Origin of the sequence: Pseudothauera rhizosphaerae, assembly GCF_004801305.1 — a bacterium.
Classification (GTDB): domain Bacteria; phylum Pseudomonadota; class Gammaproteobacteria; order Burkholderiales; family Rhodocyclaceae; genus Pseudothauera; species Pseudothauera rhizosphaerae.
Map to the genome: position 1 here is coordinate 112,458 of NZ_SSOD01000009.1, position 49,491 is coordinate 161,948.

The 49,491-nt window shown below is 68.5% G+C and carries 52 protein-coding genes (1 of these 52 cut by a window edge); 22 read left to right on the top strand and 30 right to left on the bottom strand.

Features of this window, described 5'->3' with window-relative positions:
* The 3 genes from ccsB to E6O51_RS12975 all read right to left on the bottom strand — a co-directional run.
* Positions 1–544, bottom strand: partial view of a c-type cytochrome biogenesis protein CcsB gene (ccsB, locus tag E6O51_RS12965; protein ID WP_136385412.1) — the 5' portion only. 602 nt of this gene lie to the left of the window's left edge; 544 of the gene's 1,146 nt are visible here — the first part of the coding sequence; it begins with the start codon at positions 542–544; the stop codon falls past the left edge of the window.
* The gene (locus E6O51_RS12970) at positions 544–2,607 is read right to left on the bottom strand and encodes a cytochrome c biogenesis protein ResB (protein WP_136385413.1); all 2,064 of its coding nucleotides are present in this window, start codon (positions 2,605–2,607) and stop codon (positions 544–546) included. Before E6O51_RS12970 ends, ccsB begins: the two co-directional genes overlap by 1 nt.
* Positions 2,608–2,700: 93 nt before the next feature.
* Complete coding sequence (locus E6O51_RS12975) at positions 2,701–3,312, bottom strand: c-type cytochrome (protein WP_136385414.1); 612 nt, start codon at positions 3,310–3,312, stop codon at positions 2,701–2,703.
* Positions 3,313–3,442: 130 nt separating this feature from the next.
* Between E6O51_RS12975 and yihA the strand changes: the two genes are divergently transcribed.
* The 3 genes from yihA (at position 3,443) to E6O51_RS12990 (ending at position 5,796) form a co-directional block, all read left to right on the top strand.
* Complete coding sequence (yihA, locus tag E6O51_RS12980) at positions 3,443–4,060, top strand: ribosome biogenesis GTP-binding protein YihA/YsxC (protein WP_136385415.1); 618 nt, start codon at positions 3,443–3,445, stop codon at positions 4,058–4,060.
* Positions 4,061–4,258: 198 nt separating this feature from the next.
* Positions 4,259–5,263 carry a porphobilinogen synthase gene (hemB, locus tag E6O51_RS12985; protein ID WP_136385416.1) on the top strand — a complete coding sequence of 335 codons (1,005 nt, stop codon included), beginning with the start codon at positions 4,259–4,261 and terminating at the stop codon, positions 5,261–5,263.
* The gene (locus E6O51_RS12990; protein WP_136385417.1) at positions 5,260–5,796 is read left to right on the top strand and encodes a GNAT family N-acetyltransferase; all 537 of its coding nucleotides are present in this window, start codon (positions 5,260–5,262) and stop codon (positions 5,794–5,796) included. The genes hemB and E6O51_RS12990 overlap by 4 nt, the downstream gene beginning before the upstream one ends.
* A 12-nt stretch (positions 5,797–5,808) precedes the next feature.
* On the opposite strand, the gene E6O51_RS12995 is transcribed toward E6O51_RS12990, so the two are convergent.
* A complete protein-coding gene (locus E6O51_RS12995) occupies positions 5,809–6,546 on the bottom strand; it encodes an SDR family oxidoreductase (RefSeq protein WP_136385418.1) in 738 nt (245 codons plus the stop codon).
* 128 nt (positions 6,547–6,674) lie between these two features.
* Here E6O51_RS12995 and E6O51_RS13000 point away from each other — a divergent pair, with 128 nt between their 5' ends.
* Positions 6,675–7,586: a LysR family transcriptional regulator gene (locus tag E6O51_RS13000; protein WP_136385419.1), complete on the top strand. Its 912-nt coding sequence runs from the start codon at positions 6,675–6,677 to the stop codon at positions 7,584–7,586.
* A gap of 4 nt (positions 7,587–7,590) precedes the next feature.
* Here E6O51_RS13000 and E6O51_RS13005 read toward each other — a convergent pair whose 3' ends face one another.
* Genes E6O51_RS13005 through bioB form a run of 3 tightly spaced genes read right to left on the bottom strand, consistent with a single transcriptional unit; the run spans position 7,591 to position 10,166 of the window.
* A complete protein-coding gene (locus E6O51_RS13005) occupies positions 7,591–8,241 on the bottom strand; it encodes a pyrimidine 5'-nucleotidase (RefSeq protein ID WP_136385420.1) in 651 nt (216 codons plus the stop codon).
* 3 nt (positions 8,242–8,244) lie between these two features.
* Entirely contained in the window at positions 8,245–9,147 is a 903-nt protein-coding gene (locus E6O51_RS13010) for a methyltransferase domain-containing protein (protein ID WP_136385421.1), read from the bottom strand.
* 20 nt (positions 9,148–9,167) lie between these two features.
* Positions 9,168–10,166, bottom strand: coding sequence for a biotin synthase BioB (bioB, locus tag E6O51_RS13015; RefSeq protein WP_136385467.1), 999 nt, complete (start codon positions 10,164–10,166; stop codon positions 9,168–9,170).
* A gap of 64 nt (positions 10,167–10,230) precedes the next feature.
* Here bioB and E6O51_RS13020 point away from each other — a divergent pair, with 64 nt between their 5' ends.
* Together E6O51_RS13020 and E6O51_RS13025 are read left to right on the top strand one after the other, a co-directional pair.
* Positions 10,231–10,935, top strand: a complete 705-nt coding sequence (locus tag E6O51_RS13020; RefSeq protein WP_230976787.1) for a ComF family protein — start codon at positions 10,231–10,233, stop codon at positions 10,933–10,935.
* Between the two features lie 27 nt (positions 10,936–10,962).
* Entirely contained in the window at positions 10,963–11,433 is a 471-nt protein-coding gene (locus E6O51_RS13025; RefSeq protein ID WP_136385423.1) for a tRNA (cytidine(34)-2'-O)-methyltransferase, read from the top strand.
* Positions 11,434–11,439: 6 nt separating this feature from the next.
* Here the strand turns inward: E6O51_RS13025 and E6O51_RS13030 are convergent, their stop codons facing one another.
* From E6O51_RS13030 to E6O51_RS13055, 6 genes are all read right to left on the bottom strand, one after another.
* Positions 11,440–12,423, bottom strand: a complete 984-nt coding sequence (locus E6O51_RS13030) for an NAD(P)H-dependent glycerol-3-phosphate dehydrogenase (protein WP_136385424.1) — start codon at positions 12,421–12,423, stop codon at positions 11,440–11,442.
* Positions 12,424–12,427: 4 nt separating this feature from the next.
* Positions 12,428–12,877, bottom strand: a complete 450-nt coding sequence (locus E6O51_RS13035; protein WP_136385425.1) for an SH3 domain-containing protein — start codon at positions 12,875–12,877, stop codon at positions 12,428–12,430.
* Between the two features lie 4 nt (positions 12,878–12,881).
* Positions 12,882–13,349: a protein-export chaperone SecB gene (secB, locus tag E6O51_RS13040; protein WP_136385426.1), complete on the bottom strand. Its 468-nt coding sequence runs from the start codon at positions 13,347–13,349 to the stop codon at positions 12,882–12,884.
* Between the two features lie 42 nt (positions 13,350–13,391).
* Positions 13,392–13,640: a glutaredoxin 3 gene (gene grxC / locus E6O51_RS13045; RefSeq protein ID WP_136385468.1), complete on the bottom strand. Its 249-nt coding sequence runs from the start codon at positions 13,638–13,640 to the stop codon at positions 13,392–13,394.
* A 23-nt stretch (positions 13,641–13,663) separates the two neighbouring features.
* Entirely contained in the window at positions 13,664–14,101 is a 438-nt protein-coding gene (locus E6O51_RS13050) for a rhodanese-like domain-containing protein (protein WP_136385469.1), read from the bottom strand.
* Between the two features lie 86 nt (positions 14,102–14,187).
* Entirely contained in the window at positions 14,188–14,514 is a 327-nt protein-coding gene (locus E6O51_RS13055; protein WP_136385427.1) for an ArsR/SmtB family transcription factor, read from the bottom strand.
* A 128-nt stretch (positions 14,515–14,642) separates the two neighbouring features.
* On the opposite strand from E6O51_RS13055, the gene gpmA reads away from it, so the two are divergent.
* Genes gpmA through E6O51_RS13080 form a run of 5 tightly spaced genes read left to right on the top strand, consistent with a single transcriptional unit; the run spans position 14,643 to position 19,373 of the window.
* Positions 14,643–15,392 carry a 2,3-diphosphoglycerate-dependent phosphoglycerate mutase gene (gpmA, locus tag E6O51_RS13060; protein WP_136385428.1) on the top strand — a complete coding sequence of 250 codons (750 nt, stop codon included), beginning with the start codon at positions 14,643–14,645 and terminating at the stop codon, positions 15,390–15,392.
* Positions 15,393–15,412: 20 nt separating this feature from the next.
* Complete coding sequence (locus E6O51_RS13065) at positions 15,413–16,702, top strand: murein hydrolase activator EnvC family protein (protein ID WP_136385429.1); 1,290 nt, start codon at positions 15,413–15,415, stop codon at positions 16,700–16,702.
* Positions 16,703–16,743: 41 nt separating this feature from the next.
* Positions 16,744–18,108 carry a S41 family peptidase gene (locus E6O51_RS13070; RefSeq protein WP_136385430.1) on the top strand — a complete coding sequence of 455 codons (1,365 nt, stop codon included), beginning with the start codon at positions 16,744–16,746 and terminating at the stop codon, positions 18,106–18,108.
* A 27-nt stretch (positions 18,109–18,135) separates the two neighbouring features.
* On the top strand, positions 18,136–18,585 hold the full coding sequence (locus E6O51_RS13075; RefSeq protein WP_136385431.1) for a hypothetical protein: 450 nt from the start codon (positions 18,136–18,138) through the stop codon (positions 18,583–18,585).
* A gap of 38 nt (positions 18,586–18,623) precedes the next feature.
* Positions 18,624–19,373 carry a HesA/MoeB/ThiF family protein gene (locus E6O51_RS13080; protein WP_136385432.1) on the top strand — a complete coding sequence of 250 codons (750 nt, stop codon included), beginning with the start codon at positions 18,624–18,626 and terminating at the stop codon, positions 19,371–19,373.
* Between the two features lie 55 nt (positions 19,374–19,428).
* Here E6O51_RS13080 and E6O51_RS13085 read toward each other — a convergent pair whose 3' ends face one another.
* From E6O51_RS13085 to E6O51_RS13130, 10 genes are all read right to left on the bottom strand, one after another.
* Positions 19,429–20,454, bottom strand: a complete 1,026-nt coding sequence (locus tag E6O51_RS13085; RefSeq protein ID WP_136385433.1) for an alpha/beta hydrolase — start codon at positions 20,452–20,454, stop codon at positions 19,429–19,431.
* A 3-nt stretch (positions 20,455–20,457) separates the two neighbouring features.
* Positions 20,458–21,420, bottom strand: coding sequence for an alpha/beta hydrolase (locus E6O51_RS13090; RefSeq protein ID WP_136385434.1), 963 nt, complete (start codon positions 21,418–21,420; stop codon positions 20,458–20,460).
* A 4-nt stretch (positions 21,421–21,424) separates the two neighbouring features.
* Entirely contained in the window at positions 21,425–23,482 is a 2,058-nt protein-coding gene (locus tag E6O51_RS13095) for a TonB-dependent siderophore receptor (protein ID WP_136385435.1), read from the bottom strand.
* A complete protein-coding gene (locus E6O51_RS13100) occupies positions 23,479–23,886 on the bottom strand; it encodes an STN domain-containing protein (protein ID WP_136385436.1) in 408 nt (135 codons plus the stop codon). Before E6O51_RS13100 ends, E6O51_RS13095 begins: the two co-directional genes overlap by 4 nt.
* A 98-nt stretch (positions 23,887–23,984) precedes the next feature.
* Positions 23,985–24,971 carry a FecR domain-containing protein gene (locus E6O51_RS13105; protein WP_136385437.1) on the bottom strand — a complete coding sequence of 329 codons (987 nt, stop codon included), beginning with the start codon at positions 24,969–24,971 and terminating at the stop codon, positions 23,985–23,987.
* Positions 24,968–25,522, bottom strand: coding sequence for a sigma-70 family RNA polymerase sigma factor (locus E6O51_RS13110; protein ID WP_136385438.1), 555 nt, complete (start codon positions 25,520–25,522; stop codon positions 24,968–24,970). The genes E6O51_RS13105 and E6O51_RS13110 overlap by 4 nt, the downstream gene beginning before the upstream one ends.
* 142 nt (positions 25,523–25,664) lie before the next feature.
* A complete protein-coding gene (ribD, locus tag E6O51_RS13115) occupies positions 25,665–26,777 on the bottom strand; it encodes a bifunctional diaminohydroxyphosphoribosylaminopyrimidine deaminase/5-amino-6-(5-phosphoribosylamino)uracil reductase RibD (protein ID WP_136385439.1) in 1,113 nt (370 codons plus the stop codon).
* Positions 26,758–27,270 carry a transcriptional regulator NrdR gene (nrdR, locus tag E6O51_RS13120; RefSeq protein WP_136385440.1) on the bottom strand — a complete coding sequence of 171 codons (513 nt, stop codon included), beginning with the start codon at positions 27,268–27,270 and terminating at the stop codon, positions 26,758–26,760. Before nrdR ends, ribD begins: the two co-directional genes overlap by 20 nt.
* 58 nt (positions 27,271–27,328) lie before the next feature.
* Complete coding sequence (gene glyA / locus E6O51_RS13125) at positions 27,329–28,579, bottom strand: serine hydroxymethyltransferase (RefSeq protein ID WP_136385441.1); 1,251 nt, start codon at positions 28,577–28,579, stop codon at positions 27,329–27,331.
* Between the two features lie 81 nt (positions 28,580–28,660).
* The gene (locus tag E6O51_RS13130) at positions 28,661–29,332 is read right to left on the bottom strand and encodes a histidine phosphatase family protein (protein WP_136385442.1); all 672 of its coding nucleotides are present in this window, start codon (positions 29,330–29,332) and stop codon (positions 28,661–28,663) included.
* A gap of 127 nt (positions 29,333–29,459) precedes the next feature.
* Between E6O51_RS13130 and E6O51_RS13135 the strand changes: the two genes are divergently transcribed.
* Complete coding sequence (locus E6O51_RS13135) at positions 29,460–30,053, top strand: TRAP transporter small permease subunit (RefSeq protein ID WP_136385443.1); 594 nt, start codon at positions 29,460–29,462, stop codon at positions 30,051–30,053.
* Positions 30,050–31,690 (top strand): TRAP transporter large permease, encoded by a 1,641-nt coding sequence (locus tag E6O51_RS13140; protein WP_136385444.1) that lies wholly within the window; start codon positions 30,050–30,052, stop codon positions 31,688–31,690. The genes E6O51_RS13135 and E6O51_RS13140 overlap by 4 nt, the downstream gene beginning before the upstream one ends.
* 92 nt (positions 31,691–31,782) lie before the next feature.
* On the opposite strand, the gene E6O51_RS13145 is transcribed toward E6O51_RS13140, so the two are convergent.
* Both E6O51_RS13145 and pmbA read right to left on the bottom strand, forming a co-directional pair.
* Positions 31,783–32,922: a TRAP transporter substrate-binding protein gene (locus E6O51_RS13145; RefSeq protein WP_136385445.1), complete on the bottom strand. Its 1,140-nt coding sequence runs from the start codon at positions 32,920–32,922 to the stop codon at positions 31,783–31,785.
* A 163-nt stretch (positions 32,923–33,085) separates the two neighbouring features.
* Positions 33,086–34,426, bottom strand: a complete 1,341-nt coding sequence (gene pmbA, locus E6O51_RS13150; protein WP_136385446.1) for a metalloprotease PmbA — start codon at positions 34,424–34,426, stop codon at positions 33,086–33,088.
* A gap of 64 nt (positions 34,427–34,490) precedes the next feature.
* On the opposite strand from pmbA, the gene yjgA reads away from it, so the two are divergent.
* On the top strand, positions 34,491–35,045 hold the full coding sequence (gene yjgA / locus E6O51_RS13155) for a ribosome biogenesis factor YjgA (protein WP_136385447.1): 555 nt from the start codon (positions 34,491–34,493) through the stop codon (positions 35,043–35,045).
* The gene (mog, locus tag E6O51_RS13160; RefSeq protein WP_136385448.1) at positions 35,042–35,632 is read left to right on the top strand and encodes a molybdopterin adenylyltransferase; all 591 of its coding nucleotides are present in this window, start codon (positions 35,042–35,044) and stop codon (positions 35,630–35,632) included. The genes yjgA and mog overlap by 4 nt, the downstream gene beginning before the upstream one ends.
* Before the next feature lie 67 nt (positions 35,633–35,699).
* Here the strand turns inward: mog and E6O51_RS13165 are convergent, their stop codons facing one another.
* Together E6O51_RS13165 and msrP are read right to left on the bottom strand one after the other, a co-directional pair.
* Positions 35,700–36,365, bottom strand: a complete 666-nt coding sequence (locus E6O51_RS13165) for a protein-methionine-sulfoxide reductase heme-binding subunit MsrQ (RefSeq protein ID WP_136385449.1) — start codon at positions 36,363–36,365, stop codon at positions 35,700–35,702.
* A 23-nt stretch (positions 36,366–36,388) separates the two neighbouring features.
* On the bottom strand, positions 36,389–37,333 hold the full coding sequence (gene msrP, locus E6O51_RS13170; RefSeq protein WP_136385450.1) for a protein-methionine-sulfoxide reductase catalytic subunit MsrP: 945 nt from the start codon (positions 37,331–37,333) through the stop codon (positions 36,389–36,391).
* Between the two features lie 175 nt (positions 37,334–37,508).
* Here msrP and aroG point away from each other — a divergent pair, with 175 nt between their 5' ends.
* Positions 37,509–38,594, top strand: coding sequence for a 3-deoxy-7-phosphoheptulonate synthase AroG (aroG, locus tag E6O51_RS13175; RefSeq protein ID WP_136385451.1), 1,086 nt, complete (start codon positions 37,509–37,511; stop codon positions 38,592–38,594).
* Between the two features lie 72 nt (positions 38,595–38,666).
* Here the strand turns inward: aroG and E6O51_RS13180 are convergent, their stop codons facing one another.
* Complete coding sequence (locus E6O51_RS13180) at positions 38,667–39,980, bottom strand: ATP-binding protein (RefSeq protein ID WP_211091399.1); 1,314 nt, start codon at positions 39,978–39,980, stop codon at positions 38,667–38,669.
* Complete coding sequence (locus tag E6O51_RS13185; protein WP_230976788.1) at positions 39,977–40,675, bottom strand: response regulator; 699 nt, start codon at positions 40,673–40,675, stop codon at positions 39,977–39,979. The genes E6O51_RS13180 and E6O51_RS13185 overlap by 4 nt, the downstream gene beginning before the upstream one ends.
* Before the next feature lie 298 nt (positions 40,676–40,973).
* On the opposite strand from E6O51_RS13185, the gene E6O51_RS13190 reads away from it, so the two are divergent.
* From E6O51_RS13190 to E6O51_RS13215, 6 genes are all read left to right on the top strand, one after another.
* Positions 40,974–43,031 carry a TonB-dependent receptor domain-containing protein gene (locus tag E6O51_RS13190; RefSeq protein ID WP_136385453.1) on the top strand — a complete coding sequence of 686 codons (2,058 nt, stop codon included), beginning with the start codon at positions 40,974–40,976 and terminating at the stop codon, positions 43,029–43,031.
* A gap of 84 nt (positions 43,032–43,115) precedes the next feature.
* Entirely contained in the window at positions 43,116–44,414 is a 1,299-nt protein-coding gene (locus E6O51_RS13195; protein WP_136385454.1) for a class I SAM-dependent methyltransferase, read from the top strand.
* Positions 44,415–44,694: 280 nt separating this feature from the next.
* Positions 44,695–45,015, top strand: coding sequence for an iron transporter (locus E6O51_RS13200; RefSeq protein WP_136385455.1), 321 nt, complete (start codon positions 44,695–44,697; stop codon positions 45,013–45,015).
* A gap of 32 nt (positions 45,016–45,047) precedes the next feature.
* Complete coding sequence (locus E6O51_RS13205; RefSeq protein WP_211091400.1) at positions 45,048–47,015, top strand: PepSY-associated TM helix domain-containing protein; 1,968 nt, start codon at positions 45,048–45,050, stop codon at positions 47,013–47,015.
* Positions 47,012–47,347: a DUF3325 domain-containing protein gene (locus E6O51_RS13210; protein ID WP_136385457.1), complete on the top strand. Its 336-nt coding sequence runs from the start codon at positions 47,012–47,014 to the stop codon at positions 47,345–47,347. Before E6O51_RS13205 ends, E6O51_RS13210 begins: the two co-directional genes overlap by 4 nt.
* A gap of 1 nt (position 47,348) precedes the next feature.
* Positions 47,349–47,777, top strand: a complete 429-nt coding sequence (locus E6O51_RS13215) for a PH domain-containing protein (RefSeq protein WP_136385458.1) — start codon at positions 47,349–47,351, stop codon at positions 47,775–47,777.
* 12 nt (positions 47,778–47,789) lie between these two features.
* Here the strand turns inward: E6O51_RS13215 and E6O51_RS13220 are convergent, their stop codons facing one another.
* On the bottom strand, positions 47,790–49,220 hold the full coding sequence (locus tag E6O51_RS13220) for an aldehyde dehydrogenase family protein (protein ID WP_136385459.1): 1,431 nt from the start codon (positions 49,218–49,220) through the stop codon (positions 47,790–47,792).
* Positions 49,221–49,491 lie beyond the last annotated feature (271 nt).

The following is a 49,491-nucleotide window of genomic DNA, read 5'->3' on the forward strand; positions in this document are numbered from 1 at the left end:
AGAGGACGAAGACCTCGTACAGGTTGCTGATGGGGATATGGCCGATCTCCGGCCCCACCAGGTAGGACTCGTACCAGCGCGCGAAGAGACCCGCGGTGCCCATCGCGGTGCCGATCCAGACCAGTGTGGAGCCGGTCTTCTCGCCGAATTCCGAGCGCGCCAGCAGGCCCAGCCAGTAGGCGCCGGTGGCCATGAAGTAGAGGGCGCTCATCCACATGATGGCGGTCTGGCTGGAGATCAGGTACTTGAGGAAGAACACTTGCTCGGCGCGCGCCAGATCGCCCTGGTAGAGCCAGATGCTGGCGAGCGACAGCCCGGCCACCGCGGCGAGGAAGCTGCGGAAGGGCTTCCAGTACCAGCCGATGGCGATCAGCACCGGCACGTGCAGGAGCAGGATCAGGTCGTCGTAGATGTCCATGAACGCGCCGTAGCGCACCAGCGCGAGGCCGGCGCCCGCCACCAGGGCGAGGGCGTACAGCCAGTCGAAGAGGTCGCGGTTGCGCAGCACGCCGGAGGGGCTGCGGGCGGGGTGGGCGAGTTCCATCACTGTCCTCGTGGGGTGGCTTCCGGGGCGGGGGCGGCCGGATCGAGCAGGCCGCGCAGGGCGGCGGCGTGGCGTTCGAAGGTTTCGTCCACGTCGATGGCCTTGCGGTTGGACGACAGGGTTACCAGTCCGTTGCCGTCGTGCTTGAGCAGCACGAACAGGCGCCGTTCGCGGATGTAGAGCATGGCGAAGACGCCCAACACCAGCAGCAGCGAGCCGATGTACACCAGCGGCTTGCCGGGAGAGCGCGTGACCTGCAGCACCGACGCCTGCACCTGCTCGTAGCCGGTGAGCTGCATGAACAGCGGCGCCTCGTAGAACAGGCTGTCGGACAGGGCGGCGATGGCGTCGCGCAGGTAGGCGGCGCGGGGCTCGTCGATGGCCAGCGGCGCCTGGCCTGTCTGCTCTCGCGTCATCTGCCAGGCTTCCCACACCAGACCCTGCAGGATCTTGACGAACACGTCGGCGGCGCGCTCGCGCTCGGCCTGGGGCACGCCCTTCTCGATGAAGGTGCCGATGCTCTCGTAGCCCTTTTCACCGAACAGCATCAAGGTGTTCACCGCGGTCTCGATCAGGCGTTTGCGCAGTTCGGCCGTGTCCTCGCCGTCGCCGAAGCTCGTGTGCGCAAAACGGCGCGCGAGTTCGTCGCGCCGGGCCGGGTCGAAGACGATGTCGCGGAGGGCGAACCAAGTATCGATGCTGCCGTCGTCATCCACCGGCAGGCGCAGGAAGCGGAACGCCTCGGCCTGGGTCGCGCGCGTGCCGGTGTAGAGATACCAGCGTCCGCCCTGTTCGATGGGCAGCATGTAGTTCTTGAATTCCCGCGCCTGGCCGGCCTCGTCCCGCAGCTTGAAGGTGAAGCTGGGGCCGATGTTGCGCAGCTCGCGGCCATCGTCCGTGGCCCGCGCGCCGCTGCCCAGGTGGCGGGTGAATCCTTCCGCGCCTTCGGCGGCCCTGGCGCCTTCGCCCATGTCTTCCACGTTGAAGGGGGTGAAGCCAGTCAGTTCCAGCGCGTAGTTGAAGCGCGGGTGATTCAGTTGCAGCGTCTCGCCCACCCGGCCTTCGATCTCCAGCACCGGCGCCTGGGAGCCGGCGGCCAGGTTGCGTCCGGCGATCTTCAGCAGGGAGCCGCCGTCGTCGAAGCTGGACTGGTACATCGTCACGCCGCGGTATTCGAGCGGGCGATTGACCTCGATGGTGTGCTCGAAGGACTCGCCGGTGGCGTCATCGGTGACGATGATGTCGCTGGCGAAGCGCTTGGGCATGCCGTTTTCGTAGTGGTCGATGTGGAACTTCTTCAGGGAGATGGTGAAGGGCAGTTCCTGGATCAGGATGCCGTCGTCCAGGCTGACCACCGCCACGTTGGCGGCGCGGCCTTCCGGGATGAACACATTGCCGCGGTAGCTCCGGTTGTCCTCACCCAGGCGCGCGGATTCGGGGATGTCGGCGATGAGCTGGTTGCCGCCGGTCGTCTGCTTGCCGCCCAGCCACATCTGCACCTTCAGCGGCAGGTTGCCGTCGAGCAGGCCGCCGAGGCAGATCAGCACGATGGCGCCGTGGGCGAGGAAGTAGCCGGCCCGGCTCGCGCTGCCCTGCTTGGCGGCGAGCAGCACGCCGTCCTCGCGCTGGTCGCTGCGTGCCTTGAAGCCCTGCTGCGCCAGGTAGGCGGCCACGCGTGCCTGTTGTTCGCCCAGCGGCAGTCCGCCCGGCAGTTCGGCCTGGTGGGCGAACTGGCGCAGCGACACTTCCCGCGCGTGTTCGCGGAAGCCGCGCATCTCCCGCAGCATGGGTGCGGTCTGGCGGGCGATGCACAGGCCGGTGGACAGGACCAGGAAGGCCAGGATGACGAGGAACCAGCCGGCGTTGTAGACCGCGTAGAGGCCGAGCTTCTCGAAAATGGGGAACCAGAACGGGCCGAACTGGTTGAGATAGGCGTTGAACGGTTCGTTCTGCTTGACCACCGTGCCGATCACCGAGGCGATCGCCAGCACGGTGAGCAGGCTGATGGCGAAGCGCATCGAGCTGAAGAGCTCGAACAGCCCCTTGGAAGTGCTGCGTTGCATCCTGATCCTCAGGCGGCAGGTTCGGGTCCGGCGAAAGAAAAAGGGGCGGTCGGGCCGCCCCTTCTCATCGCTGCGCGGACGAATCGTCCCGCGTCAGCGCAGGCCGGCCGCGTAGTCGGCCACGGCGCGCATTTCAGCGTCGGTCAGCTTCAGCGCGATGGTGCGCATCATCTGGTTGGGATCGTTGTCGCGGCCGCCGTCGCGGAACTTCTGCAACTGCAGCGCGGTGTATTCGGCGAACTGGCCGGACAGGCGCGGATACTGCGCCGGCAGGCCGGCTCCGGCGGGACCATGGCACGCGGCACAGGCGGGTACGCCCTTGTCGGCGATGCCGGCACGCCAGATCTTCTGGCCCAGCTCGACGGTTTCCAGGTTCTTGGTGGGTTCCGGCTGCAGGGTCTGGCTGGCGAAATACTGGGCAACGGCGGGCACGTCCGCATCTTCCACGATGGCCGCCATGGCGCTCATGACCGGATCCTGGCGCACGCCTGCCTTGAATTCGTGCAACTGCTTCTCGAGATACTGCGGGATCTGCCCGGCGATCTTCGGGTTGGCCGAAAGCTGGCTGTTGCCATCCGCCGCGTGACAGGCCACGCAGACGGTTTCGGCGATCTGTTTCGCCTTGGCAAGATCGGGAGCCTGCGCCTGGACCTGGAGGCAACCTCCGGCCATCAGCAGCGCGAGCAGCAGGGAACGCTTGGTCATAGTGTCCTCGGAAAGCCGTGAGTGGATGTTTCAAACGCGGTATTCTAATACAGGAAGCCGGTCTTGCGCGACGCAATGTGGGTTTCCCGCGCGCTGCGCCGCCCGCCTGCCCGTATTCCTTTCTATTCCCATGTCCCTCTTTCGCAACGCAACATTCGAGATATCCGTCGCCCAGAGCGCGGCGCTGCCACCGGCCCAGGGTGCGGAGATCGCCTTCGCCGGGCGTTCCAACGCCGGCAAGTCGAGCGCGATCAACACGCTGGCGGGGCATACCCGCCTGGCCTACGTGTCGAAGACGCCCGGGCGCACCCAGTTGATCAACTTCTTCCGCCTCAACTGCGGCGCCGCACTCGTCGATCTGCCCGGCTACGGCTATGCCCAGGTGCCGGAAAAGGTGCGCCGCCAGTGGGCGGGGCTGCTGGAGGACTATCTGAGGAGGCGCGAAAGCCTGATCGGCCTGGTGCTGATCATGGACGCGCGCCATCCGCTGACCACGCTGGACCACGCCATGATCGGCTGGTTCGCGCCCACCGGCAAACCCATCCACGTCCTGTTGACCAAGAGCGACAAGCTGTCGCGCAACGAGGCCAACAAATCGCTCTTCGCCGTGCGCAAGGCGCTCGCCGAACTGGGCGGGCGGGTCACGGTGCAGCTATTTTCCAGCCTCAAGAAGACCGGGGTGGAGGAGTGCGAGGCCGTGGTGGCCGGTTGGCTCGGCCTGGACATGCCGGTGGCGGCGGAAAAATAAAACCCCCGGCCAAAGGGGAGAAATGCCGGGGGTGGAAAAATGCCTTGAAAGGATCAAGGCACCCGCTCAGGGAGGTGAAGCGGGAGACGGCTCAGCACCATCTGCTTGCTAAGATGGAGCCTCCCCTGCGAAGTTCCACCTCCATTTCGTTACCGGATGTATCCCTGATAACCGTATTTGTTGAGAGTTAGAGCAACCATGCGACCCACCGGAGCCTTTCCCGTCACCCGCATGCGGCGGATGCGCCGCGACGATTTTTCCCGCCGCCTGATGCGCGAGAACGTGCTGACCTCCGACGACCTGATCTATCCGGTGTTCGTGCACGAGAAGGCGGGCCGCGAACCGGTGGCGTCCATGCCGGGTGTGGAACGCCTCTCCATCGACGAGTTGCTGAAGGTGGCCGAACAGGCCCTGGAACTGGGCGTGCCGGCGCTGGATCTGTTCGGCGTGCCCGACCCGGCGGCCAAGACCACGGATGGCGCCGCCGCCTGGCGGGAGGACGGCATCGTGCAGCGGGCGATCCGCGCCCTGAAGGCGCGCTTCCCGGAACTGGGCGTCATGACCGACGTGGCCCTGGACCCCTACACTACCCACGGCCAGGACGGCCTGATCGACGAGAGCGGCTACATCGTCAACGACGAGACGGTGGAGGCCCTGGTTCGGCAGTCCCTGTCTCATGCGGCCGCCGGCGCTGACGTGGTCTCCCCCAGCGACATGATGGACGGCCGCATCGGCACCATCCGCACCGCCCTGGAAAGCGCGGGCTTCATCCACACCCGCATCCTCGCCTACAGCGCCAAGTACGCCAGCAGCTTCTACGGCCCCTTCCGCAGCGCCGTGGGCAGTGCTGCCAACCTCGGCAAGGGCAACAAGTACACCTACCAGATGGACCCGGCCAACTCGGACGAGGCCATCCGGGAGGTGGCGCTGGACATCGCCGAAGGGGCGGACATGGTCATGGTCAAGCCCGGCATGCCCTACCTGGACATCGTGCGCCGGGTGAAGACCGAGCTGCAGGTGCCTACCTACGTCTACCAGGTGAGCGGCGAGTACGCCATGCTGAAGGCCGCCGCGGCCAACGGCTGGCTGGTGGAGGAAGCCTGCATGCTGGAGAGCCTGCTGGCCTTCAAGCGCGCCGGGGCCGACGGCATCCTGACCTATTTCGCCCTGGACGCCGCGCACTGTCTCAAGCGCGGCGCATGAGTCCGAGTCTCCTGCACACGCCCGGCGAGGTGCCGGGCGGCGTGCTGTTGCGCCCGCTGCGGGCCGCCAACCTGGCGGAAGTGCTGCGCCTGCAGGCGTGCGCCTACCCGGCGGAATACCACGAACGTGCCGAGGTGTTCGCCTCGCGCCTGGCGCTCGCGCCAGGGGGCTGCTGGCTGGGCGAGCGCGGTGGGCGGGCGGCGGGCTACGTGATCGCCCACCCGTGGTGCGGCGTGCAGCCGCCGCAACTGCACGTACCGCTGGACGAACTGCCGGCGGCCGGCGCTGCGGCCGTCTTCCTGCACGACATGGCTGTGTGCCCCCAGGCGCGCGGCAGCGGGCTGGCGCAGGCGCTGTTCCGCAAGGTGCGGGCCTGGGCGGCGGAGCAGGAAGCGCGGGAGATCATGCTGGTGGCGCTGGCCGACGCGCGCGGCTTCTGGCAGCGCCTGGGCTTCGTCGCCGATCCGCGGCCACTGCCGGCCTGTTATGGCGACGGCGCTTGCTGCATGCGCCTGGCCCTGCCGGCGCGCTAAGGTGCCCGGGACTCAGGCGAAGCCGCCGTTGGCGCGCAATACCTGCGCGTTGATCCAGCCGCCGTCCGGCCCGGCGAGGAAGGCCACCGCGGCGGCGATGTCCTCCGGCGTGCCGAGGCGTTCCAGCGGGGTGGCCTGTACCGCCTGGGTGATCTGCTGTTCGCTCTTGCCGGTGAGGAAAAGCTCGGTGGCCACCGGCCCCGGCGCGATCGCATTGACGGTGATGCCGCGCCCGCGCAGCTCGTTGGCGAGTACCCGGACCAGCCCTTCGACGCCGGCCTTGGCGGCAATGTAGGCGCCGTAGCCGGGGAAGGCCTTGGCGATCACGCTGGAGGACAGCGCCACGATGCGCCCGCCGTCCGCCACTTCCCGCGCGGCATGGCTCAGTACCAGGAAAGCGCCGCGCAGGTTCACCGCCACGATGCGGTCGAAGCCGGCGAGATCGCCCGCGGCGAGCGGGGCGAGGGACATGATGCCGGCACTGTTGACCACCACGTCGATGCGGCCGAAGGCGCGGCGGGCGGCGGCGAACAGGCCGGCCACCTCGTCCGCTTGGGAGACGTCGGCGGGCACGGCGATGGCGTGGCCACCGGCGGCGGTGATGGCGGCGACCGTTTCGTCGGCGCCGGTGCGGTGGCCGGCGTAATTGACCGCCACCGCATGGCCGTCACGGGCCAGGCGCAGGGCAATGGCCTGGCCGATGCCGCGGGAGGCGCCGGTGACGATGGCGACAGGGGGATGCGTGGACATGATCGGACTCCGGTGGGCGGGACGCCGGTGCGCCCTGCGCCTTGCGGGGTATTGTGCTGATTGTTCATGGGTCAATAAATCGGCCAGAATTGGCATGAATGTCCAATTTTGGCCAACAATCAACACCCATGGACCGCTTCGATTCCCTGCGCCTGTTCACCCGCATCGTCGAACTGGGCAGCTTCACCAGGGCCGCCGCCGCGCTCGGCCTGCCGCGCGCCACCGCCACCTACGCGATCAAGGAACTGGAAGACCGGCTGGGCGTGCGCCTGCTGGAGCGCACCACCCGCCAGGTGCGGCCGACGGTGGACGGCCAGAGTTTCTACGAACGCTGCGCCGTCATCCTGAACGACCTGGAGGAGGCCGAGGCGGCGCTCCAGCCGGCGGCGGCCAATCCGCAGGGCGTCCTGCGCCTGGACCTGCACGGCGTCCATGCCAACCGGGTCATCCTGCCGCGCATTGCGGAGTTCCGCGCGCGCTACCCGCGCATCGAACTGCGCATCAGCACCGGCGACCGCCTGGTGGACCTGGTGCGCGAAGGGGTGGATTGCGTGGTGCGCGCCGGCGTGCCGCGGGATTCCTCGCTGGTGGCGCGGCGCATCGCCGCCCTGCCGGAGGTGGTGTGCGCCAGCCCGGACTATCTGGCGCGCTGCGGCATTCCGCGGCATCCGGACGATCTGGCGCGGCACGAGGCGGTCGGCTTTTTCGCCCGCGAGCAGGACATCCAGTACCCCTTCCGCTTCCTGATCGACGGCCGGACGGCGGAGTACAGGCCGCCCAGCCGCATCGCGGTGAGCGATGCCGAGGCCTACACCACCTGCGCCTTGCAGGGCTGTGGCCTGATCCAGGTGCCGCGCTTCCGCGTCGAGGCCTACCTGTGTTCCGGGCAACTGGTCGAGGTGCTGGCCGACTGGCCGGGTCCGCGCCTGCCGGTGTCGGTGCTGTATCCCCGCCACCGGCATCTGGCGCCCCGGGTACGGGCCTTCGTGGACTGGGTGGCGGCGATCTACGCCGAACGCTTCGGCCCCGCGCCGGGCTGAGGTCTCAGCGCTGCAGCAGATTCCCCAGCCCGCGGCGCAGGTCCAGCACCGAGGCGATCTTCAGGTCCACGTAGGCCGGGCTGCGCAGGGCGCGGCTGACCCACACCGTGCGCATGCCCAGGCGGCGTGCGGTGCGCAGGTTGGCGGCCGAATCCTCCACCAGGATGCAGCGCGCCGGATTCAGGCGGTGGGCGCGCAGCAACTCGCGGTAGGCGCGGATGGAGGGCTTGGGGTGCAGCTTCATGCGCTCGATGCCGAACACGTCGGTGAAGTGGCGGCGCACGCCCATGAGCTGCAGGATGGTCTCCGCGTAGCGCTGGGGGCCGTTGGAGAACACGATCTTGGGGCCGGGCAGGCGGCGCAGCAGGCCGCCCAAGGCGCGGTCGAACACCATCAACTCGTGCAGGCGCTCGAAGCGGTGGGTTTCCACGAGGAAGTGGTGCGGATCGGTGCCGTGGTGGCGGATCAGCCCGGTCAGCGTGGCCCCGTAGCGCTGCCAGTAGGCCACGCGCAGCGCGTTCGCCTCCTCGGCGGTCAGCCCCAGATGCCGCTCCAGATAGGCGGTCATGCTGCGGTTGATGTGAGGGAAGATGTGCGGACTGGCGTCGTGCAGCGTGTTGTCCAGGTCGAACAGCCACACCGGCGCCTGGGACATGCTTCAGCCCGCCTTGCCCGCGCGGGGCTGGAAACGCACGATGGCGCGGCCGTCCTCGGTGGTTTTCGGCTCGGCTTTCCAGGCGTGGCCCTGGATCACCTCGAAGGTGGCCGGCAGGCGGCCGTCGCGGCGCAGTGTCTCGTAGCGCTCCCGCGCCTGCGTCCAGCCCCGGCGGCCGGAGAGGCCTCGTGGCCGGCTGGCGGCGGCGTTGGCGCAGCCTGTCAGGCGCAGGTCGGCGAGCAGGGCGTCGAAATCGGCGTAGGTCAGGGTCAGCATCTCCATGTCCATCACCGGATCGGAGAAGCCGGCCTGCACCAGGGCGTCGCCGATGTCGTGCATGTCGATGAAGCGGTGCACGCGCTCGCCGGCCGCATCCGGCAGCGCGGCGCGCAGCTCTTGCAGGGTGTCCGGCCCCAGCGTGGAGAACATCACCATGCCGCCCACTTCCAGCACGCGGTGCATCTCCTTCAGGGCCGGCAGCGGGTCGGTGAGCCAGTTCAGCATCAGGTTGGACCACACCATGGAAACGCTCCGGCTCGCCAGGGGCAGGGCAGTGGCGTCCGCACCGACGAGGGGCATAGCGGGCGCGCGGCCCAGGAGCCGGCCGAGCAGGCCGTGCTGCGCCCGTTCCCGGCGGCGGGCTTCGGCCAGCATGGGCAGGGCGAAGTCGGCGCCGATGCGCTCGGCCTGCGGATAGCGCTTGGCGAGCAGGGCGAGATCCTCGCCCGCGCCGCAGCCCAGGTCGAGGATGCGGCGCGGGGTGAAGCGGATGTAGTCCAGCCGTTCGTCCATGCGGCGCGCCAGTTCCCGCGCCAGCACGTCCGCGCCGGCAGGGCGCGCGGCGGCCGCGCCGAAGCGCCGGCGCACCAGCGCGCGGTCGAGCGCGAAATCCTGCGGGGCCGCCACGATACGGGTCGGACGAGCGCTCAGACGGACTTCAGGCCGAGCCGCTGGAACAGCCGGTCGTCGCCGTCCGCATCCGGGAGGCCGGTGGTCAGCAGGCGCTCGCCGTAGAACATGGAATTGGCGCCGGCCATGAAGCACAGGGCCTGCATCTCGTCGCTCATCTGCTGGCGGCCGGCTGACAGGCGCACGTAGCTGGCGGGCATGGTGATGCGGGCGGCGGCGATGGTGCGTACGAACTCGAAGGGGTCGAGCGGTTCGGCGTCGCCCAGCGGGGTGCCGGGGATGGGCACCAGGTTGTTGATGGGCACCGATTCGGGCGGGGTTTCCATGTTGGCGAGCTGGGCGATCAGCGCGGCGCGCGCGCGCCGCGTCTCGCCCATGCCGACGATGCCGCCGCTGCACACGTTGATGCCGGCACCGCGCACCTGGTCCAGGGTGTCGAAGCGGTCCTGCTGGCTGTGGGTGGTGATGACCTGGCCGTAGAACTCGGGGGCAGTGTCCAGGTTGTGGTTGTAGTAGTCCAGCCCGGCGTCGGCGAGCTTCTCGGCCTGGCCCTCTTTCAGCATTCCCAGCGTCACGCAGGTCTGCAGGCCGAGCTTCTTGACCTCCCTCACCATCTCCAGCACCGGCTCCAGGTCCTTGTCCTTGGGGCCGCGCCAGGCCGCGCCCATGCAGAAGCGCGAGGCGCCCTTCGCCTTGGCGGCGCGGGCGTTCTCCAGCACCTCGTCGAGGGGCATCAGGCGCTCGCGCTCCAGGCCGGTGTCGTAGCGCGCGGCCTGGGAACAGTAGCCGCAGTCCTCGGAACAGCCGCCGGTCTTGATGGACAGCAGGGTGGAGCGCTGGATGGCGTTGGGGTCGAAATGCAGGCGATGCACCTGCTGGGCGCGGTACAGCAGATCCATGAAAGGCAGTTCGAACAGGGCCATCACTTCGGCCACCTGCCACGGCTGGCGGGCGGGGGCACTGTCGGGGACGTGGGCCTGCAGGGGGCGTTCTACGACGCCTGCGTCAGAAGTCATTGTCATGAAACGGATTCCGGGCTGTAATGCGGTAGTCGCGCATGTTCGGACATCGGCGGAAACCTTGTCAAATACGATCGCCCTGCAACGCCTGCTCAATCACGTGGCCGATCTGCTGCTGCCGCAGGAGTGCTTCGTGTGCGGCGCCGGCTCCGGCGGCGAGGCGGTCTGCGCGGCCTGCCGCGCCGAACTGCCGCTGCAGCCCCAGGAGGCGGCCTGCCCGGTATGCGCGCTGCCGTCGCCGGGCGGCGCGGTGTGCGGCCGCTGCCTGCGCGAGCCGCCGGCCTTCGACACCACCCGCGCCCTGTTCGCCTACGCCTTTCCGGTGGACCGCATGGTGCAGGCGCTCAAGTATCATCACCGCTTGGCGCTGGCGCGTTTCTTCGCCGACCGCCTGCTGGAACTGCCGCCGCCCGAGGGCGCCGACCTGCTGCTGCCCATGCCGCTGCATGCACACCGGCTTAGGGAGCGCGGTTTCAACCAGGCGGCGGAGATCGCCCGCCCGCTGGCCGCGGCCTGGGGTCTGCCGCTGGAACTGGCGACGGTGCGGCGCGAACGCGAGGTGCCGGCCCAGGCCGGGCTGGATCGCAAGGCACGCATCGCCAACCTGCGCAATGCCTTCCGCTGTGCGCGCCCGCTCACCGGGCTGCATGTGGTCGTGGTGGACGACGTGATGACCACCGGCGCCAGCCTGAACGAACTCGCGCGCACCCTGAAGGCCGGGGGTGCGGTGCGGGTGGAGAACCTGATCGTCGCCCGGACGCCGTGACCGGCCGGGCCTGTGCCCTGCCATCCCATGTTCGACATCGTCCTCTTCCAGCCCGAGATTCCGCCCAACACCGGCAACGTGATCCGCCTGTCGGCCAACTGCGGCGCCCGCCTGCATCTGGTGAAGCCGCTGGGCTTCGAGATCACCGACCGCACGCTGGCGCGCGCCGGGCTGGACTACCACGATCTCGCCCACGTGACCGTGCACGAGGACTGGGCGGCCTGCCTGGACGCGCTCGCCGGGCGGCGCATCTTCGCCTTCAGCACGCGTGCGCGGCGGCGCTACGACGAGGTGGATTACCGGGCGGGGGACGTGTTCCTGTTCGGCCGCGAGACCAGCGGCCTGCCGGATGAGGTTCTCGCGACGCTGCCGGAAGCGCAGCGCCTGTGCGTTCCCATGCGGCCTGCCAACCGCAGCATCAACCTGTCCAACGTGGTGGCGCTGGCGGTGTACGAAGCCTGGCGGCAGCAGGATTTCGCCGGGGCGGCGGAACCGTAGCCGTCCTTACTCGTGCTTGGGATCGCGGGCGAGCAGCCGGTCTACTGCGTCGGTGGCGGACAGGCCGTGGTGGAGCAGGGCGTCCACCGCTTCGCACAGGGGCATTTCCACGCCGTGGCGGGCGGCCAGCGCGACCACCTCGCGGGTGGTGGATACGCCTTCGGCCACGTGGCCGAGTTCGCGCAGGATGTCGTCCAGGGTCTTGCCCTGCGCCAGCGCCAGGCCGACGCGGCGGTTGCGGGAGAGGTCGCCGGTACAGGTGAGGATCAGGTCGCCCATGCCGGCCAGGCCCATCAGGGTCTCCGGCCGGCCGCCGAGGGCGACCGCGAGGCGGGCGATCTCGGCCAGGCCGCGGGTGATCAGCGCGGCGCGGGCGTTGAGGCCGAAGCCCATGCCGTCCGAGACGCCGGCGGCGATCGCCATGACGTTCTTGATCGCGCCGCCGATCTCGGCGCCGACCAGGTCGTTGTTGGCATACACGCGCAGCAGCGGCCGGTGCAGGATGGGCAGCCAGCGTTCGATGAAACCGGCGTCGTGGGAGGCCAGCGTGATCGCGGTGGGCTGGCCGCGCGCCACTTCGGCGGCGAAGCTCGGGCCGGTGAGCACGCCGCAGGGCGCATCCGCGCCGAGTTCCTCGGCGACGATCTCATGGGGCAGGCGTCCGCTGCCCGCTTCCAGGCCCTTGCAGGCCCATACCAGCGGGGTGCCGGGCTGCAGGCGCTGCAGTTCGCGCACGGCGGCGCGCAGGCCGGACAGGGGGGTGGCCACCAGGTGCAGGTCGGCGCCGGCGGCGACTTCGGCCAGCGAGTCCGGGAGCCCCAGGTCTTCGGGCAGGGCGATGCCCGGCAGGTAGCGGCGGTTCTCCCGTTCGCGGCGCATCGCCGCGACGTGTTCGGGGTTGCGCGCCCACAATGCAACCTGGTGTGGGCCGTGGAAGGCCAGCGCGAGCGCCGTGCCCCACGCGCCTGCACCCAGGACGGCGATCCGCATCCGGCTACAGTCCCCAGACCTCGGTGACGCGCAGGTAGCCGCTGGCGCCGTCGCGGTGGCGCACGTTCACCCAGCCGTTGCCGGCCGCGCCCGCGAAGTCGAGCACCACGTCCTTCACCACTTCGAAGGCGGGCGGGCTGTTCTCGTCCGGGCTGCGGCGGGCGGTGGCGCGTTCGGCGCTGACCAGCAGCGTGCGCTTGTCGGCGAGCTGGCGCGCCTCGATCCAGGCCAGCGCGCCGCCGCCGGCGTCGCGCACCTTGACCCACTTGTCGAGCACCACCACCACTTCCACCGGCGTGCCGGTGGCGACGATGAACAGGCGCTTGCCCTGGGCGGAGGGGGAGTCGAACAGGATGGCCGGCTCGCCCACCGAGCGGTAGTCGATGGCGTGGGCGGCGCCGGCCGCCAGGGCCAGGGCTGCGCTGAGGAGAAGGCGGGGGGCTTGCCTGAACATGGCCTTACTGGATCGGGACTTCGGTGGCGGCCGCGCCTTCGGCGCTCTGCTGGCGCTGGGCCTGGTAGAGCGCTTCGAAATTGACCGGGGCCAGCATCACCGGCTGGAAGCCGGCGCGGGTCACGGCGTCGGACACGGCCTCGCGGGCATAGGGGAAGAGGATGTTGGGGCAGCCGATCATCAGCACCGGCTCCAGCTCGCCCTCGGGGATGTTGCGGATCTGGAAGATGCCGGCCTGCTGGACTTCCACCAGGAACACGGTCTTGTCCTCGCCCAGCGTGGCGGTCACGGTGACGGTGAGGGTGACGTCGAAGATGCCCTCATCGATGCCGTTGCCCTCGGTGCGGAGCTGCACGTTGATCTGCGGGTTTTCGCGTTCGAGGAAGACGCGCGGAGCATTGGGCACTTCCACCGAGAGATCCTTGACGTAGAGCTTCTCGATGCTGAATACGGGTTGGGCGTTGTCGGTCATGAACGTGGTCCGGTGTGGGTTCGGGAAAGGGGCGCAGGGCCTTCAGGCGGAGGCCTGCAGCAGCGGGTCCAGCTTGCCTTCGCGGTCGAGCGCGTAGAGTTCGTCGTAGCCGCCGACATGGTAATCGCCAATGAAGATCTGCGGAACCGTGCGGCGTCCGGTGAGCTGCATCATCTCGTCGCGGCGTTCCGGGTCGAGGTCGATGCGGATCTTTTCGATGTCGGCCACGCCCTTGCGCTTGAGCAGCGCCTCGGCGCGCACGCAATACGGGCACACGCCGGTGGCATACATGCGGATGTTCCTGGGGGTGCCGCTCACTTCTTCTTCCCCTTTTCCTTGCCGCGGCCGCGGTCGAGCGGCTGCCCGGCCTTTTCCCACTCGTAGATGCCGCCGCGCAGGTTGTAGAGCTTTTCGAAGCCGGCCTTCCTGAGCGTCGACACGGCGCCGGCCGAGCGCGCGCCGCTGGCGCAGCACAGGATCAGCGGGAGGTCGCGCAGTTTGTCCAGTTCGCCCTTGCGGCGCTCCAGGTCGCCGAGCGGGATGTGGCGGGCGTTGGGGATGTGGCCGCGGGCGTATTCGCCCTCGTCGCGCACGTCCACCACCACCGCGTCCTCGCGGTTGATCAGCAGGGTGGCCTGGATCGGCGACAGCAGCGACTTGTCGGCCTTGGTCCGGATCGTCTCGATCAGCAGCCAGCTTCCGGAGGCCACGGCCAGCGCGGCCCAGTGCCAGTTTTGCTGCAGGAATTCCACTTGCATGTTGCTCCGTTGAAGGTTGGTGAGAGGCGTGGTGAATAGAGCCGGCCGGCCCGGCGGGGATGCGGCGTCCTGCCCGCGGCTCAGGCGCCCGGCTTGTCGCTGCAGAACACCTCGCGCATCAGCCCGATGAGCTGCAGGGTGCGCTGGTCGCCGACGCGGTAGTACACCCGGTTGGCGTCCTTGCGGGTCTGCAGCACGCCCTTGTCCCGCAGGATGGCGAGATGCTGGGAGATGTTGCTCTGCGAGGTACCCACCGCATCGACGATGTCCTGCACGCACACCTCGGTGTCGCCGAGCACGCACAGGATCTTCAGGCGCAGCGGATGGGCGATGGCCTTCAGCGCCCGGGCGGCGGTCTCGATGTGCTCGTGCCTGTCGATGAGCGTGAAGATTGCGTCTTTGTTCACGATGGTCCGCGGAGAGCGAAAGGACCTAGTATAAAATAATGCGCCGGATTCTTGCGTGACCGTTCGGTACTGCATGCCGTCGTCCGCTCCGTTCCCGCCAACCCATTTTCTCCGGATTTCGAACGCACATGTACAAGATCGTTCTGCTTCGCCATGGCGAGTCCACCTGGAACAAGGAAAACCGCTTCACCGGCTGGACCGACGTGGACCTCACCGAGAAGGGCGTCGAGGAGGCGCACGCCGCCGGCCAGTTGCTCAAACGCGAAGGCTATGCGTTCGACGTGGCGTTCACCTCCGTGCTCAAGCGGGCGAACAAGACGCTCAACATCGTGCTCGAGGAACTCGATGCGTTGTGGCTGCCGGTGGAACATTCCTGGCGCCTCAACGAGCGCCACTACGGCGCGCTGCAGGGCCTCAACAAGGCCGAGACTGCGGCCAAGTACGGCGACGACCAGGTGCTGGTCTGGCGCCGTTCCTACGATACCCCGCCGTCCCCGCTGGGTGACGACGACCCGCGCTTGAACTGGAACGACCCCCGCTACGCTTCGCTGCCGCGGGCGCAATTCCCGCGCACCGAATGCCTGAAGGACACCGTGGCGCGCGTGGTGCCGTACTGGGAAACCGTCATCGTGCCGCAGATCCTGTCCGGCCGCCGGCTGCTGATCGCCGCTCACGGCAACAGCCTGCGCGCGCTGATCAAGTATCTGGACAAGATTTCCGACAGCGACATCGTCGGCCTCAACATCCCCACCGCCCAGCCGCTGGTCTATGAGCTGGATGCCGATCTGCGTCCGCTCAAGAGCTACTACCTGGCCGACGAGGACACCATCCGTGCCGCGCAGGCCGCGGTCGCCAGCCAGGGCAAGGCCAAGGGCTGAACCGCCGCCGGGCGCACCGCATGCCGACCTCCGGCCATATGCTGCGCGCGGCCTGCGCCGCGCTCTTGCTGGGGCTGCTGCCGGCCGGTGGCGTGCTGGCGGACCCCACGGCCGAGGCCGAACAGCGGCGCGCCGACCTGGACGAGGTCAAGCAGCGCATCCGCGAGCTGCAGAAGGAGATCGCCGCCACCGAGCAGTCCCACAGCGGGGCCACGGCCGCGCTGGTGGAAGCCGAGCGCTCGGTGTCGCGGCTGCAGCGCCGGCTGCGCCAACTCGCCGGCGAGCGTGTCGAAGCGGAGCGCGCGCTGGCCCGCCTGGAGCGCGAACGGACCGAAGTCGAGGCGCGCATCGCGGCACGCCAGACCGAGCTGGCCGACTGGCTGCGGCGGCACTACATGTACGGCGGCGCCGACGGCGTGGCGCCCTTTCTTTCCGCGCGCGATCCCAACCAGATCGCGCGCGATGCGCACTATCTGGAACACCTGGGCCGTGCGCGGCTGGCACTGATCGACGAGCTGCGCGGCGATCTGCGCGAGAAGGCCGAGCTTGCCGCGGCCGAGAGCGCCCGCCGCGACCGCCTCGCCGCGCTGGAGACCGAACAGCAGGAACGCCGCACCGAACTGCAGGCCATGCAGGAGACGCGCAAGCGCGCGGTGGCCGAACTGGCCGCGCAACTGCAGGGGCAACGCAAGGAGGTCGCCACGCTGCGCCAGGACGAGCAGCGCCTGGGACGCCTGGTCGAGGCCCTGGCGCGGGCCGCCAGGGCGCAGGAGCGTGCGCGCGAGCAGGCTGCGGCGCGGGCGGCGGCACAGCAGCGTTCGTCCTCGGGGGCGGTGGCCACGCCGGGGCGTTCCGCCGAGCCGGTGGTGGGCCGGGTCAACCAGGCCGCGGGGCCGTCGGCGGGCAACGTGGCTTTCGACAAACTGCGCGGCAAACTGCGTTTTCCCGTGCGCGGCGAACTGGTTGGACGCTTCGGCGCTCCAAGGGCGGAAGGCGGCACGACGTGGCGCGGCGTGTTCATCCGCGCCGCCGGCGGTGCGGACGTGCGGGCGGTGGCCGCGGGCGAGGTGGTGTATTCGGACTGGCTGAGGGGTTTCGGCAACCTGATCATCATCGACCACGGGCGCGGCTACCTCACCGTCTATGGCAACAATGACGCGTTGCTGAAGGTCGTGGGCGATCCGGTGGCCGGCGGCGATCCCATCGCCAGCGTGGGCACCAGCGGGGGCGGTGCGGAAACGGGTTTATACTTCGAAATCCGCCATGAAGGCAGGCCGGTGGACCCCCTGCAGTGGGTCAGGCTCGACTGAGGTGAAAGGTTAACGACGGCGGGTTCGCCGCGGGAGTTTACATGCGTAGCAAGCTTCAGAATTTCGGACTCATCCTGACCGGCGTGTTCGCCGGCGTGCTGATCAGCCTCAACTTTTCCGCCAATGCCGACAGGGTCGCGCCGGCGCCGCTGCCAGTGGAGGAGTTGCGCGCCTTCGCCGACGTGTTCAACGCCATCAAGCAGGGCTACGTCGAGCCGGTGGAAGACAAGAAGCTGATCACCCATGCGATCAGCGGCATGCTGTCGGGCCTTGATCCGCATTCGGCCTATCTCGACGCCGAGGCCTTCAAGGAACTGCAGGTGGGCACCCAGGGCGAGTTCGGCGGGCTGGGCATCGAGGTCGGCATGGAAGACGGTTTCGTCAAGGTCATCTCGCCGATCGAGGACACCCCGGCCTTCCGCGCCGGCGTGCAGGCGGGCGACCTGATCGTCAAGCTCGACGACACCCCGGTCAAGGGCATGACGCTCAACGACGCGGTCAAGCGCATGCGCGGCAAGCCCAACACCCGCATCACGCTCACCATCATGCGCAAGGGCGAGACCGCGCCCATCGTGCTCACGCTGACCCGCGAGGTGATCAAGGTGCGCAGCGTGCGCTCCAGCGTCGTCGAGCCGGGCTACGGCTACGTGCGCGTGGCCCAGTTCCAGGAGAGCACCGCCTCCAACCTGGTCGAACACCTGGACAAGCTGGCCAAGGAAGGCCCGCTCAAGGGCCTGGTGCTCGACCTGCGCAACGATCCGGGCGGCCTGCTGCACGGCGCGGTGGGGGTGGCGGGAGCCTTCCTGCCGGCCAACACCCTGGTGGTATCCACCGACGGGCGCACCGAGGATGCCAAGCGCGAATACCGCGTGGTGCCGGAAGACTACCTGCGCGGCCGGCGCGACGACTTCCTGCGCACCTTGCCCGCCGAAATCCGCGACGTGCCCATGGTGGTGCTGGTCAATGCCGGTTCCGCCTCCGCGTCCGAGATCGTCGCCGGGGCCCTGCAGGATCACAAGCGCGCGGTGGTGATGGGCACGCAGACCTTCGGCAAGGGCTCGGTGCAGACCATCCTGCCGCTCAACGCCAACACCGCGATCAAGCTCACCACGGCGCGCTACTACACGCCGAGCGGGCGTTCCATCCAGGCCAAGGGCATCGAGCCGGACATCATCGTCGAGGAGACCGCCAACGGTTCCTCGCGCCGCGTCCGCGAGGCCGACCTGCAGGGGCATCTGGAGAACGACCGTGTGCCGGAGGTGCCCGCGCAGACGCCGGCCGAAAACGGTCCCGCCGGGCAGGAAGAGGTGCCGCCGCGTTTCGAGATGGGCGGCAAGGACGACTACCAGCTCACCCAGGCGATCAGCCTGCTGAAGGGCCTGCAGATCGTCCAGAACAAAAAATAGGGTCTGAGCCGCGGGGGAGGGCGATCGATGCGTCGGGAAACCGCCTACAAGCTGGCCGGCCGGCAGCACGACCATCCGGTCGTCGGCGCGGGCATCCGCAAGGAGCGCGAACTGCGCTTCAAGGCCCTGCCGCCGGGCCAGGTGGAGGCGGCCTTCCGTTCGCTGTGCCTGCTCAAGGGGCTGCAGGTCGAGCGGCGCGCCAACCCGTTGGCGCTCACGGTGCGCTACTCGGTGCTCGATTACTCGCTGGAGACCATCGAGGATGCCCTGCACGAGGCCGGCTTCGAGCTCGACAACACGCTGTACATGAAGCTGGTGCGGGCGCTGGTGTATTTCTGTGAGGAAACCCAGCGCCACAACCTCGCGTCGCCCGAGCGCCTGATCAAGCAGTCGAACGAGGTCTACATCCAGGCCTGGAATCACCACCAGCACGGCGACCACGACGACGCGCCGCCGGAGCTGCGCGAATACAAGTGAAGGGAGCGGCCGCTGCGGCGCCGCGTCCAACCCCCGCCATGAACGACGACCAGCTCCTGCGCTACAGCCGCCACATCCTGTTGCCGGAAATCGGCGTCGAGGGGCAGGAGGCCATCCTGGGCGCCCGCGTGCTGGTGATCGGCGCCGGCGGGCTCGGTTCGCCGGCGGCCATGTACCTGGCCGCGGCCGGCGTCGGCACGCTGGTGCTGGCCGACGGCGACACGGTGGATCTGACCAATCTGCAGCGCCAGATCCTGCACAGCGAAGCCGGCGTGGGGCGGTCCAAGGTCGAATCGGGGCGGGAAACGCTGCACCGCCTCAACCCGCAGGTGCGCGTCGAGGCGCTGGCGGCCCGGCTGGAAGGCGCGGCGCTCGACGAGCAGGTGGCCGCGGCCGACGTGGTGCTCGACTGTTCGGACAACTTCGCCACCCGGCACGCCGTCAACCGCGCCTGCGTGCGCCACCGCCGGCCGCTGGTCTCCGGCGCGGCGATCCGCTTCGACGGCCAGGTGGCGGTGTTCGACCGGCGCCGTGGCGATGGGCCCTGCTACAACTGCCTGTTCCCCGAGGGGCTGGAAGTGGAGGAGGTGCGCTGCGCGGTGATGGGCGTGTTCGCGCCGGTGGTCGGCATGGTCGGCACCACCCAGGCGGCCGAGGCGCTGAAGCTCATCGTCGGTTGCGGCCACACGCTCGACGGCCGGCTGCTGCTGCTCGACGGACTGGGCATGGAGTGGCGCAGCGTTGGTCTGGTGCGCGATCCCGGCTGTGGGGTGTGCGCGGCGGGCTAGCGTCCATCCTTGATGCCATTACACGCTCTGCGCGAACGTGAAATGGTGTGGAAATTCAGACGCGCTGCAAATGCGCGGGCGCGTTGCCCAGGAAGAACCGGAGGCCGTCATGGATGGATGGCCCCAGCATGGAGGGGTGTGATTCATCGGCAAAGCGATGAAAGAACACCTCCAGGCCGTCGATGCGGGCAAGCCGGCGGGCGCTGTCCAGGATGTCCGGGCCGGGTTCGCCGGTGCCAGTCTGTTGTTGTTTACTCTGCTCGGAGGAGCGCTCGATCAGCAGCCGTGATGGCTGCGCCAGGCGGTCTCCGGCGGCCCGCACGCCTGCCAGGAAGGCGGCTTCCTCGTGCAGGATGGAACCGCCGTTCCACCAGATGGAGGGGTCCGCCGCAATCCAGGTATCGAACATCCGCGGGCGGGTGTACAGGGCATGCAAGGCCAGCAGGCCACCCAGCGAGTGGCCGAACAGGGCCTGTCGCCGCATGTCGACGGCAACACGCCTTGCGATGGCCGGGCGCAGGTCGTGCTCGATGAAATCCAGAAAAATATCCTGTCCGCCGGTCCTGATTGCGCTGCGCCCTCCGCGTAGATGCTCGCTGGCGGTGGGTGGCGTGAGGTCGAAATAACGGCGTTCCACGTCGAAACGCACATTGGCCGGATAGCCGATACCCACCAGGACCACCTGCCGCGCGGCCCCTTGCGGGTCGCTGCGCTGGATGGCTTGCAGCGCATGCCACGCCAGCGGAAAGCTGGCATTGCCGTCGAGCAGATGGATGACCGGGCAGCCCCGGGCGGGCGGCTTCTCTTGCGGCCATGCCACGTGGATGCGCCAGGGCTCGCCCGCGTGGCGCGAGCTGCCCAGCAGGAACTGCTCCACCCGTTCATGGCGGATCTGTTCCGGCGGCAACCCGGCCTGCCGGCGCGGCCGGTCGTCGGGCGCGGCGGTGCCGGCCGGGTCTTGCCGCGGCGTTGCCGCCTGCTGCGCCCGTGCCAGGGTCGAACCCGCCATTGCCGCCAGCCCCAGTATGGCCGTGCGGCGGCTGATGCGGCGGGACATCCGGATGGATACGTTCTTTGGCATCCGTCAAAGCCTTTGCGCGCCTTGTGGCACCTGGCCCACGGCAAAGAGCACCGCGTCGGCCGCGGCCGGCCCGAACAGCGATCCATGGGTCTCTCCCGCCACGTTCCGGTGCCACATCTGCAAGCCGTCCAGGCCCGCCAGGCTGGCGGCAGGGGTCTGACGATCGGCGCGTTCCGCGTCGCCGCCGGAGTTTTCCACCAGCAATCGCAGCGGGCTGGCGAGCTTGCCGCCCGCCGCCCGCACGCCTGCCAGGAAAGCCGCCTGTTCCTGCAGCGCCGAAGAGCCGTTCCACCAGAAGGAGGGATCGGTGGCCACGTAGTTCCGGAACAGTTCGGGCCGGGTGTAGAGCACATGCATGGTGAACAGGCCGCCGAGGGAATGGCCGAACAGGGTTTGCTGGCGCGCGTCGATGGGCAAGCGCCGGGCAACGGCTTCACGGACCTGCTGCGCCAGGAAGTCCAGAAACACCTGCCGCCCGCCGGTGGCCAGATCGACGCTGCGCGCACGGCGGAATTCCTCCGCCGTGTAGGGGGTGAAGTCGTGGTAGCGCCGCGGCGTGTCGATGCGCAGGCCGGACGGGTAGCCGATGCCCACCAGCGCCAGTTGGTCCAGCGTTCCGGCCAATTCCGGGCGCGCCGTGCGCAGCGCGGCCAGGGCGTGCCAGGCCAGCGGGAAGCTGGCATTGCCGTCGAGCAGGTAGAGCGCCCGATACCCCGCCGCCGGTGCCGCGCCGCGCGGCCGGGCCAGATGGATCTGCCACGGCTCGCCGTTGTGTGCGGGGCTGTTGAGCGCGAACGATTCCACCCGCTCATCGACGATGGTTTCGGCTGGCGTCTGGCTGGCGCGGCGCGGCGGTTCGGGGCGTTCGCCTGCTTCAGCGGCCAGCGCCCGCGCTACCGGCAGCAGCGCCAGTGCGGACAATCCCAGCAATGTGCCGCGCCGCTTGTAAAGGTCGGGATGTGTCATGTTTTCACCAGTCGTAGGTCAGGCTGGCGGAAACCACGCGGTTCGGCAAGTAGTAGCAGAACCCTGTGGGGCCGTTGCATGTGACGTAATCCTTGTCGAACAGGTTGCTGGCGTTCACGCTCAGATGCATGCCCCGCAGGCTGGCATCCAGCCCGCCCAGATCATAGCGAAGCGAGGCATCCACCAGCGTCCGCGAGGAGTTTTCCACTGTGTTGGCATCGTTGCCATAGGAAGAACCTGTGTAGCGTACGCCCATGCCGATACTGAGCCCCGACGGCATGCGGTAGTTGAAGCGTGCCGAGATGATCTCGCGTGGCGAGCGCGCCATCCGGTTGCCCTTGTTGGCGTTGTTGACCTGGGTGATCCTGGCGTCCATGTAGGTGTAGGAACCGCTGAGGCTCAACGCCCGGGTCAGCGCGTACGTGCCTTCCAGCTCGAAGCCGCGCACGCGGTTCTCGCCGGTCTGCACCTGGCAGGTGCGGCCATCGCAGAGATGGGCCGGATCGGGGTCGGTGGTCAGCATGTTGCTTTGCTCGATCTCGTAGACGGCCGCCGTCACCAGATTGCGACTGCCCGGCGGCTGGTACTTGACGCCAAGTTCGACCTGCTCGCCTTCGATCGGATCAAAAGCCTTGCCGTAGTAGTCCTCGCCGCTGGACGGCACGAAGGACGTCGAGTAGCTGATATAGGGCGCCACACCGTTGTCGAACAGGTAGTTCACGCCGATACGGCCGGTGGTGGCCTCGGTGGATGTACCGGTGCGGGTGTTGCTGGCCAGTTGTATGACCCTGGTGCTGGCCCAGTCATGGCGCAGGCCGGCGGTCAGCGTCCACTTGTTCCAGAAGATCTGGTCCTGCAGGTAGATGCCCCGCTGGATGCGGCTGTCTTTCCTGCTTGGCGTGCGCTCGCCAATGACGACCGGCGTGGCGCCATACACCGGCTCGAACAGATCCAGCGGGCCGACCGTGCCGGTGGCCGTCGAGAGTTCGATGTCGGTCCAGTGGTAGTCGAATCCGCCCAGCAGCATGTGAGTGACCGGACCAAGCTCCAGCGCGTAGAGCAGATTGGTGTCGGCGCTGAAGCCCTTGCCCTGGTTCTCGTTGGATTCGGCCGTGCCGGTCAGGGTGCGTCCATCCGCCGCCAGCGTGCGGCGCTCGACGTTATCGTAGATCATGTCCACTTCGATGTAGCGCACGTTCTGGCGCAGTTTGGCCGATTCGCCGATGAACTGCTCCAGCGAGTAGCCGATGGCGGTCTGGTCGCGGTCGTAGCGGTTGAAGCCGGGTTCGCCCTGGAAGAAGGTGCGCGACACCTTGCCATAGGGCGAGTCCAGCAGAGTGCCGATTGCCGGCAGGCGCTCGGCGGTGTTGCCGCCGCGGTCCCGCTGGTAATTGCCCAGCAGCGTGACGGAGGTGCGCGGCGAGGGCTGCCAGGTCAGGGTGGGGTTGAAGAAAACCCGTTCCAGTTCGACATGATCGATCTGCGTGTCCGTGCGCGAAGCGGAACTGACCAGCCGGTACAGCCACGTGCGCTCTTCGTCGAGGGGGCCGCCGACGTCCACGTTGGCACGGATCAGCCCGTCGCTGTCGGTCTGCAGTCCTACTTGGCGCTGCAGTTCCTGCGGGGGCCTCTTGCTACGTATGTTGAGCAAGCCGCCGGGCGCAACCTGCCCGTACAGCGAGGATGCGGGGCCGCGCAGCACTTCCACGCGCTCCAGGCCATAGCTGTCGAAGCGGGTGGACATGGCACCGCCGCCGGTGCTGCTGCCGGGCGGGCGCAGGCCATCCACGTACATGTAGTTGCCAAAGCCACCGGTGCGGAAACCGCGCACCCAAATTTCTTCCACACGGCTGTCCTTGCCATACGTGCCGATGTCCACCCCGGCGAGATAACCCACGGCATCCTGCACGTTCTGCGCGCCCATCTCGTCCATCTGCTGGCGGGTGACCACCGATACCGATGCCGGAGTCTCGACGATCGCCGTATCGGTCTTGGTGGCGCCATAGCTGCGCGTGGCAACCGGCGCGGCGTCGATGGCGCCGCCCAGCCCCTGCGCCGTCACCCCGTCACCGGCGCCAGCATCACATCCCTGTCCTTCGCCGTCACCGGCGCCGGGCGCACGCTCAGCGTGCCGCTTTCGGTCACGACCATTTCCAGCCCGGTGCCGGCCAGGGCCTGGCGGACGGCGTCGGTGGCGCTGTGGGTGCCGCGCACGGGGGCGGCGGTCCTGCCGGCGACCAGCGCCGGGTCGGCGGAGAGGCGGCGGCCGCTGTCGCGGGCGATGCGGGCCAGGGTGTCGGCCAGCGGGGCGGCGGGCAGGTCCCAGGCGCGGGTGGCGCTGGCCACGGCGGGCTCTTGCGGGGCGGTCTGGGCGATGGCCGTCAGGCTGGCCAAGGCGAGCGAGATGGCGATGGCGCAGCGCAGCGGGCGGGGCCGAAGGATACTGGAATGGTGAGCGGTGGGCATGCTGTTTTCCCGGCGGGTGTTGAACGGTAGGCTTGAACGCATGGGTTCAAAGCACTTGTCCAACGAGACCGGGAGAACCCCTCACGGAATCGAGAAAATCATTCGTTTTCGCTGCGATGTTCGACCAGCGTGAGCAGCGGTCCGTATCGGCGGATGGCGATGGGCTGGGTTTCGGCAAGGGAAAGGAGCGCGGCATCCGGGTCGTCGAGCGGGAAGACGCCGAACACGCGCAGTCCCGCGGCCTGCGGCGATACGCGCAGGTAGCCGCGCTTGTAGGGGCGCAGTGCGTCGATGACTTCGCCGAGCGGGCGGTCGCGCACGTCGAGCTGGCCGTCGGCCCAGGCGGCGCGGGCGGCGGCGGGGTCGGACAGCGGCTCGATGCCGGCGGGGCCGAAGCGGGCCGACATGCCGGCGTCGAACGTGCGCTGCGCGCCGTTGACGGCGGTGAGTTGCACGCGGTGTTCGAGCACGGCGAGTTCGCTGTGGCCGTCCTGCCGGCGCACCGCGAAGCGGGTGCCGAGGGCGCGGGCCTGGCCGTGGGCGGTGTGCACGATCAGCGGCCGGGCGGGGTCGGGCGCGGTGTGGATCAGGATCTCGCCTTCGCGCAGGCGCAGCAGGCGCGTCTGGGCGCTGAATTCGATGTCGACCGCGCTGCGGGCGTTGAGGACCAGCGTGCTGCCGTCGGCGAGCCGCACTTCGCGGCGTTCGCCGGTGGTGGTGCGCAGGTCGGCGGTCAGGGCGGTGAGTGACTGCTGGCGGTCGAGCGCGTAGCCGCCGAGGCCGAGCAGCAGCAGGGCGGCGGCACTGTTGCGCAGGGCCTTGCGGCGTTCGGGCGCGGTCAGCGCCAGGCGGGCGGCGCGGCGCTGGCCGGGCAGCCGGGTTTCGGCTTCCTTGAGCGCGGCGATGGGCTGGTCGAGCAGGCCGGAGATGGTCCGCCAGGCATGCTGGTGGCGCGGGTCGGCGGCGAGCCAGGCATCGAAGGCGGTGCGGTCGCCGGCCGTGGCGTTGCCGGAGCCCAGCCGCACCAGCCAGTCGATGGCGCGTTCGGCAACGGGGTCGAGGGGCCGGCTGGCGGAGGCGTTCATGGACGCGGGGCGGTCAGGCTGTTGACGGCGCCCTGCGGCATGGCGTCGAGGCAGGCGAGGTAGCAGTGGGTGAAGGCCCGCTTGACGTCGCGCTCCACGGTGGCGACGGAAACGCCCAGAGCGCGGGCTATTTCGGCGTGGGTCATCTCTTCCAGCCGGTTCATCAGGAAGGCTTTGCGGGCGCGCAGCGGCAGGCCGCCGAGCAGGCGGTCCAGGGTTTCGATGGCCTCGCGCACCAGGGCGTAGTCTTCGGCCGAGGGCGCATGGTTTTCCGGCTGCTGGGCCAGTGCTTCGAGCCAGGCATTCTCCAGGTTGCGCCGGCGCCAGAAGCTGAACAGTACGCGCTGCGCCAGCGTGGTCAGGAAGGCGCGCGGTTCGTCGAGTCTGCCCAGGTCGCGGGCACCGAGCACGCGCACGAAGGTGTCCTGGGTCAGATCGGCGGCCTGGTGGGGGCAGCCTATCCTGCGGTACAGCCAGTTCTGCAGCCAGCGGTGGTGGTCGTGGTAGAGGGCGTGGGCGGTCTGTTCGAACGAAGCGGTCGGGTCGGACATGGCATCCCGATGGCGAAAGCCGCCAGGGCGGATTTATTGAGAACGATTCATATTACGGAAATGGGCCGGACATGAAAAGGCCCCGGGCAGGGGCCTGCCGGGGCAGCGGGGCGATGCCGGGGCGGTGTGTCCGCCCGGCCCCTTACTCGACCTGGCCGGATTCCCCGCCGCGTGGTCGGGCGATGATGCGGAAATCCTCGCCGATGCGGCGGATGTCGCGGATGTCCAGCCGGGTGGCCTGATCGAGCGCGGTGAATGCGGGCAGCTTGAAGAGCCCCTGCGCCGCGTCGCCGAGCAGCACCGGCGCGAGGTAGAGCAGCAGTTCGTCGACGCAGCCTTCGCGCAGCAGCGAGCCGTTGAGCCTGAAGCCCGATTCGGCGTGGATTTCGTTGATGCCGCGTTGGCCCAGCGCCCGCAGCAACGCCGGCAGATCCACCTTGCCCGCCGGGTCGGGCAGCACGACGACTTCGTGGCCTGCCGCCTGCAGCGCGGCGATGCGCGCGGCGTCCTCGCTGGCGGTGGCGACGAGGGCCGGCGCGCCCTGCAGGATGCGGGCGGAAAGCGGCACGTCGAGCCGCGCATCCACCAGTACCCGCAAGGGCTGGCGCGTGCACGGAATCGCGCGGACGTTCAGTTGCGGATCGTCTTCCCTGACGGTGCCGATGCCGGTGAGGACGGCGCAGGCGCGGGCGCGCCAGCGGTGGCCGTCGCGACGGGCCGCCTCGCCGGTGATCCACTGGCTCACGCCGTTCTCCAGCGCCGTCTTGCCGTCCAGTGTGGCGGCGGTTTTCAGGCGCAGCCAGGGGCGGCCGCGGGTCATGCGGGAGACGAAGCCGATGTTGAGTTCGCGCGCCTGGTTCTCCAGCAGACCGGCGGCGGTTGCGATGCCGGCGGCGCGCAGGCGGGCGAGGCCCTCGCCCGCCACCAGCGGATTGGGGTCTTCCATGGCGGTGACCACGCGCGCCACGCCGGCCTTCATCAGCGCGTCGGCGCAGGGCGGGGTGCGGCCGTGGTGGGAGCAGGGTTCCAGGGTGACGTAGGCGGTGGCGCCGCGTGCCAGATCGCCGGCGGCGCGCAGGGCATGGACTTCGGCGTGGGGTTCGCCGGCGCGTTCGTGCCAGCCTTCGCCGACGATGCGGCCGTCCTTCACCAGCACGCAGCCCACGCGGGGGTTGGGCGTGGTGGTCTCCAGCCCCCGTTCGGCCAGCGCCAGGGCGCGGGCCATGGCGGCGTGGTCAGTTGCCGAAAAGGTCATGCTCGGGGTCGGGCTGCCCGGCCTGGCCCTTGCGCCGGCGCGGGCGGGCCTGCACTTCGCGGACCACCTCGGAGAACTCGTCCACGTCGGCGAAGTTGCGGTACACGGAGGCGAAGCGGATGTAGGCGACCTTGTCGAGCTTCTTCAGCTCCTTCATCACCAGTTCGCCCAGCCGCTCGCTGGGGATTTCCGGTTCGCCCAGGGACAGCAGGCGGGCCTCGATGCGGTCCACGGCGGCTTCCAGCGCCTCGGTGGTGACCGGGCGCTTGCGCAGGGCGAGCTTGAGGCTGCCGGCGAGCTTGGCGTGGTCGTATTCCGTGCGGTTGCCGTTGCGCTTGACGATGTGCGGCATCTTCAGGTCGATGCGCTCGTAGGTGGTGAAGCGCTTGTCGCACTTCACGCAGCGCCGGCGGCGGCGCACGACGTCGCCGTCCTCGTTCTCGCGGGTGTCGGTGACCTGGGTGTTGGGGTCGCCGCAGAAGGGACACTTCATGGTTGGCGCAGGGCCGGGCGGTCCGCGGCGTCTGATCCGCCGCGGACCGCCTGCCGGGTCACTTGCCGTACACCGGGAAGCGGGCGCACAGCTCGGCCACCTGCCCGCGCACGCGCCCGATGGCCGCCTCGTCGTGGGGCGCATCCAGCACGTCGGCGATCAGGTGGGCGATCTTCTCCGCCTCGATCTCGGTGAAGCCGCGCGTGGTCATGGCCGGCGAGCCGATGCGGATGCCGGAGGTGACGAAGGGCTTTTCCGGGTCCTTGGGGATGGCGTTCTTGTTCACCGTGATGTGGGCGCTGCCCAGCACGGCTTCCGCTTCCTTGCCGGTGATGTTCTTGGCGCGCAGGTCCACCAGGAAGACGTGGGATTCGGTACGGCCCGAGACGATGCGCAGGCCCCGCTCCTCGCCCAGCACGCGCGCCATCACGCGGGCGTTGGCGATGACCTGTTCCTGGTAGTTGCGGAAGGCCGGCGTGGCCGCTTCCTTGAAGGCCACCGCCTTGCCGGCGATGACGTGCTCCAGCGGGCCGCCCTGCAGGCCGGGGAAGATAGCGGAGTTGATCGCCTTCTCGTGGTCCGCCTTCATCAGGATGATGCCGCCGCGCGGGCCGCGCAGGGTCTTGTGGGTGGTGGAGGTGACCACGTCGGCGTGGGGCACCGGGTTGGGGTAGTAGCCCGCTGCGATCAGGCCGGCGTAGTGGGCCATGTCCACCCAGAAGATGGCGCCCACGGCCTTGGCGACCTTGGCGAAGCGTTCGAAGTCGATGCGCAGGGAATAGGCGGAGGCGCCGGCGACGATGATCTTGGGTTTGTGCTCGCGGGCCAGGCGCTCCATGGCGTCGTAGTCGATTTCTTCCTTGGCATCGAGACCGTAGGCGACCACGTTGAACCACTTGCCCGACATGTTGAGCGGCATGCCGTGGGTGAGGTGGCCGCCTTCGGCCAGGCTCATGCCCATGATGGTGTCGCCCGGCTTGGCGAAGGCCATCAGCACCGCCTGGTTGGCCTGGGAGCCGGAGTTGGGCTGCACGTTGGCGGCCTCGGCGCCGAACAGCTTCTTCAGGCGGTCGATGGCGAGCTGCTCGACCACGTCCACGTGTTCGCAGCCGCCGTAGTAACGCTTGCCCGGATAGCCTTCCGCGTACTTGTTGGTGAGCTGGGAGCCCTGGGCTTCCATCACCGCGTGGGAGACGTAGTTTTCGGAGGCGATCAGCTCGATGTGGTCTTCCTGGCGCTTGTTTTCGGCCTGGATGGCGGACCACAGTTCCGGATCGACCTTGGCGAGGGTGTCTTGCGAGGAGAACATGGGGCGGGGCTCGGTAACGAGTGGTTTTAAAAGCGGATATTACCACGCACCCAAGGGGGGCATGGTGCAGCGCAAAGTGATTCAGGCGTTGGGCAGTTCGTCCCGCGCGGCCTGCAGGTGGGACCGTTCGGCCCAGGCGATCAGGCGCCAGCCGCGGTCCGCATCGAAGCCCAGCCAGTTCAGCGCCGCGTTGGGGATGGGGAAGTCGCGCGCGGTGGCCAGCGCCTTGCCGGTGGACAGGCGGTGGGCGACGTCGAGCACGCCGCCGTGGGTCACCACCAGGATGCTCTCGCCGGAGTGGCGGCGGGCGAGTTCGGTGAGCGCGCCGCCGATGCGGTCTGCGAAGGCGAGCAGGCTTTCGCCGCCGCCGGGGAAGGCGAAGTCCGGCTCGCGCGCCTCGAAGCGCCGGTAGGCGTCGGGGAAGCGCTCGGCGGCTTCGGCGTAGGTCAGGCCCTGGAAGATGCCATAGTGGCGCTCGCGTAGGGCCGCCATGGGCTGCGCTTCGATGCCGGCGGCGCGGGCGATGGGGATCGCCGTCTGCAGCGCGCGGGCGAGGTCGCTGACGTAGAGGGCGGAGAAGGACCGGCCCGCCAGGTTGCGGGCGGTGGCGTGGGCCTGGGCCATGCCGGTCTCGTTGAGTGGGACGTCAAGATGCCCCTGCAGGCGGCGTTCCGCGTTCCACGGCGTTTCGCCGTGGCGCACCAGGCAAACCGTGCAGTGCTGCGGGTTTCGGGCGTGTTCGTCTATATCCATCGGTAAGTGAATACCCTAGCTTCGGCGGGTGTGGCGCTGTGGAATAATCCGGCCACCGCAAAGGCCGGCAAGCTCACAAAGCCTGCCTGGCGCCCGGGTGTGTGCTTCCCCCAAAGGAGTCTCCTTCGTGTCCTTCCTGCTCAAGCTGTCGAAGTTGATCGACTGGATCAACGAACGGGTCGGGCGCAGCGTGATGTGGCTGGTACTGGTCGCCGTGGTGATCAGTGCGGGCAATGCGCTCGTCCGCAAACTGTTCAACATGAGTTCCAACGCCTTCCTGGAGATCCAATGGTATCTCTTCGCGGCGATCTTCATGCTCGCCGCGGGCTATACCTTCCTGCGCAACGAACACGTGCGCATCGACGTGTTCGCCGGCCGGCTCTCGCCCAGGGGGCAGAACGTGATCGACGTCATCGGCATCCTGCTCTTCATGCTGCCGATGGCGGTGCTGATCCTGTGGCTGTCCTGGCCCATCGTGATGAACTCCATCCAGTCCGGCGAAATGTCGGCCAACCCGGGCGGCCTGATCCGCTGGCCGGTGAAGGTCCTGCTGCCGATCGGCCTCGCCCTGCTGATCCTGCAGGCGTTGTCCGAACTGATCAAGCGCGTCGCCTTCCTGATGGGGCGCGGGCCCAATCCGCTCGCCAAGCCCGGCGGCCCGAGCGCCGAGGAGGAACTGGCCGCCGCCATCAAGCAGCAGAAGGCCGGAGGGCAGCAATGACCCAGTTCCTGATCGCCAACATGGCGCCGCTGATGTTCGCGGCGCTGGTGTTCTTCCTGCTGTTCGGCTTCCCGGTGGCCTTCGCGCTGGCGGCCAACGGCATCCTCTTCGGCCTCATCGGCATCGAACTCGGCCTGCTCAGCCCGGCACTGTTCCAGGCCCTGCCCGAACGCATCTTCGGCATCATGGCCAACGACACGCTGCTGGCCATCCCCTTCTTCACCTTCATGGGGCTGGTGCTGGAACGAAGCGGCATGGCCGAAGACCTGCTCGACACCATCGGCCAGTTGTTCGGACCCATCCGCGGCGGCCTGGCCTACGCGGTGATCTTCGTCGGCGCGCTGCTGGCGGCGACCACCGGCGTGGTGGCGGCGTCGGTGATCTCGATGGGGCTCATCTCCCTGCCCATCATGATGCGCTACGGCTACGACAACCGCCTGGCCTCGGGCGTGATCGCAGCCTCCGGCACGCTGGCGCAGATCATCCCGCCGTCGCTGGTGCTCATCGTGCTGGCGGACCAGCTCGGCCGTTCGGTGGGCGACATGTACAAGGGCGCGATGCTGCCCGGCCTGGTGCTGACCGGCCTGTACGTGGTCTATGTGTTCGTGATCAGCGTGATCTTTCCCAAGGCGGCGCCGGCAGTGCCCGCCGAGGCGCGCACCATCCGCGAGAACGACGGTTCTTCCGGCCTGCGCTCGGTCGGCGTGCTGTTCGCCCTCGCGGTGGGGGCGGCCTACGCCTTCGCCCAGTACTACGGCGAGGGCAAGTCGATCGACGAGGTGGTGGTGATCTCCTCCCTGGTGGCCATCGGCGTCGCATTCGCCGTCGCGGTCGTCAACCGGGTGTTCAGGCTCGGCCTGCTGTCCAACATGGCCGAACGCGTCACCTTCGTGCTGATTCCGCCGCTGGGCCTGGTCTTCCTGGTGCTCGGGACCATCTTCATCGGCGTCGCCACACCGACCGAAGGCGGCGCGATGGGCGCCGTGGGCGCCGTGCTGATGGCGCTTTCGCGCAGGCGTCTGACGGTGTCGCTGGCCAAGCAGGCCATGGACGTCACTACCAAGCTGTCGTGCTTCGTGGTCTTCATCCTGATCGGCTCGACCGTGTTCGGCCTTACCTTCCGCGGCGTCAACGGCGACCTGTGGGTGGAGCACCTGCTGACCTCGCTGCCGGGCGGCGAGGCCGGCTTCCTGATCGCGGTGAACATCCTGGTCTTCCTGCTCGCCTTCTTCCTCGATTTCTTCGAACTGGCCTTCATCATCGTGCCGCTGCTGGCGCCGGTGGCCGACAAGCTGGGCATCGATCTGGTCTGGTTCGGCGTGCTGATCGCGGTGAACATGCAGACCTCCTTCATGCACCCGCCCTTCGGCTTCGCCCTGTTCTACCTGCGCTCGGTGGCGCCGCCCCGGATCAGGACCACCGAGATCTACTGGGGCGCGGTGCCGTTCGTGTGCATCCAGTTGGTGATGGTGGCGCTCATCATCCTCTTCCCCAACCTCGTGTCCTACGAGCGCCGCACGGTGCAGACCGAGCCGGTCGAACTGCAGCTTCAACTGCCGGGGGCGGGAAGCGGCGGCACGCCGAACGGCCCCAACCTGGATCTGCTGCAGCAACTGCAGCAGGGCGGGAGTCGCTGAAGGGAGGGAGTAGAACCTCCCCTCGTAAAAGGGAAGACGAAAAAAAAAAACCGCGGCGTGCCGCGGTTTTTTCTTGGCAAGTACAACCGGCGTCAGCGCGTCGACTGCAGGAAGCGGTCGATGGTTGCCTCGGCCACGCTGAACCAGGCATTCTGGGAGCGGCGGTACTTGTCCCACTCGGTGAAGATCTTCTTCCACGCCGGGTTCTTGCCGGCTTCGTCGTTGTACAGTTCGAAGGCCGCCTTGTAGGCGCCCTGCATGATCTCGTCCGAGTAGGTTTCCAGCTTGACGCCGTTCTGCAGCAGGCGGGCCAGGGCCTGGGGGTTCTTGTCGTCGTAGGAAGCCATCATGGTGACGTTGGCCTCGTCGGCGGCCGCGCGGAAGGCATCTTGATACTCCTTCGGCAGCGAGGCCCAGGCGGTCTGGTTGACGAAGAAATGGATGGCCGGGCCCGGTTCCCACCAGCCGGGGTAGTAGTAGTGCGGCGCAACCTTGTAGAAGCCGAGCTTTTCGTCGTCGTAGGGGCCGACCCATTCGGCGGCGTCGATGGTGCCCTTTTCCAGTGAGGGGTAGATGTCGCCGCCGGCGATCTGTTGCGGGATGGCGCCCAGGCGGGAGAACACTTCGCCGCCGAGGCCGGCGATGCGGATCTTCAGGCCCTGCACGTCGGCCAGCGAGTGGATCGGCTTGCGGAACCAGCCGCCCATCTGCACGCCGGTGTTGCCGCCGAGGAAGGACACCACGTTGTAGTTGGAATAGAACTCGTCGAGCAACTGCTGGCCGCCGCCGAACATCACCCAGGCGTTCATCTGGCGGGCGTTCAGGCCGAAGGGGACGGCGGTGCCGAAGCCGAAGGTCTTGTCCTTGCCGACGTAGTAGTAGGAGCAGGTGTGGCACAGCTCGACGGTGCCTTGCTGCACGGCGTCCAGCGCCTGCAGGCCGGGGACGATCTCACCGGCGGGGAACACGCGGATGTCGAACTTGCCGCCGGTGATCGCCCGCAGACGGTTGGCCAGCACGTCGGCGCCGCCGTAGATGGTGTCCAGGCTCTTGGGGAAGCTGGAGGTCAGGCGCCACTTGATTTCGGGCAGGCCGGTCTGTACGGCGGGAGCCCCGGCGGGGGCGGCGGCCGGCGCCGCGGCTTCTTCCTTCTTGCCGCATGCGGCAAGACCGACGGCGGCACCGGCGACCAGGCCGGCCCCGGCTTTCTGCAGGAATGAACGACGTTCCACGATCTCTCCTCCTCGTTTGTCTGTGGATGGTCTTGCGACGCGGCGATTATAGGCTTCGGCCAATCGGTCAAAATGGCGGAAAACCCTAACCGGCGCGGCTTCCCAGCCAGCCTGGGAGGTGCCGGTGCGGCCTGCTGCAGGTATGCAAGAGGGATATGCCGCGTCAGCGGCCGGCGATCTTCATGCGCTCGATCAGCACCGAACCGCAGTGCTTGGCACCGCGCGGCAGGGCGTCGTTGCCAACGGCGACGATGGCGCGGAACATGTCGCGCAGGTTGCCGGCGATGGTGATTTCCTGCACCGGGTGCTTGATGCGGCCCTTTTCGACCCAGAAGCCGGCCGCGCCACGCGAATAGTCGCCCGTGACGTAGTTCACGCCGTGGCCGAGCAGTTCGGTGACGACCAGGCCGCGGTCCATCTTCTTCAGCAGTCCGTCGAAGTCCAGATCACCCGGCGCCACCCGCAGGTTGTGCGAGCCGCCGGCGTTGCCGGTGGTCTGGAGCCCCAGCTTGCGCGCGGTGTACACCGACAGGAAATAGCCCTGCAGCACACCGTCCACCACCACCTCGCGGTCGTGCGTGGCCACGCCGTCGCTGTCGAAGGGGGTGGCGCCGAAGGCGCCGCGCAGGTGCGGGCGTTCCGAGATGTTGATGATGGGCGAGAAGATCTGCTGGCCCAGGCTGTCGAGCAGGAAGGTCGCCTTGCGGTACAGCGCGCCGCCGCTCGCCGCCTGCACGAAGTTGCCGATCAGCCCGACGGCAAGCTGCGCATCGAACAGCACCGGCACCTCGCAGGTGCGGATCTTCTTCGCGCCCAGGCGCGCCACCGCGCGTTCGGCCGCGCGCCGGCCGACCGCCCCGGCGCTCTCCAGGTCCGCGGCGTCGCGCCGGCTGTCGTACCAGTATTCCCGCTGCATGCCGTCGCCGGTGCCTGCGATCACCGAGCAGGAAAGGCCGTGCCGGGTGCTGGCGTAGCCGCCCATGAAGCCCAGGCTGTTGGCGGAGACGAAGTGGGAGCGCTGGGCGGAGACGGATGCGCCTTCGGAGTTGCTCACCTTGTCGCTGGCGGCGAAGGCGGCCTCCTCGCAGCGGTGGGCGGTGGCGATGGCCTCGTCCACGCTCAGCTTCCACGGGTGGTCCAGGTCCAGGTCGGGGCTGTCCTTCGCCAGCAGTTCCTTGTCGGCAAGCCCGGCGCAGGGATCGGGCGCGGTGAAGCGGGCGATGGACACGGCCGCCTCCACCGTGGCCTTGAGCGCCTTGCGGGAGAAGTCCGAGGTGCTGGCGTGGCCGCGCTGCTGGCCGAGATAGACCGTGACGCCGATGCCCTTGTCGCGGTTGTACTCGATGGTGTCCACCTCGCCGCGGCGCACGGTCACGGTCTGGCCGACGCCTTCCGACACGTCGGTCTCGCAGGCCGAGGCGCCGCGCTTCCTGGCGAACTTCAGCACGTCGGCGGCGATTTCCTGCAATTGCTCGTGGGGGAAGGCGAAATCTTGGGCGGACATGGGCGTGGGACCGAAAGGCGCAAAGGCTATAATCTTACCCCGATCCCACCCGGCCCCGATTTTCATGACGCACCACCCCGACGAAGGCGAGTTCCACGACGAGCAGCCCAGCAAGACCCGCCGCAAGAAGGACATGCACGCACTGCAGGACCTGGGCGAACAACTGGTGGCCCTCTCCGTCGAGCGCCTGCGCAAGGTGCCCATGCCCGAGGAGCTGTTCGACGCGGTGCGCGACGCCCAGCGCTTCACCTCCCACGGCGCGCGCCGCCGCCAGATGCAGTACATCGGCAAGCTGATGCGCAGCATCGACGCCGCGCCGATCCAGGCGCAACTCGACGCCTTCAACGGCGTGTCGCGGGCCGAGACCGCGCGTCAGCACCGGCTGGAGAAACTGCGCGCCGACCTGCTGGAAGACGAGAAGGTGCTCGGCACCATCGCGGAAACCTGGCCGGAGGCGGACCTGCAGCATCTGCGCGTCCTGCGCCGCAACGCGCTGAAGGAACGCGAACAGGACAAGCCGCCGCGCGCCTACCGCGAACTGTTCCGAGTGCTGCGCGAACTGGACGAAGGGGCCGCGGCCGGGGCGGCGCCGGAAGATTTCCCCGCGGAGGAAGAATGAGTACGGCGATCCGCATCGGCCTGGTCTCCATCAGCGACCGCGCCTCCGACGGCACCTACGAAGACCAGGGCATCCCCGCGCTGCGCGAGTGGCTGGGCCGGGCGCTGGTGTCGCCATGGGAGGATGTGGCGCGCCTGATCCCGGACGAGCGCCCGCTCATCGAGCAGACCCTCGTCGAACTGGCCGACCACGAGGGCTGCAGCCTGATCCTGACCACCGGCGGTACCGGCCCGTCGCCGCGGGACGTCACCCCGGAAGCCACGCTCGCCGTGGGCCACAAGGAGATGCCCGGCTTCGGCGAGGAGATGCGCCGCATCAGCCTGAACTTCGTCCCCACCGCCATCCTGTCGCGCCAGGTCGCGGTGATCCGCGGAAGCTGCCTGATCGTGAACCTGCCCGGCCAGCCCAAGTCCATCCGCGAGACGCTGGAAGGGGTGCGCGCCGGGGACGGCAGCGTGCGCCACGTGGGCATCTTCGCCGCCATTCCCTACTGCGTGGACCTGATCGGCGGCCCGTACATGGAAACCGACGAAACGGTGATCAAGGCCTTCCGGCCCAAGAGCGCCGTCCGCCCCGGCCGGCCGTAGGAGCGGGCTTGCCCGCGATACGGCGTCATTGGCACGCGGAACCGCCGTATCGCGGGCAAGCCCGCTCCTACCGCAGGATGCGGATCACCTTGCCTTTGAACTGCGGCGCCCCGGCGGCAATCTGGCGGCGCCGTTCCAGTTCGCGCCACCAGGCGCGCACGCCCAGCAGCGCGGCCAGCACCAGCGCGTAGATGAGCGGTTTCAGCACGTCCGCCTTCACCAGCCACCAGTAGTGCACTACCCCCAGGATGGCGATGGCGTACACCGAACGGTGCAGCGCCTGCCAGCGCCGCCCGCCCAGGCGGCGGATGGCGAAGGCGTTGGAGGTGGCGGCCAGCGGCAGCAGCAGCACGAAGGCCGCGAAGCCGACGGTGACATAGGGCCGCTTCAGGATGTCCGCGGCGATCGCCCCCCAGTCGAACCACAGGTCCAGCCACGCCCAGTTGGCCAGATGGGCGCAGGCCCAGGCGAAGGCGACGAGCCCCAGCATGCGGCGCAGGCGCTGCAGCCAGTGCAGGCCGGTGAGCCGGCGCAGGGGGGTGACGGCCAGCGTGACCAGCAGCATGTTCAGCGTCCACTCGCCGGTGCCGCGCTGCAGGGTCTCGATGGGGTTGGCGCCCAGCGTGCCGGCGAACCAGCCGTGGGCCAGCAGCGCGGCCGGCACCAGGCACAGGGCGAGGACCAGGACCTTGAGCGCGGCGAGCTGGAAAGGGGTGGGGGCGTGCAGGTTCATCCGGTTCGTGCGGGCAAAGGGGGTCAATAGTATTTCTTCAGGTCCATGCCCTGGTAGAGCTGCGCCACCTGCTCCGCGTAGCCGTTGAACATCAGCGTGGGGCGGCGGCGCAGTTCGCCGATGCGCCTTTCTGTGGCTTGGCTCCAGCGCGGGTGGCTGACCTCGGGATTCACGTTGGAATAGAAGCCGTACTCCTGGGGGGCGTAACGGTTCCAGGCGGTGATCGGTTCCTCTTCCACGAGGCGGATGGCGACGATGGATTTCGCGCTCTTGAAGCCGTACTTCCACGGCACCACGACGCGTACCGGCGCGCCGTTCTGATGGGGCAGCACCTCGCCGTACATGCCGAAGGTGAGCAGGGTCATCTGGTGCAGCGCCTCGTCCAGGCGCAGGCCCTCCGTGTAGGGCCAGATCAGCACCGGGCGCCGGGTCATGATCTCCGCGTCGTAATGGGTCACGAACTGGACGTACTTCGCGCTGCCCTGGGGCTCCACGGCCTTCAGCAACGCAGCCAGCGGAAAGCCCGCCCACGGGATCACCATGGACCAGCCTTCCACGCAGCGCAGGCGGTAGATGCGCTCTTCCAGCGGGGCGAGCCTGAGCAGTTCGTCCAGGTCGAAGCTGCGCGGCTTGTTCACCAGGCCTTCGACGCGCACCGTCCATGGCCGCACCTGCATGCGGTGGGCGTTGCGCAGCGGGTCGTCCTTGCCGGTGCCGAACTCGTAGAAGTTGTTGTAGGTGGTGGCGTGGCCCACGTCGGTTCGTGCTTCGTCGGTGCTGAACGCACTGGGCTGCAGCGGTGCAAGCCGCTGCGCGGCCTGCGCACCGCGTGCCGGCAGGCCGTGCCACAGGGCCGCGCCGGCGGCCAGCCCGAGGCCGGCGCGGCGGATGAAGTCGCGCCGGCCTTCGAACAGGGCGCGCGGCGTGATTTCGGAAGGGAGGATGTCGGCGGGGCGTCGGATCAGCATGGCGGGTTCTTCTCTTGTACGGGTGAAGCTGAGTCGTCCGGGAGGCGGCATACCTTACACCCGGGGTGCCGGTGTGACCGGCGGCGGCAAGCCGAGGTTCAGTCGGGCTGGACGTATCGCGGGACCGGCCTGATAGAATCGAATGTTCCTCAACGATTCCGCGCAAGAGCCCGCCATGTCCGCCTCGGTCAAGATCCACATCGACGACGTCCGCATCCAGGAAATCAAGGAGCTCGTGCCGCCGGCACACGTGCTGCGCGAATTTCCGGCCAGCCACACGGCCGCGGAAGTCACATGGGAGGCGCGCCAGGGCATCCACCGCATCCTGTATGGCGCCGACGACCGCCTGCTGGTGGTGATCGGGCCGTGCTCCATCCACGACACCGACGCGGCGCTGGAATACGCCGACCGCCTGAAGAAGGAGGCCGACCGCCTCAAGGAAGACCTGCTGGTGGTGATGCGCGTGTACTTCGAGAAGCCGCGCACCACGGTGGGCTGGAAGGGGCTGATCAACGACCCCTACCTGGACGGGAGCTTCCGCATCAACGACGGCGTGCGCCTGGCGAGGAAGCTGCTGTGGGAGATCAACGAGCGCGGCCTGCCCGCGGGCACCGAATTCCTCGACATGATCACGCCCCAGTACATCGCCGACCTGATCTCCTGGGGCGCCATCGGCGCGCGCACCACGGAAAGCCAGGTGCACCGGGAACTGGCCTCCGGCCTGTCCTGCCCGGTGGGCTTCAAGAACGGCACCGACGGCAACGTGCGCATCGCCATCGACGCCATCAAGGCCGCCCAGTCGCCGCACCATTTCCTGTCGGTGACCAAGGCCGGCCATTCGGCCATCGTGTCCACCCGCGGCAACGAGGACTGCCACGTCATCCTGCGCGGCGGCAAGGCCCCCAACTACGACGCCGCCAGCGTGGACGCCGCGTGCAAGGAACTGGCCGCCGCCGGTGTGGCGGGCAAGGTCATGATCGACTTCTCCCACGCCAACTCCAGCAAGCAGCACCGCCGCCAGATCGACGTGGCGCGCGACGTGGCCGGCCAGATGGCCGCCGGCGACGACCGCATCATCGGCGTGATGGTGGAATCCCACCTCAAGGAAGGCCGCCAGGACCTGGTGCCGGGCAAGGAGCTGGAATACGGCAAGAGCATCACCGACGCCTGCATCGGCTGGGAGGACAGCGTGGAAGTGCTGGATGTGCTGGCCGAGGCGGCGCGCACGCGGCGGGTGAAACGGGCCGCGAATCTGGAATGAAATAGGGCGCGAGAGACCGGGCGCAGGGGGGGCACGCCCCCTTTCGCGTTTTGCGCCGCCGGCCGGACGCCTTCAGGCCGGCAGCGCAATGGTGGCCGTGAGGCCGCCTTCCCGGCGGTTGGCGAGGTGGATCTCGCCGCCGTGGGCGGCGATGCAGGAGCGCGCGATGGCCAGCCCCAGTCCGATGCCGCCCGTGTCCATATCCCGCGCCGGGGCGGGGCGGGCGAAGGGCTCGAACACGCGTTCCAGCCAGTCCTCGGGGATGCCGGGGCCGTCGTCGTCCACGGTGATCAGCAGGCTGTCGCCGGCGGGAGGGGCGTCGAGGCGGATGCGTGCCGTGCCGCCGTAGCGCACCGCGTTGTCCACCAGGTTGGCGAGCGCGCGTCCCAGCGCCAGCGGCCTGCAGCGGTAGGGCACCGGGCCGGGTACGGCCCAGCTCACCGCTTGGCCCAGCTCGAGGCACCGGCTACCCACGTGCGCCACCAGTTCGGCCAGGTCGGCCTCCTGGGTGGGTTCGCGCACGCTGTCGTCGCGGGCGAAGCGCAGCGTCTCGTCGATCATGTCGCGCATGTCGTCGATGATGCGTCGCATGGGTGCGCGCACCGCCTCGTCCTCCAGCAGTTCCACCTGCAGGCGCAGGGCGGTGAGCGGGGTGCGGAAGTCGTGGCCGATGGCGGCCAGCATCGCCGTGCGGTCGGCGACGAAGCGGGTCAGGCGCTGGTGCATGGTGTTGAAGGCGGCGGTGGCTTCGCGCAGTTCCACGGGGCCGGTCACCGGCAGCGGGTCGATGCGTTCGCCGCGGCTGATGCGCTCGGCCGCTTCGGCCAGCGCGCGGGTCGGCCGCAGGATGCGCCATGCGAACAGGAGCACCAGCGGCAGCACCGGCAGCACGCTGACCGGCACCGAAAACTTCAGCCACCATTGGGAGCGCAGTCGGGGGCGCAGGCTCGCGTGGAGCCAGCGGCCATCGGACAGCCGCAGCCGGGCCTCCAGCAGGCCGTAGCGCGGGCTTCCAGGCAGGTAGGCCTCCGTGTCGGCTTGCACGTAAACGTGGATGGCAGCGGCGGGCGGCAACCCGGCGAAGGTGGCCAGTTCGGCGGCCAGTTCGGCGTCCGCTGCGCTCATGGGCCGCAGTTCGGGGGGCGCGGGTAGCAGGCGGTAGACGGCGTCGCTGCTTTCCAGGGCCGCGAGCAGGGCCGGCGTTTCGTCGGGGGCGCAGGCTTCCACGGCGCGGTAGGCGGCGGCGATGCGGACGAGGGAGTATTCCCGCGCCTGCGGCAGGATGCCTTCGCCTTCGATGAGGATGGCGATCAGGTGCGCCGCGGCGATGCCCAGCAGCAACAGCCCGATCAACTGCCCGGCCAGGCTGCGCGGCACCAGCCTCATATGGGCAGACGGCGCACTTCGGCGGCCAGCAGGTAGCCGTCGCCCCAGGCCGTGCGCAGCAGGCGCGGGCGGCGTGCGTCGTCGCCCAGCTTCTTGCGCAGGCGGCTGACCTGGGTGTCGATGCTGCGGTCGAACACCGTGGCCTCGTCCCGGGTGGTGAGGTCCAGCAGGCGCTCCCGGTTCAGCACCGTGTTGGGATGTTCCACCAGCACGTGCAGCAGGCGGTATTCCACGGGACTCAGCTCCACCGTGCGGCCGTCGCAGTGGCGCAGCTCGCGGCGGCTGGTGTCCAGTATCCAGGCGTCGAAGCTGTAACCGCCGTTGCCGGCCGCGGGCGCGGCGGGCGCCGCACCCTCCAGCCGGCGCAGCACGGTCTTGATGCGGGCGACCAGTTCGCGCGGATCGAAGGGCTTGGTCACGTAGTCGTCGGCGCCCAGTTCCAGGCCGGCGATACGGTCGGCCGGCTCGGCCATGGCGGAGAGCAGGATCACCGGAATCTTCAGGTGCTCGTAAATGTAGCGGCACAGGGACAGGCCGTCCTCGCCGGGCAGCATCACGTCCAGCACGATGAGGTCGAAGCACTGCTGGGCGAGCAGTGCCCGCACGCCCTCGGCATCCGCCGCGGTGCTCACGTCCAGCCCATAGCGGCCGAGATAGGTAGCGAGCGGGCCGCGAATCTCCTGGTGGTCGTCCACGACCAGGACGCGTGTTCTTCCTGTTGGCAAGGCAAAGGCTCCATGGGCGGCGCGGTTCTACGCCGAAAGTGTCGGTGTCCGGGCTCTTGCAGCCCGACGTCGTCTCCCGCCCCTCTTTCGCCGGGGCCGGACGCCATTGTGTCCGGCCCTTTTGTCACAAGTTTTTCACACTTTGACAAAAGCTTACAACAGCAAATGCGTATTGTTCGCATTCGCGTTACTTCCGGTTACCGCTTCGGGGCCGCCGGAACGACCGCCAACGATATCCATCTGCCCCCGTTACTTGGAGAAGAAGTTCATGTCTGTCCCCGTGCCGTTCAAACTCAAGCCCCTGACCATCGCTGTCACGCTGGCGTGCGTTGCTCAAGCCGCCCAGTCCCAGGAAATGGAAACCACGGAACTGGGAACCGTGACGGTAACCGCCGCCGGCTACGAGCAGAACATCAAGGATGCGCCGGCCACCATCACCGTGATCTCGGCGGAGGAACTGAAGAAGAAGTCGTACAGCGACATCACCGATGCGCTCAAGAATGTGCCCGGCGTCCACATCCAGGGCGGCAGCACTGAACAGTCCGTCATGATCCGCGGCATGAGCGCGGACTACACGCTGTTCCTCATCGACGGCAGGCCCGTGCAGGACAACCAGGCGTTTGGTCTCAACGGCGGCGGGGCAGGGGCACCCGTCCACTTCATGCCCCCCATCGAATCCATCGAGCGCATCGAGATCATCCGTGGTCCGGCTTCGTCCCTGTATGGCTCCGATGCCATGGGCGGGGTCGTCAATATCATCACCAAACGGGTGGTCAGCAAATTCAGCGGAGCGCTCACGACGGAGTACATCAAGTCCGGCTCGGGCAACGACGTCACCAACGACGGTTTCCAGACCAGCGTGGCGCTGAACGTCCCGCTGATTCAAGACGTGCTTTCCATGCAGCTCACGGGGGCTTTCCAGAACCAGGACGAGGCGGACTTCGTGGGCGGCGGGGACGCGGCGGCGGCCGATCCCGAGTTCAAGAAGCGGAACGTGGGCGCAAAACTCAACTGGAAGGTGGACGAGCGGAACACCATCACGCTGGGTGCTTCCCACACCAAGCAGGAACGGTGGCACAACGCCGGCAAGAGCCTGGCCGCCGACGATGACGACTCTTACACCAAGAACGAGCGGGACAATTACTTCATCCAGCACGAGGGCCGGTATGGGGACCTGCTGTGGAACTCTTACCTGACCTACGATTCCTCCGAAAACCCCACCCGCCGGAACGCCACCACCGGCAACGGCATCAAGTTCGACTCCTGGAGCGCCAACACGCAGGCGACCGCCTTCCTGGGCAAGCACACGCTGACCGGCGGGGCCAACTACAAGAACGAGAAACTGGAAGACGGGGCGACCAACGGCGTCAACATTCCGGGCATGGTGGCCTCCACGGACGTCGTCGAAATGGAGCGTTACCAGTACTCCCTGTTCGCGGAAGACGAATGGCAGTTGATCGACGACCTCGCGCTGATCTTCGGTGCCCGCTACGACGACAACGAGGCCTTCGGCAGCCAGGTCAGCCCCAAGGTCTATGCCGTCTATCAGGCGACCGACCACCTGACCCTGAAGGGCGGGATGACCACCGGCTACAAGGCCCCCAGCCTGCGCCAGAGCGCGCCCGATTTCGGCGGCACGTCCATGGGCGGGGTCATGATCGGCAACCCCGATCTGAAGCCGGAAACCTCCCGCAGCTACGAGGTCGGGGCAAGCTACGAGAATCAAAGGCTGGGCCTTTCCGGCAGCCTCACGGCCTACCAGACCGATTTCGAGGACAAGATCACCCGTACCGGCCGCATCTGCCCGCAAAACACCGTGTGCACCTACAAGGGCACCGTCTACCCGGCGCACCAGTACGGCTACACGGCCTATGAAAACGTCGACGAGGCCGAACTGAAGGGAGTGGAGTTCACGCTGGATTACAGAATTCTCCCCAGCCTCACCTACCGCCACAGCTACACCTACGCCAAGACCGAGCAGAAGTCCGGCACCAACAAGGGCCGTCCGCTCAACGACATTCCCGAGCACATGTTCAACGTCGGGCTGGATTGGGACATCAACTCCAAGTGGGGCACCTGGGTGCAGGCCAACTACCGCGGCAAGACCTCGGGACGCACCGTGAATGCCAGCGGTTCGGCGACCAACAACGTGCGTTATCCCTCCTATACCTTCTATGACCTGGGCCTGGTTTACACCGCCACCAAGGACGTCAAGCTGAAGCTGGGCCTGTACAACGCGGGCAACAAGAAGGTCGCGCCCGAGGAAGGTTATGCTTACGTGCTGGACGGCAGGCGCTTCATTGCCTCGATGAGCCTGAATTTCTGATGCTCTGACCGGTTTCATGCAACGGCCCGGCAACCATGGGTTTGCCGGGCCTTTTGCTTTCCGCCATGCCAAGGTGATTGCCATATGAACAGGAAAGAAGGCTATACGGTCGATGTCGCCTATCCCGCCTTTTTCTACAAGGAGATGCTGCCCGTCTGGCTTTCCGCCATGACGCGCTTTCTGGGCTTCGCCGCACCCGGCCTGACTTCGCCCTTCACCTATTGCGAACTCGGCTGCGGCGTCGGCATCAACCTGCTGGTGGCTGCCGCCAGCCACCCCAGCGGGCGTTTCCTCGGCGTGGACTTCAACGCAGCGCATCTCGAAACCGCCCGGGATGCGGCGCGGGCGAGCGGACTGGAAAACATCGAATTCATCCACGCGGATTTTGCCGCGTTCGCGCGAAGCAACAAGACGGATTTCGACTTCATCGCCTCCCATGGGGTCTGGTCGTGGATTGCGCCGCAGCACCGGGCCGGCATGCTGGACAGCGTCGCCCGCCATTTGAAGCCCGGCGGGGTTTTCTATCTGCACTACATGTGTTATCCCGGTTCGACGGACATGGTGCCGGTGCAGAACCTGTTGAATGTTCTTTCGCATCACCTCCAGGGCACGTCGGCGCAAAAGATCCAGGCCGGACTGGCTCTTCTGCTGCGGCTTGCCGATGCGGGCCTGTTTGCCGACCAACCCGCCACCCAGGCCAGGCTGCGGGCATTGACGGAAAAGGACCCGAACCACCTGGCGCACGAGTTCCTGACCGACCACTGGCAACCGCAGCACGCGGTGGATGTGCACCAGCAGGTCGGCGAGGCGGGCGTGAACTACCTGGGCAGCGCCGATGTTTTCAACAACCTGGACCCGGCCCTCTCCATTCCGGGCAAGCTCCTGGGGCTGGTCAATCGGATGGCCGCTCCGGCCCTGGTCGAGACGGTCAAAGATCTGGCCAGGAACAGCCACCAGAGAATGGATATTTTCCAGCGCACCCCCAGGGCCCTGGGCAAAGAAGAACATCTCGCGCAGTTGGGTGCGATCGTGTTCGGGCTGCTGCCCGGCGCACCGGTGCAAGAGCCGCTTCAGGGACCGCTGGCCTTCTCGACGCCGATAGGCCCCATCGAAGGCCCGGCGGAAGTCTTCGCGCCGCTGCTGCACAGGCTTTCCGAAGGCGAGGCATCCTTTGCCGAGCTGAGCCGCCTGCCGGTTTTCGCGGAGCAACCGGGGCTGCTGTTCCAGTCCCTGCAACTGTTGATGCATCAGGAGATCGTGCATCCCGTGAAGCCGGTTCCGGCCCGCGAAAACGCCTCGGTGGAAAAGCTGACGCAATGGCTGGGCATGCACGAGATTGCGTTGCGGATCGTGGGCGAGTGCGCAACGGCGGTCAGGACCTGAGTTTCAAACCGGCTTCCGGCTTGGGCGATGTGGTGAGGGCGTAGCCCGCGTGACGGCCGGGTGCGGAGAAGGGCCTGGCCGTGCCCTCCGGAGAGGTGGGCTGTGCTTTGCCAAGCTATCGCAAGGTTTCTACATTTTGACAAAGAAAATAGAGAGCTAATGCGTACCATTCTCATTTGAATCCAGGAGGTGAATGCTGCGGTGCAGCGATCCACCCGGATGTGGCCGGATGCACCCCGTGTACCAGACCCGCCGGTTCCCGGCGAGAGAGAAAACGACAATGAGCACTCATCATTACCTGACCTGTTTCGCCGACCACCGGCCGGTGCTGAACGTGACGCTGCGTTCGGCACTGGCAATCCTGGGTGGTTACGGCCTTGCCGCGCTCGCCGCGTCCGCCTTCGCGGTGGGCATGCCGCTGCCGCGGGTGGACGCGGTGACGCTGGCCATCATGCTGTCCTTCATCGTTTATCTGCTGGCGGTGATGTGGGTATTCGCCACCGCCACCCTGCTGCGCGCCGCTGCCGGGCTGGCCGTGGGTGCGGCGGTGTTCGGCGCCTGGCTGTGGCTGGCGCCGTCGGCGGCGGGAGGTGCGGCATGAGGTTCGACAAGCCGAGGACTTTCCGCCAATCGATGAAGTGGGTCCACACCTGGACCGGGCTGCCTCTGGGCTGGCTGCTGTTCGCGGTGTATGTGACGGGCACGCTGTCTTTCTTCCATCCGGAAATCACCCTGTGGATGCAGCCGGAATCCCACCGCGCCAAGGTGGCCGAGACCGAGGAAACGGCCAGGCGTGCCTTCGAGGCGCTGGCCCGCGTAGCGCCGGACGCGCCCCAATGGACGGTGTCGCTGCCGGGTTCGCGCAGCGGCGTGGCGGGCCTGGCCTGGCGCGAGGCGACCGCGGGCCAGCCGGCCGGCGGCCAGCAGAACGCGGTGCGCGGCGAAGCTGCGCGCCGTGGCGAAGGCGGTCAGGGTGCGCGTGGCGAGTTCGGTGAACGCGCTGCGGGTGAGGGTGTGAGCGAACGCGGCGCCGGCGGTCAAGGCGACGGCGCCGCGCCGCGCCGCGGATTCGGCGAGCGCGGCATGGCTCAGGGCATGCAGGCGCGCGGCGAACGCGGTGCGCGCGGTGCGGGAGGGCGAGGCTCCGAGGAAAGCGACGCGGAGGAAGCCGGCGCGGCTCAGGCTGGCGCACAGACGCCCGCCGCGTCCGGCGGTGGCGTGCAGGGCGGCGAGGGCGGTCGCGGACAGGGGATGAAGCGCGCGACGATGGACCCGGCCACCGGCGAACTGATCGAGCCGCGCCAGACCGCGGGCGGCGGCTTCCTGTACCGCTTCCACTACCGCCTGTACGGCTTCGATCGCACCTGGGGCCAGTGGATCGTGGGTGCGGCCACCATGGTGATGTTCATCGCGCTGATCACCGGCGTCGTCATCCACCGCACCATCTTCCGGGACATCTTCAGCTTCCGCCCGGCCAAGGGCAAACGCTCCTGGATGGACGGCCACAACGCCAGTTCGGTGCTGTCCCTGCCCTTCCACGTGGTCATCACCTTCTCGGGCCTGCTGCTGCTGGGCAACCAGTTGATGCCGTCGGCCGCGTCGAGTGCCTATCCGGGCGACGAGCGCGGCTACTTCATGGAGATGCGCGGCATGCGCGGCGGCGAGCAGCAGCCGGCGGCGCGTCCGTCCGGCACGCCGGCGCAACTCGCCGACATCGGCCCGCTGCTGGCCGTGGCGCAGGAACGCTGGCCGGAGCAGGGCGTGGGCAGCATCGCGGTGAACTTCCCCGGCGACGCCAGGGCCACCATAGAGCTGCGCCAGGCGCGTGGCGACGGGCTGGCCAACCGCGCCATGGGCGAGCGGCTGCTGTTCGACGGCGTGACCGGCGCGCCGCTGGAGGCCCCGCCGGTGGCCGATCCGTCCGGCGTGCGCGCCACCAGCAACGTGCTGAGCGCGGTGCATCTGGGACGCTTCGCCTCGCCGCTGGTGCGCTGGCTGCTGTTCGCCTCCGGCGTGCTCGGCTCGGTGATGGTGGCGAGCGGGCTGGTGCTGTGGGTGGTTTCGCGCGCCAGGGACCGTACCGCGGACGGGAAGATTCCCGCCGGCCATCGTTTCGTGGAAGTGCTCAACGTGGCCGCGGTCGCCGGCCTGCTGGTGGCCATCGGCGCCTACTTCTGGGCCAACCGGCTGATTCCGGCGGAGGTGGCCGAGCGCAACCTGTGGGAGATCCGCGTCTTCTTCACCGTGTGGTCGCTCACCCTGCTGCATTCCCTGCTGCGCCGCCACAAGCAGGCCTGGATCGAGCAACTGGCCCTGGCCGGTGGCCTGCTGGCGGCGCTGCCGCTGGTCAATGCGGCCACCGGCGGCGCCCACCTGGGCGTTGCTTTCTACCTGGGGCAGTGGCAGGTGGCGGGCTTCGATCTGTGCGCCCTGGTGTGCGGCGCCCTGCTGCTGCACGCGGCGCGCAAGGTGGCGTCGCACGTGCCGCGGGAGAAGGTGGCCCGGAGCGCGGGGCGGACGAAGAAACCCGCCGCCGCGGGCGGTACGGACGAAGGCGGCGACGGGCCGGTGCCGGCGGTGCTGCAGACGGAGGAAGCATGATGGACTTTCTTGCATTCGCGCTGGCGTTCGCTGGTTTCTCCACCATCGCCATGGGCATGGAAGGCCATGGCCGCCAGGTCTTCGGCCGCGTGCCGGAAGAGGGGCGCCGCCGCCTGCTGAAGCTGGCCGGCTGGGTGCTGCTGCTCCTGTCCCTCGTACCGGCACTGGCCGCCCGCGGGCCGTCCATCGGCACCGTGCTGTGGCTGAGCCTGCTGACGGCGGCGGGTTTCATCGTCGGCCTGATGCTGAGCTACCGTCCGCGCCCGCTGCGTGTGGTCGGCCCGGCATTGCTGGCGCTGGCCGTGGCGGTCTGGGCGCTGGCCGGGCGGTAGCATGGGGACCGTCTACAAGTCGAAGATCGACGCTTGGCTCGCCGTCCTGCTGGTGGGAACGGTGGCCGGGTGCGTCTGGGCGGGCTTCGTGGCGGGGCGGGCCGGCGGCTTTATCGCCTCGTGGTTGTCCGCGCTCCTGTTCAGCCTCGGTGCGGGCCTGCCCTTGTGGATACTGCTGGGCACGCGCTATGTGCTCGACGCCGAAAGTCTGCGCGTCGAATGCGGCCCCTTCCGCTGGCAGGTGCCGCTGACAGGGATCACCGCCGTGACGCCCACGTCCAGTTTCCTGTCCAGCCCGGCGCTGTCCCTGGACCGGCTGCGCATCGACTACAAGCCCGGCGCATCGGTGATGATCTCGCCGCGGGACAAGGAAGGCTTCCTCCGCCAGCTCGACGCCTTGAGGCGCGAGGCGGCGGGGGAAGGCGGCTGACGGGCTGCGCCGTCAGCCCTGGCGCAACTGCAGCGCCTGATATTCCAGGAATTCCTCCAGCCCGTACTCGCCGGCTTCCCGTCCCAGGCCCGACTGCCTGAAGCCGCCGAAGGGCGAGCGCGGGTTGAAGGCGCCGCCGTTGATGTCCACCTGGCCGCTGCGGATGCGCCGCGCAGCGATGATGGCGCGCTCGTCGGTGCCGGCCCACACGGCGCCGCCCAGGCCGTAGAGGGAGTCGTTGGCGATGCGGATGGCGTCCTCGTCCCCGTCGTGGGGCAGGATCACCAGCACCGGGCCGAAGATTTCCTCCTGCGCCACGGTGGCGTGCGGGTCCTCGCACACCAGCACGGTGGGGGAGACGAAATACCCCTGTTCCAGCCCCAGGGGCGGCTCGGCGCCGCCGCATGCCAGGCGCGCGCCTTCGGCGACGCCGCGGCGGATGTAGTCGCGCACGCGGTCGCGCTGGGCGGCGCTGACCAGCGGACCCAGCCGCCTGCCTTCGTCCAGCGCCGGGCCGAGAGTGAACTTCGCCATGGCCTCGGCGGCGATCCGGGCGGCTTCTTCCAGCCGGGCGCGGGGCACGACGAGGCGGGTATGGGCCGAGCAGGTCTGACCGGAGTTGAGCAGGCAACTGGAGACGGTGCCCTTGACCGCGGTGGCGAGGTCCGCGTCATCCAGCACCACGGCGGCGGACTTGCCGCCCAGTTCCAGCGCCACCTTCTTGACCGTGGCGGCGGCCAGCTCCGCCACCCGGCGGCCGGCGCGGGTGGAGCCGGTGAAGGACACCATGTCCACGCGGGGGTCGCGGGCCAGCACTTCGCCCACCACGGGGCCGTAGCCGGTGACCAGATTGAACACGCCCGCCGGCAGGCCGGCCTCGTGGATGGCCTCGGCCAGGATGAAGGCGTTGATGGGGGCGACTTCGGAAGGTTTCAGCACCACGGTGCAGCCGGCCAGCAGGGCGGGGGCGACCTTGAGCGTGATCTGGTTGAGGGGGAAGTTCCACGGCGTGATCGCGCCGACCACGCCCACCGGCTGGCGCAGCACCAGCGAATGGCCGACCCGGCGCTCCCATGCGAAGCCTTCGGCCATGGCCGCGTAGTTCTTCCAGTGCCACAGGGGGCCGCCCACCTGCACGCGGGCGGCCATCTTGAGCGGCATGCCCACTTCGCGGGCGATGGCCTCCGCCAGTTGCGCGCTGCGCACTTCCAGGGCCTGGGCAATGCGGCCGATGGCGGCGGCGCGCGCGGCCGGCGGGGTGCGCGACCAGCCGTCGAAGGCGGCCTGGGCGGCGGCGACGGCTGCTTCGGCGTCGGCCTCAGTGCCGGCTGGGATGCGGGCGTAGACGGCTTCCATGCTGGGGTCGATGACCTCGATGGCGTCGCGGCCGGCCGCATCGGTCCAGCGGCCGCCGATGTAGAACTGGGTGCGCTGCAGGGGCATGGGGTTGTCTCCTGTGCTTGTTGGAATCGTGGTGGGATTCTATCTGCTGTGCGGCCGGATGCCGCGCATGGTGGGAGCAACTGTCTGCAGCAGATTTGTCGTTCAGGCTTACAGGGGGTCGCCCGTTCTCCATGTGGTCTGGTGGCGGATCATGGCGTTCAGACGAATGAGGAGGACGCGCATGCAGGCGACGAGGGCGACCTTGGGGCACTTGCCGCGCTCGCACAGCGTGTTGTAGCGACGCCTGAAGTCATCGTGTTTGCGGATGACC

What these genes read in the sequence shown, in the direction of transcription:
- E6O51_RS13065 (WP_136385429.1), top strand. Translation starts at nt 15,413, where the DNA reads ATGCCGACCTCCGGCCATATGCTGCGCGCGGCCTGCGCCGCGCTCTTG.
- secB (WP_136385426.1), bottom strand. Translation starts at nt 13,349, where the DNA reads ATGACCGACAACGCCCAACCCGTATTCAGCATCGAGAAGCTCTACGTC.
- E6O51_RS13035 (WP_136385425.1), bottom strand. Translation starts at nt 12,877, where the DNA reads ATGTTCAGGCAAGCCCCCCGCCTTCTCCTCAGCGCAGCCCTGGCCCTG.
- pmbA (WP_136385446.1), bottom strand. Translation starts at nt 34,426, where the DNA reads ATGTCCGCCCAAGATTTCGCCTTCCCCCACGAGCAATTGCAGGAAATC.
- E6O51_RS13085 (WP_136385433.1), bottom strand. Translation starts at nt 20,454, where the DNA reads ATGCCAAAGAACGTATCCATCCGGATGTCCCGCCGCATCAGCCGCCGC.
- gpmA (WP_136385428.1), top strand. Translation starts at nt 14,643, where the DNA reads ATGTACAAGATCGTTCTGCTTCGCCATGGCGAGTCCACCTGGAACAAG.
- E6O51_RS13075 (WP_136385431.1), top strand. Translation starts at nt 18,136, where the DNA reads ATGCGTCGGGAAACCGCCTACAAGCTGGCCGGCCGGCAGCACGACCAT.
- yihA (WP_136385415.1), top strand. Translation starts at nt 3,443, where the DNA reads ATGTCCCTCTTTCGCAACGCAACATTCGAGATATCCGTCGCCCAGAGC.
- E6O51_RS13005 (WP_136385420.1), bottom strand. Translation starts at nt 8,241, where the DNA reads ATGTCCCAGGCGCCGGTGTGGCTGTTCGACCTGGACAACACGCTGCAC.
- E6O51_RS13080 (WP_136385432.1), top strand. Translation starts at nt 18,624, where the DNA reads ATGAACGACGACCAGCTCCTGCGCTACAGCCGCCACATCCTGTTGCCG.
- E6O51_RS13220 (WP_136385459.1), bottom strand. Translation starts at nt 49,220, where the DNA reads ATGCCCCTGCAGCGCACCCAGTTCTACATCGGCGGCCGCTGGACCGAT.
- ribD (WP_136385439.1), bottom strand. Translation starts at nt 26,777, where the DNA reads ATGACCTTTTCGGCAACTGACCACGCCGCCATGGCCCGCGCCCTGGCG.
- E6O51_RS13090 (WP_136385434.1), bottom strand. Translation starts at nt 21,420, where the DNA reads ATGACACATCCCGACCTTTACAAGCGGCGCGGCACATTGCTGGGATTG.
- E6O51_RS13195 (WP_136385454.1), top strand. Translation starts at nt 43,116, where the DNA reads ATGAACAGGAAAGAAGGCTATACGGTCGATGTCGCCTATCCCGCCTTT.
- E6O51_RS12975 (WP_136385414.1), bottom strand. Translation starts at nt 3,312, where the DNA reads ATGACCAAGCGTTCCCTGCTGCTCGCGCTGCTGATGGCCGGAGGTTGC.
- E6O51_RS13205 (WP_211091400.1), top strand. Translation starts at nt 45,048, where the DNA reads ATGAAGTGGGTCCACACCTGGACCGGGCTGCCTCTGGGCTGGCTGCTG.
- nrdR (WP_136385440.1), bottom strand. Translation starts at nt 27,270, where the DNA reads ATGAAGTGTCCCTTCTGCGGCGACCCCAACACCCAGGTCACCGACACC.
- E6O51_RS13130 (WP_136385442.1), bottom strand. Translation starts at nt 29,332, where the DNA reads ATGGATATAGACGAACACGCCCGAAACCCGCAGCACTGCACGGTTTGC.
- E6O51_RS12995 (WP_136385418.1), bottom strand. Translation starts at nt 6,546, where the DNA reads ATGTCCACGCATCCCCCTGTCGCCATCGTCACCGGCGCCTCCCGCGGC.
- mog (WP_136385448.1), top strand. Translation starts at nt 35,042, where the DNA reads ATGAGTACGGCGATCCGCATCGGCCTGGTCTCCATCAGCGACCGCGCC.
- E6O51_RS12990 (WP_136385417.1), top strand. Translation starts at nt 5,260, where the DNA reads ATGAGTCCGAGTCTCCTGCACACGCCCGGCGAGGTGCCGGGCGGCGTG.
- E6O51_RS13140 (WP_136385444.1), top strand. Translation starts at nt 30,050, where the DNA reads ATGACCCAGTTCCTGATCGCCAACATGGCGCCGCTGATGTTCGCGGCG.
- E6O51_RS12970 (WP_136385413.1), bottom strand. Translation starts at nt 2,607, where the DNA reads ATGCAACGCAGCACTTCCAAGGGGCTGTTCGAGCTCTTCAGCTCGATG.
- E6O51_RS13165 (WP_136385449.1), bottom strand. Translation starts at nt 36,365, where the DNA reads ATGAACCTGCACGCCCCCACCCCTTTCCAGCTCGCCGCGCTCAAGGTC.
- aroG (WP_136385451.1), top strand. Translation starts at nt 37,509, where the DNA reads ATGTCCGCCTCGGTCAAGATCCACATCGACGACGTCCGCATCCAGGAA.
- E6O51_RS13070 (WP_136385430.1), top strand. Translation starts at nt 16,744, where the DNA reads ATGCGTAGCAAGCTTCAGAATTTCGGACTCATCCTGACCGGCGTGTTC.
- E6O51_RS13030 (WP_136385424.1), bottom strand. Translation starts at nt 12,423, where the DNA reads ATGCGGATCGCCGTCCTGGGTGCAGGCGCGTGGGGCACGGCGCTCGCG.
- E6O51_RS13180 (WP_211091399.1), bottom strand. Translation starts at nt 39,980, where the DNA reads ATGAGGCTGGTGCCGCGCAGCCTGGCCGGGCAGTTGATCGGGCTGTTG.
- E6O51_RS13215 (WP_136385458.1), top strand. Translation starts at nt 47,349, where the DNA reads ATGGGGACCGTCTACAAGTCGAAGATCGACGCTTGGCTCGCCGTCCTG.
- E6O51_RS13025 (WP_136385423.1), top strand. Translation starts at nt 10,963, where the DNA reads ATGTTCGACATCGTCCTCTTCCAGCCCGAGATTCCGCCCAACACCGGC.
- glyA (WP_136385441.1), bottom strand. Translation starts at nt 28,579, where the DNA reads ATGTTCTCCTCGCAAGACACCCTCGCCAAGGTCGATCCGGAACTGTGG.
- E6O51_RS13200 (WP_136385455.1), top strand. Translation starts at nt 44,695, where the DNA reads ATGAGCACTCATCATTACCTGACCTGTTTCGCCGACCACCGGCCGGTG.
- E6O51_RS13210 (WP_136385457.1), top strand. Translation starts at nt 47,012, where the DNA reads ATGATGGACTTTCTTGCATTCGCGCTGGCGTTCGCTGGTTTCTCCACC.
- yjgA (WP_136385447.1), top strand. Translation starts at nt 34,491, where the DNA reads ATGACGCACCACCCCGACGAAGGCGAGTTCCACGACGAGCAGCCCAGC.
- E6O51_RS13100 (WP_136385436.1), bottom strand. Translation starts at nt 23,886, where the DNA reads ATGCCCACCGCTCACCATTCCAGTATCCTTCGGCCCCGCCCGCTGCGC.
- E6O51_RS13105 (WP_136385437.1), bottom strand. Translation starts at nt 24,971, where the DNA reads ATGAACGCCTCCGCCAGCCGGCCCCTCGACCCCGTTGCCGAACGCGCC.
- E6O51_RS13190 (WP_136385453.1), top strand. Translation starts at nt 40,974, where the DNA reads ATGTCTGTCCCCGTGCCGTTCAAACTCAAGCCCCTGACCATCGCTGTC.
- msrP (WP_136385450.1), bottom strand. Translation starts at nt 37,333, where the DNA reads ATGCTGATCCGACGCCCCGCCGACATCCTCCCTTCCGAAATCACGCCG.
- E6O51_RS13110 (WP_136385438.1), bottom strand. Translation starts at nt 25,522, where the DNA reads ATGTCCGACCCGACCGCTTCGTTCGAACAGACCGCCCACGCCCTCTAC.
- hemB (WP_136385416.1), top strand. Translation starts at nt 4,259, where the DNA reads ATGCGACCCACCGGAGCCTTTCCCGTCACCCGCATGCGGCGGATGCGC.
- E6O51_RS13000 (WP_136385419.1), top strand. Translation starts at nt 6,675, where the DNA reads ATGGACCGCTTCGATTCCCTGCGCCTGTTCACCCGCATCGTCGAACTG.
- bioB (WP_136385467.1), bottom strand. Translation starts at nt 10,166, where the DNA reads ATGACTTCTGACGCAGGCGTCGTAGAACGCCCCCTGCAGGCCCACGTC.
- grxC (WP_136385468.1), bottom strand. Translation starts at nt 13,640, where the DNA reads ATGTATGCCACCGGCGTGTGCCCGTATTGCGTGCGCGCCGAGGCGCTG.